Consider the following 49,989-nt stretch of genomic DNA (forward strand, 5'->3'; position numbering starts at 1 on the left):
TAAAAATGTGTCACGTTCGACACAAAAGGCGATTTCAGAGCTTAAAAATCAAGGGATTTTAGTCGGTGTGGCTACGGGTCGAGGACCTGCTTTTGTCGGTCCTTTTATGGAGAATCTTGGTCTGGATTTTGCGGTTACCTACAATGGTCAATACATTTTCACTCGTGATAAGATTATCTACCAAAATCAACTGCCTAAATCTACCGTCTACCGCCTGATCAAATATGCTCAAGAACGCCGTCGGGAGGTTTCTTTGGGGACCTCTCTGGGACTTTTGGGCTCCAATATTATCAATATGGGAACCAGCCGTTTCGGTCAGGTTGTTAGTCGTCTAGTTCCTAAGAAGCTGACTAAGCTAGTTGAGCGCAGCTTCAAGAATATTATTCGTCGAATCAAACCGCAGAATTTGGAGGCCCTCAAAACGATTATGAGGGAACCTGTTTATCAGGTTGTTATGGTTGCGACAGAAGGGGAAACGACAAAAATCCAAGAGCGATTTCCCCATATTAAAATTACCCGCTCCAGTCCTTATTCAGCCGATTTAATTTCTCAAGGACAGTCTAAGATCAAGGGGATTAAACGTTTAGGGCTGCAGCTGGGTTTTGATTTATCAGAGGTTATGACCTTTGGTGATTCGGAGAATGATATTGAGATGCTAGTGGGCTCTGGTATCGGTATTGCTATGGGAAATGCGACGGAGGCTGTGAAGCAGGTCGCTTATTATATCACGGATTCTAATAATCAAGATGGTATTGCCAAGGCCTTATCCCACTATGGTCTTATTCATTTAGATAGTGAAAATGACTTTCTGTCTTCTGATGAGAATTTCAATAAGGTACGTGATTTTCATCGGCTTATGGATGGAGAAGTCAACAATACTCCCCGTGTTTATGAGCTGACTGAAGCAGGTCACCGCGCTGATTTTAAACTAGAAGAAATTGTCGAATTTGTCTATGCTGCCAGTCATAATCAGGAGGAATTTGAACAGGCAATTTCTAAACTTCATCAAGCGATTGATAAAGCGACAAACAAGGTGCAAGCTAAGGATCATCCTGAAAGCCCTCTGATTGGGCAAGTTGATGCTTTAGTAGATCTGCTGTATCTGACTTATGGTTCTTTCGTCCTTATGGGAGTGGATCCGAATGCTATTTTTGATATTGTCCACGGTGCTAATATGGGAAAGACTTTTCCAGATGGTAAAGCACATTTTGATCCTGTGACGCACAAGGTCTTGAAGCCCTCTGATTGGGAAGAACGCTTTGCACCTGAACCTGCTATTAAACAAGAAATTGATCGGCAACTGCAAAAGGCTCTCAATCGCCAGAACAACCGTGAATCTAGGGGAGACTGAGATTTCCATTATTAAGGAGTTAGAAAAGCTTTCCCATTTTTATTTTAATTCTGGTCAAACTGTGAACCAAAATTCAACTCAGTATCCATGCAAAAATTCGGCATTCAAAAACACTCCTAAGTAAGATAGCTTATCAAACCTAAGGAGTGTTATTTGCTTTTTGAGTAATGGACTAAAGTGTTTTTTGTTCATCACGGACAACTAGGATATCAACCTTAGCATGGCGCATGATATACTCTGAAGACGAACCGATCAGTAAGCGTTCAAAGCTATTTAGTCCTGTTGCTCCCAGAAGAATCAAGTCCGCTTTTTCTTGTTCAGGGATATCAACGGCTAACAGGCGTTTAGGATTCCCGAATTCGACGACCTTGCGAACATCTTTGACTCCAGCTTCTTTGGCAGTTTGGGTGTAGCTATCTAACAATGTATCCGCCTCTTTTTCAAGGTTTTCATAAGTGAAAGTATCAACGGCTGCGACATTTTGAATGGCGCGTGTATCAATAACGTGTGCTAGAATTAATTCAGCTCCGTTTCGTTTGGCAACAGCTATACCTTTTTTGAAGGCTAATTCAGCCTGCTTAGAACCATCAACGGCAACGAGGATATGTTTATATGCTTGAATCATAAGTTTGACCTCCAGTGTTCTTACTTCTGCGCCCTTATTATACTCTTTTTTCATACTTTATGAAAGCGATTACTGGGATTTTCCGAAATTTTTTATACACCTTACCTAATCTTCTCCCGAAGCTAAAAAGATTAAGGCATTTACAATCAGTATAAAAACCTAGATGTGAAAACCAAGAGAAGTAGGGGGTAGACAGCATTAGCCTTTTTGTTCTGGTAGGAGTTAAGGTTTTTACCGTATTTATTTCAATTTTTTGACAATTTAAGCTATAATAGAGCAACAGAGGTTACAAGTATGAAACAGTATGATAAGTCGGTCAAGTTAGAACATGTGGCCTACGATATTCGTGGACCCGTCTTAGATGAGGCTAATCGCATGATAGCCAATGGCGAAAAAATTCTTAGGCTCAATACAGGAAATCCAGCAGCTTTTGGTTTTACTGCTCCTGACGAAGTCATTCAGGATCTGATTGCCAATGTTCGTAACAGTGAGGGCTATTCTGATTCCAAGGGGATTTTTTCAGCTCGTAAGGCTATCATGCAGTACTGCCAGACTAAGGGATTCCCACCAGTTACCATTGATGATATTTACATCGGTAACGGGGTGTCGGAACTCATCTCTATGTCTCTACAAGCGCTTCTTGATGAAGGAGATGAAGTGCTAGTACCTATGCCTGATTACCCTCTGTGGACTGCTTGTGTCAGTTTGGCAGGTGGGAAAGCCGTCCATTATATATGTGATGAGCAGGCTAGCTGGTATCCTGACATTAATGATATCAAATCAAAAATTAGCTCTAACACAAAGGCCATCGTCGTTATCAATCCAAATAATCCGACGGGAGCTCTCTATCCCAAGGATATCTTAGAAGAACTTGTTGATATTGCACGGCAAAACGATTTGATTATTTTTGCGGATGAAATATACGACCGTTTAGTTATGGATGGGGCCAGGCACACGGCCATCGCCAGTCTGGCGCCGGATGTGTTCTGTGTATCCATGAATGGCCTTTCCAAATCCCACCGTATCTGTGGTTTTCGTGTTGGTTGGATGGTGCTGTCAGGTCCCAAGGAGCCTGTTAAGGGGTATATTGAAGGCCTAAATATGCTGGCGAATATGAGACTTTGCTCTAATGTCTTGGCTCAGCATGTCGTTCAGACCTCTTTGGGAGGTTACCAATCAGGTGATGAACTGCTGATACCAGGCGGTCGTATTTACGAGCAGCGAGAGTTTATTACTAAAGCTATCAACGATATTCCCGGGCTGTCAGCGGTCAAACCTCAAGCAGGTCTCTATATTTTTCCTAAAATTGACCAAAGTATGTACCGGATTGATGATGATGAAGAATTTGTTCTGCAATTGTTGAAACAAGAGAAGGTTATGCTGGTTCCTGGTAAAGGCTTTAACTGGAATAAACCCGATCATTTCCGAATTGTCTATTTACCAAGAGTCGAAGAATTGTCAGAGGTACAAGAAAAAATTACCCGTGTTTTAGCGCAGTACAAACGTTAGTGACTTTAAAAAATGGAGTTGGATCCAAGATCTGGCTCTATTTTTTTAGATATTAAAAGGGAGATTTTTAGCATTCATGAGGGATTTTATCTATAAAATCCGAACATTATAAGAGAAGCAGATTGAAATTGCTTATAATTTTGGAATAATAAGCAATATTCTGATAATTGTTTGCAATTTACTAGGGCCTCTGATATAATGAGGGAAATGAACGAATAAAGAAGGAAAAATGATACTATGAGCTTATTAGAAAAAACTAGGAAAATCACCTCCATTTTGCAACGCTCAGTTGATAGCTTGCAGGAGGATCTGCCTTACAATATTATGGCTATGCAGTTAGCAGATATTATTGACTGTAACGCCTGTATTGTTGATGGTGGCGGCACCCTTTTAGGGTACGCCATTAAGTATAAGACTAATACAGACCGTGTTGAAGAAATCTTTGATGCTAAACAGTTTCCAGATGATTACCTGCGTGGGATTAGTCGAGTTTATGACACGGAAGCTAATATTCCAGTTAGCAGTGAGTTAACAATTTTTCCAGTTGAATCAAGGGATATTTATCCTAATGGACTGACAACGCTAGCGCCGATTTACGGCGGAGGCATGCGTCTAGGTTCTTTGATTATTTGGCGGAATGACAATGAGTTTACTGAGGATGATTTGGTCCTAGTTGAAATCGCGGCAACTGTTGTTGGGATTCAATTGCTCAATCTGCAAACAGAGAATCTAGAGGAAACCATTCGTAAGCAGACGGCGGTGAATATGGCGATTAATACGCTATCTTATTCGGAGATGAAGGCTGTCGCAGCTATTCTCAATGAACTAGGTGGTGTTGAGGGTCGCTTGACTGCTTCGGTTATTGCCGATCGTATCGGGATTACTCGTTCGGTTATTGTCAATGCTTTGCGAAAGTTGGAAAGTGCTGGTATTATCGAAAGCCGTTCCTTGGGGATGAAGGGAACTTATCTTAAAGTTATCAACGAAGGTATCTTTGACAAAATTAAAGAATTTGAATAAGCTAAAGGGGCTGGGGCAAAGGTGTCCCGCTCCCTTTTTATATAATTATATAACGATATAGCTAAACTGGGATTTAGAAAGTAGGAGTGAAAATGACTAAAGCGCTGATTTCGATTGATTATACCTATGATTTTGTGGCGGATGATGGCAAACTGACAGCAGGTCAGCCTGCTCAGGCCATTGAAACAGCCATTGCTGCTAAAACCCAGACAGCCTATGAAGCTGGTGATTATATTTTCTTTGCCATTGATGGCCATGATGAAGGAGATACTTTTCATCCCGAAACCAAACTTTTTCCACCTCACAATATCAAGGGGACCGGCGGACGCAACCTCTATGGTCAGCTGGCTGATGTTTATGAAGCTATCAAGGATGACAGTCGGGTTTTCTGGCTGGATAAGCGCCACTATTCAGCCTTTGCGGGAACGGATCTGGATATTCGGCTGCGGGAAAGGCGGGTGACAACTTTAGTCTTAACTGGTGTTCTCACCGATATCTGCGTCCTTCATACAGCTATTGATGCTTATAATCTGGGTTATGATATTGAGATTCCTGCTTCCTGCGTGGCAAGCCTGACTCAAGAAAATCATCAATTTGCCCTTGATCATTTCAAGAATGTCTTAGGGGCGACTGTTACAGAATGAAAATCGAATCGCTATTTAAGCGATGACTAGGGGCGCAATTTTCAGTAAGCTTTACCTACTGAGTGCCATAATTTCAAATTTTGGGTAATACTCCCCCTTCTTTAAGTAGACACAAAAATAACCAACTGGATCTCAGACGGAAAAATTTCCTGATGTCCAGTTGGTCGCTTGAGTATGTGTCTGACTTAACTTAATGACAGTGGATTTATACGCAATCTTTAGAGATTCCCATACTTTATGGGTGAAGGCAAAGCCATTATAGTTGTTTGTCCAAGCCTCTCTTTTTAGATGAAACTGTCTTCTTGAATCTTATAAAAGGAGTGGCGGGAAAAGATAAGGAGGGCTGCAAGGAATATCAGCCAGATAGTTATTAAGATAGGGTTAATCGCTGAGGCAGGGAATGAGACTAGGGGACTTTTGAGCAGAATAGTGAATACTATGAGAAAGAGCAATAGGAGTAGTAAGGAAAGTTTGTTGCTTACCTTTACTACAGATTCTCTATCTTCTCGAATATTTATAGTCAGTACTGGACTGGTAAATCCTAAGATATCTTTGACATAGACAGTGTGTTCGCCAGCCGGGACAGAGCATTCCCTTGGCTTAATGATTGTTAGCCGGCCAAGATTTTTATTGTCAAGTATGAGAAAGAGTGGGCTTCGGTCGTTGAAAAGACTGATGTTTCGATGGATAGATAGCCTTGCCATAATGTTACCTCCATTATTTATGATTATTTTTGATAAAATCCTCGGACAACTAGAATCATATCTGCAATGTCTTGGGGGGGCTCTTGAGCACCTGTTAGCATCCAATGAGCATAAATACTCTCAATGCTGGCAACATAAGTTGTCAGCCTATAATCTTTGGGCAGGGGTAGATCTGGGTTGACCACATCATAAAAGAGGGCAGGGTCGCTTTCAACCAGCTCAGTGATGAACTGGCGTGTTTTCTGAGAAAAATTTACCGGTGCTATGTCAATGATGAGTTTAATAAATTCTTGCTGGCTTTGCAGGTAATTGAGACTGTGAATGAGTTTTTCTTCTATACTGGCAGGATCATCATGCAATTCTTTTCGGAGGTGGTCAGTTATCTCATGCATAAGCTTTTCAATCAAGTCATATTTATCTTGATAATGAAGGTAAAAAGTGCTGCGGTTGATGTGGGCTTTCTCAGTGATTTGACGGATAGTAATATCTCCAAATGCTTTCTTTTCTAGCAGCAGCTCGGTAATAGCTGCTTTTATTTTGGCCTTACTTTGTGTGTGACGCTTTTGGGTCATGTGATATCTCCTTTTTAAATAGACAAAGGTCTATATAATGCTGCTTGTTTTTCACTTTAGTCTATTATATACTAAAGGAAAGGTTAAAGCAACAACTGTCTAAATAAGGAGGTGGTTAGATGAGTTATGTTGAAATGAAACATTCTTATAAGCGTTATCAGATGGGAGAAAGAGAAGTCGTCGCCAATAACGATATCAGTTTTGAGATTAATAAAGGAGAGTTGGTTATTGTCTTAGGAGCTTCTGGCGCTGGTAAATCAACGATTCTTAATATTCTTGGCGGCATGGATACGAATGATGGAGGAGAAGTTTGGATTGATGGTAACAATATCGCAACTTACAGTCCAAAAGAGTTAACGACTTATCGCCGAAATGATGTTGGGTTTATCTTTCAATTTTATAACTTGGTTCCCAATCTGACTGCTAAAGAAAATGTAGAACTTGCTTCAGAGATAGTATCTGATGCCAAAGATGCTGCCGCAACCCTAGAGGGAGTTGGACTTGGAAGTCGATTAGATCATTTTCCTGCCCAGCTGTCTGGTGGCGAGCAACAGCGGGTATCTATTGCCCGTGCCTTGGCTAAAAATCCTAAGTTACTTCTATGTGACGAACCTACAGGAGCTCTGGACTATCAAACAGGTAAGCAGATTCTAAAACTCTTGCAGAATATGTCTCGTCAAAGAGGGGCCACTGTTATAATTGTCACGCATAACTCGTCCTTGGCGCCAATTGCTGACAGAGTGATCTATCTGCATGATGCCAAGGTTAGTAAGATTACCTGCAATGATCAGCCTTTAGATATTGATAGTCTTGAGTATTAAAGGGGTGATTTTATGAGAAAAAAGGTTTACTGGGAAACGATCTGGAAGGCCTTGTTGGGATCAAAAGGCCGCTTTCTTTCCATTATGCTTTTGATGTTTTTAGGATCGTTTACCTTTATCGGTTTAAAAGCAACAAGACCCAATATGCAAGGGAGAGCTGATGAGTATCTGCAGGTCCATCAAACAGCAGATTTATTTGTAACAGCCAGCCATGGTTTTAGTCAGGCTGATCAGGAAGAGTTAGAGCATGTTGATGGTGCTAAGGTAGAGTTTGGGAAAGTAACAGATGTGACGATTGAGGATACCGACAATGCTGTGAGGGTGTTTTCCAATAGTCAGACCATCTCGACTTACCAGTTAGAATCAGGCAATTTACCCAAGAAACAGAATGAGATTGCTCTGGCTGCTCCTTTGAAAAAGAAATATCAACTGGGTGATAAATTATCCTTTCAGCTTTCTGAGAAGTCTAATTTGGTAGAAAAAGATTTCAAAATAGTCGGTTTCATCAAGTCATCTGAAATTTGGTCTAACTTAAATTTAGGATCATCGACAGCAGGAGATGGTAATCTGACAAGTTATGGTGTTGTGAATTCCTCAGCCTTTGCGAATAGCACCAATACTTTGGCTAGAATTCGCTATGACCGACTGAAAAAGCTTAATCCTTTTTCTGATGGTTACACTAAAAAAGTGAATAGTTATCAAGACGCGTTAGATACAGTGTTAGAGGATAATGGCCAAAAGCGTCTGGCAGACTTGAAAAAGGCACCGCAGAAAAAAGTTGACCAAAGTAAAATAGCCTTGGCTGACGCAAAAAAGAAGCTGCAAGAAAGTACAGCTGCTCTAGCATCAGCACCTCCTTATCAGCAAGAGTTGGCTCAGCAGTCTATTAGTCAAGCGCGCCAATCAATCGCTCAAAAGGAGCAGCAGATTCAAAAAGCTCAGACTCAAATTGATGCCATGCCAAAGCCAATCTATAATACTTATACACGTTCGACCATGCTGGGCGGAGAAGGTTATACGGTCTATTCTGCCAATGCGGATAGTATGGACAATCTCGGCAATATTTTTCCTATTGTGCTCTATGGTGTTGCTGCCTTGGTTACCTTTACGACGATGACTCGATTTGTTGATGAGGAAAGAAACAAATCGGGCTTACTGACAGCCCTGGGCTATACGAAACAGGATGTTATTCGGATATTTCTTATTTATGGTTTTGTAGCTGGCATGCTGGGCAGCCTCTTAGGCATTATCGGAGGCCATTATTTACTTTCAAAAATTGTGCTGCAGATTTTTTCAGGAAATATGGTCTTGGGCAGTCCCCATCTATCCTTTTACTGGTCTTATACCTTAATCGCTGTTTTGTTAGGATTAGTGAGTTCTGTTTTACCGGCTTATCTTATTGCCAGTAAGGAACTGGGTGAAAAACCGGCTCAGTTGCTGCTGCCTAAACCGCCTGTGAGAGGGTCGAAGATCTTTTTAGAGCGGATAGGGTTTATGTGGCGGCATCTGAGTTTTACTTATAAGGTGACAGTCCGTAATATTTTTCGCTACAAGCAGCGGATGCTGATGACGATTTTGGGGGTAGCTGGTTCAGTTGCACTTCTTTTTGCCGGTCTGGGGATCCAGTCCTCCTTGGGTAAGGTGATACAGGAACAGTTTACGCAGTTGACCCCTTATCATCTGGTGGCTATGAAAAAGGAAGGTGTCAAAGATAATGATGACTTAACGGACTTTTTAAGGTCAAAGGACATTGCGCGTTATCAGAGTATTTACTATACACACTTGACTGAGGAGATTCCTCAGTTGAAAGACAGACAGAGTATTGCTGTTATGGTAACGGATGGCGACAACTTTGACGACTTTGTTCGCTTAAGGGATGCCCGTACTAATCAGAACTTAAAACTGCCTAAGCATGGTGTTGTTATCTCTGAAAAATTAGCCCGCTTTTATAAGGTCGATGACGGTAAGAGTTTTTATCTTAAGGACAGTGATGGTAAGAAGCGCCGTGTCAAGGTTGCTGCCGTCGTCAAGATGAATGTCGGCCACTATTTATTTATGACCCAGTCGGTCTATCAAGATATTTTTGGTCAGAAGCCCGATGATAATGCTTATTTTATCAACCTAAAGGATGATTCTTCTTCTCATATTAAGGATATATCAACGAAATTACTGGCTATGAACGAGGTTGCATCGGTGACTCAAAATACATCTCGGATGAAGATGATTAAAACAATTGTTACCTCTTTGAATGCAGCCATGATTGTTCTGGTTGTCAATACAGTTCTTTTGGCCCTTGTTATTCTTTATAACTTGACTAATGTCAATATTGTTGAACGTATTAGAGAATTATCAACGGTAAAAGTTCTTGGTTTTTATGATAGTGAGGTTACCTTATATATTTACCGCGAAACGATTGTGCTTTCAATGGTAGGAATTGCTTTAGGACTCTTAGCTGGTCATTATTTGCATCAAGTTATCATGGAGATGATTGGTTCTGATAATGTATTATTTGGAACAAATGTTGATATTCAGGTTTATGTAATCCCAATCATTTTTATCAGTCTTATTCTTGTGGGGTTAGGAGTATTTGTTCACTACCGTCTGAAATATATTGATATGCTGGAAGCTTTACAGGCGGCAGAGTGATAAATTGCCAGCAGAAGTGTTGGTGATATCATCCTCTCTACAGGTTAAAAGAGGTTGAGAACGTTCTCAACCTCTTTATGATGTGCAAAATTCATTTACAAGAAGAAAGCTAGTATATGCAAGATCCAGAGATGGGCAGGGTAAAAGATATAAAAGAACCATCTATGGATAGGCTTAGTGCTGCCTTTTTGCCCATTATAGAAAAATAGGAAGGGAAGGAAGAGGAAGCTCATAGCATCGCTGTTGTAACAAAACATCTCAAACCAGACACCCAGACTTGGGTAATGACTGATATTAAGGTCTGGTCCCATTATGATAAAGAGCAAGACGCTCCATAATCCAAAGACGAGCAGCTGCCTTTTAGGATTACCATAAAATCTCCAGAAAATCAGCATGAGAAAGAGAATTGGGATACCGCCTTCCAGTGTCAGACTGAGGTGCTGGCTCAGAGGCAGACCGATAAGCGATAGGAAAAGTCCCATGATGAAAATCACTGTTCCCAAGATAAAATTAAGGCTGCGCTGATTGGTGGAATCTTTGGCTTTTTGCCAAAAATAGATCATGCTGTAACCTAAAGCGAGGGTTAAAAAGATATTATCTACGATCTGGTGCTTAGGTCCTAGGAGCAGCAGAGATAGGAAGTCACCCAGTTGCATGAGAATAGCAGCCGTCCACAGCCTAAGCAAATGTTTTTGCCGATTTCTGGTATGAAAGAAACCTTCCAGTGTTAAATAAGCAAAGACAGGAGCAACAAATCGTGTGATGAGGTGCAGCCAGCTTGGTAAGCCGGGGAAGGCAAAAAATGCAGAGTCAAGTACCATAAAGACGAGAGCGATGTATTTGAGCTGATTGGTATTCCATCCTTTTAATGTTTTCATGGCATCTTCCTCCTTGATATCAGTGTACCAAAATAATGAAGCCCTGTCCTTACAATTTTGAAAGAATGTTTTTATCTTTAAAAGTGTGATATAATTTTGAAGACTATGTAATGCTTATAGGAGAAAAATGGATGAAAATTTCTGAAGAAGAAGTTCGCCATGTAGCGACCTTGTCAAAGTTGTCCTTCTCAGATGAAGAAACGGCTGAATTTGCGACAACTTTGACCAAGATTGTAGACATGGTTGAGTTGCTGAATGAAGTTGATACGACTGATGTGCCTATTACGACAACCATGGCTGACCGCAAGACGGTCATTCGTCCTGATGTGGCTGAGTCAGGAACTGATCGCGATCAGCTCTTTAAAAATGTACCGGAATCAAAAGATTACTATATCAAGGTACCAGCCATCTTAGATGACGGAGGAGATGCCTAATGTCTTTTAATAATAAAACAATTGAAGAATTGCACGACCTCCTAGTCAAAAAGGAAATTTCTGCGACTGAATTGACTGAGGCGACCCTATCTGATATTGAGGCGCGTGAGACGGCTGTTGGTTCTTTTATCACGGTAGCGGAAGAGGCGGCTTTGGAGCAGGCTCAGACTATAGATGAAGAAGGAATTGATGCGGATAATGTCCTGTCAGGAATTCCTTTAGCGGTTAAGGATAATATTTCGACTAAGGGGATTTTAACAACTGCTGCATCGAAAATTCTCTACAATTATGAACCCATCTTTGATGCGACAGCTGTTCACAATGCCTATGGAAAAGGTATGATCGTCGTTGGTAAGACCAACATGGACGAGTTTGCCATGGGCGGCTCAACCGAAACTTCCTACTTCAAGAAGACTAAAAATGCTTGGGATCAAAGCAAGGTCCCCGGTGGTTCATCAGGTGGTTCAGCGACAGCAGTAGCTTCTGGTCAGGTTCGTCTGTCACTGGGATCTGATACGGGTGGTTCCATCCGTCAACCAGCAGCCTTCAATGGTGTTGTTGGTCTTAAGCCAACTTATGGTACGGTGTCCCGTTTTGGCCTAATTGCCTTTGGCAGCTCGCTGGATCAGATTGGCCCCTTTGCGCCAACGGTCAAGGAAAATGCCCAACTGTTAAATGCTATTGCCAGCGAGGACAAGAAGGATTCCACCTCTGCTCCTGTTCGGATTGCTGATTATACCAGTAAGATTGGGCAAGATATCAAGGAGATGAAAATTGCCCTGCCTAAGGAATACTTGGGCGAAGGCATTGATCCACAAATTAAAGAAAATATTCTAGCAGCGGCTAAGCAGTTTGAAAAACTGGGAGCCATTGTTGAAGAAGTTAGTCTGCCCCATTCTAAATACGGTGTGGCAGTCTACTATATCATTGCATCTTCAGAAGCGTCCTCCAATCTGCAACGCTTCGATGGGATTCGCTATGGTTTCCGAGCAGAAGGTGCCGAATCTCTAGAGGATATCTATGTTAAGACCCGCAGTCAAGGTTTTGGTGATGAAGTTAAACGCCGCATCATGCTGGGGACCTTCAGTCTGTCGTCTGGTTACTACGATGCTTACTTCAAGAAGGCTGGTCAGGTACGTAGCTTGATTATCCAAGATTTTGAGAAGGTTTTTGCTAATTATGATCTTATCCTCGGCCCTACAGCACCGCAGGTAGCTTTTGGTTTGGATACGCTCAATCACGACCCTGTTGCCATGTATCTGGCTGACCTTCTGACTATTCCAGTCAATTTAGCTGGGCTACCAGGAATTTCGATTCCATCAGGGTTTGTGGATGGTTTGCCAGTTGGCTTGCAACTGATTGGTCCTAAATATGGTGAGGAAACTATCTATCAAGCGGCCTCTGCTTTTGAAGCAGTAACTGACTACCATAAGCAGCAGCCAGTAATTTTTGGAGGTGAGAACTAATGAACTTTGAAACCATTATTGGACTGGAAGTCCATGTGGAATTAAATACCAATTCAAAAATTTTCTCACCATCATCGGCTCATTTTGGTGAGAATCCCAATGCCAATACTAATATCATCGATTGGTCTTTCCCGGGTGTTTTGCCGGTCATGAATAAGGGCGTTATTGATGCAGGAATCAAGGCTGCATTGGCGCTCAACATGGATATCCACCAGACCATGCACTTTGACCGCAAGAACTATTTCTATCCTGATAATCCAAAAGCCTATCAAATTTCGCAATTTGATGAACCAATCGGCTATAATGGCTGGCTGGAAGCGCAGCTGGATGATGGTTCGACAAAGAAAATTCGTATTGAACGGGCGCACTTGGAAGAAGATGCTGGTAAGAATACTCACGCTGACGATGGTTATTCCTACGTTGACCTCAACCGTCAGGGTGTGCCTCTGATTGAGATTGTTTCTGAGGCTGATATGCGCTCTCCTGAAGAGGCTTATGCTTATTTGACGGCTTTAAAGGAAATTATCCAGTATACCGGTATTTCTGATGTCAAGATGGAAGAAGGCTCCATGCGGGTTGATGCCAATATTTCCCTGCGTCCTTACGGTCAAGAAGAATTTGGTACCAAGACAGAGCTAAAAAATCTCAACTCCTTCAGTAATGTCCGCAAGGGATTGGAATATGAGGTTGAGCGTCAGGCCAAAATCCTGCGTTCTGGTGGTGTGATTCGCCAGGAAACCCGCCGTTATGATGAAGCTGGAAAACAAACAATTCTTATGCGGGTTAAAGAAGGTTCGGCCGATTACCGTTACTTCCCAGAACCGGATCTGCCAATCTTTGAGATTTCTGATGATTGGATTGAGGACATGCGGGGCAGCCTGCCTGAATTTGCTAAAGACCGCCGAGCCCGCTATGTGAATGAATTGGGTCTGACGGATTATGATGCTAGTCAATTGACAGCGACCAAGGCGACCTCAGACTTCTTTGAAAAAGCTGTTGGCCTAGGCGGCGACGCCAAGCAGGTCTCCAATTGGCTCCAAGGTGAAGTGGCCCAATTCCTCAATAGCGAAGCTAAGACCATTGAGCACATTAATCTGACACCAGAAAATCTGGTGGAAATGCTGAGCTTGATCGAAGATAGTACCATTTCATCGAAAATTGCCAAAAAGGTCTTTGTTCATTTGGCGAAAAATGGCGGTGGTGCGCGTGATTATGTGGAAAAAGCCGGACTGGTGCAAATCTCTGATCCAGACGTCTTGATTCCGATTATCCACCAAGTCTTTGCCGATAATGAAGCAGCCGTTGCTGATTTCAAATCCGGTAAACGCAATGCTGATAAAGCTTTTACAGGCTTCCTTATGAAAGCTACTAAAGGTCAGGCCAACCCACAGGTGGCGCAACAACTGCTCAAAGAGGAGTTAGCAAAACTATTAGATTGATATAAACCTAAACCTTAAGAGGCTGGGCAAAAATTTGTCCAGTCTTTCTGTTTTGTAATAAACTTTGGCTGGTTTTCCTTTTGTCACAAGGCAAAAGCGGAAAACCTAAACGAATGTCATTCATCTTATCTTCAACCTCTAAAGGTCCGGGGGATCTTTTTAATTGGGAAATAAAGCTTGCAAAGCAAGTGTCAAAAACGGTCTGAGGAGAGATCATTTCAGGTCTCCACCTTAAAATTAGGGAATGGTGTGAGAGCAAAATTTTCAATTTTTGGATTGATCTCACTCCCTTTTTGATATAACTAATAACTATGCTTTTCTATATAAAATATATATTTTACACTTATATCTTCCTCTGATACAATGGAAGCATATTCAATAAAGGGGTAAGACTAATGACTAAAAAATATTTTGAACATGTAGGTAGCTTTTTACGGCCAGAGTCTTTGGTGAGAGCTAGAGAAAGTTTCGCCAAAGGGGAAATTTCCTCGATAGATCTAAAGATGGTGGAGGATCAAGCTATCAAAGACTTGGTAGATAAGCAGGCAGCGGCTGGTCTAGAAAAGGTAACAGATGGTGAGTTTCGTCGTGCCTATTGGCACCTTGATTTTTTCTGGGGATTCAATGGAGTTGATCATGTGCAGGCGGCTCAAGGGTATCAATTTCATGGTGAGGAAACCAAGGCCGACTCAGCCCTGATTGCTGGTAAGATTTCAGGTGAGCAGCACCCCTTTGTTGAGGATTATCGCTTTCTGGTTGATTATGTGGCTGAAAGTGGTGCTGATGTTGAAGCTAAAATTACCATTCCTGCTCCTTCACAATTTTACTTTGAGCTTATTCGTGACGAGGAGCATGTGACTAAGCTCAACGAGGTTTATCCTAATTTTGATGAACTCCGAGAGGATATTAAAAAAGCTTATCTGACAGTTGTTGATGATCTAGTAGCAGCAGGACTTAAGACCTTACAGGTTGATGATTGTACCTGGGGTGTTCTTGTCGACGATAATTTCTTAACAGTCTGGGGAGCAGCTCAAGGTAAGAGCAAAGAAGATGTCCGTCAAGAGTTAGCGCAGCTCTTCCTGAGCTTAAATAATGATTTATATCGGAACGTACCTGCTGGTCTCTTGGTTAATAGCCATGTTTGTCGTGGAAACTATCACTCGACTTGGGCTTCGTCAGGCGGTTACCAGCCAATTGCCAATGAGCTCTTTGGGGAAGAAGAAGTTACGACTTATTTCCTTGAATATGACAATGAGCGTTCTGGTGGCTTTGAACCCTTGGCAGAATTTAAAGATCCTAATAAGGTAGCTGTTCTTGGATTGATTACGACCAAGGATGGCAAGTTGGAAGATAAGAGTCAAATTATTGCCCGCATCAAGGAAGCCGCAAAGATTCTGCCCTTGGAACAGCTCTGGCTATCAACTCAATGCGGTTTTGCTTCTACCGAAGAGGGCAATATTCTGACAGAAGAAGATCAGTGGAACAAGCTGGCTCTTGTTAAGGAAATTACTGAGGAGGTTTGGGGATAGCTCTATCTGGTGGCCATGTCCTTATCATATGCTAATTACAGGCAGATAAGAAAGTTATTTTGGATCTGTGAAGAGTGCTTTAGTGATATTTTTCTTAAAATTAAAGAGCAAAGAGCGGAAAACGATTTTTGATAAAAATCCATTTTTTTCTCATTTTCTTGACAAACAGGGATCTTATCCTTATAATCGAAAACAGACTGTTGGTCTGTTTTTTGATAGAGAGGATAGAGTCTATTGAAACAAGAAGAAAAATCCCTGCGGACAAAAGAATTAATCCTAAAAACGGCCCTCCCTCTATTTGCCAAACAGGGATACCAGACAACGACCATGGCTGACATTATTAAAAGTGCAGGTTTATCAAAAGGGGCTGTCTACCATCACTTTGCCAGCAAAGAGGCTATTTTACAAGAAATTATGAAAGCTGAAGTTGCCGAAGTGACTCAGTATTTATCTAAGCTATGCGCTGATAAGGATATTTCGGCCAGTCAGCGTCTTAGCCATTTAGTGGATTTTTTGCTTCAAAAGGATTCCTTGCAGGATATGTCTCATATTAACTGGGCTGAAAAAGTTCCCTTTGGTTTGCTATTTACACTCAGAAATACAATTCAAGTGTTGGTACCTTACGTAAGTGATATGATTCAGCAGGGTAACCAGCAGGGAGAGTTTGATTGCACCTATCCTGTTGAAACTGCCAGCGTTTTTCTTATCTTAGCGGATATTTGGTTTGATCCAGTTCTTGCGGGGGCGGACTATTCCTTTTCTTCCAAAATTGACTACCTGTCTCATTGGTTAGAACTAAGCGGTGTTCCTATATTATCTCCCCAAAAACGTCAGCAGATTAAAAAGAGGATGGCTGATATCTATGAAAAGAAGGGGAAATCAGATGAATAAGTTTCTGAAGCTTGTATTTGTTGTCGTTATTGCTGCTATGTCCTGTGCTAGTCTACTGCAGCTTTTGGCTCCGGATTTCATGGGCAGCCAGTCAGCTTACGGTATTTCTCGTGGTTGGCAGAGAGAAATAGCATTTTGGGATATAGCAGTTGTCATTATATTAATGGCTGTGCTGATGAAATATGATTGGTTTTACCTGAGGGCTGTTTTATTGGGACTCATTATTGGTGGTCTTGGCATTGGAAGCAATCACTTAGTGGGCTTTATTCAGGCACCGTCCCAGTATATTAACCTTATTGGAGCCGTTGAGAACTATCTGCTTGTTTTGGCTTGGATCCTTGGTTGGCGGCTAGAAAAGCGAAAGCACCATTGAAAAGAAGAGGCAGTTTGATAAGTCTCTTAGTAATAATCATATAAAGGAGATTAGTATGGATAAAATTGGGTCGCCAGTCTTTTACCAGTGCTGGGAGCAGCTAAAAACAAAAAAGACGGCGCATGAAGCCTTGCACTATCTCTTGGACAGCGCAGGCATGCCTGAGGAGCTGTCGGGGGATTTAGAAGAGAATCGTCGTTTGCTCTCTCGGTTTGCTGATGACTTAGCGCCACATGATAATTTTTGGAAAGATTTAGCACGTTTGGTTCGTCGGGCGATGAAGGAAGGTTCATTTACAGAAGAAACGAGTTTTAATCGCCGCTTGCATCAGCTGCGCTATGTCATTTCATCTCAGCAGGCTCAGTATGTTCGCCGATACTATCGTCAATCTGGAATGACCGATCAAGCGGCTTTGATAGCCTACCTAAAAGTTAATCGCCTGCGCCCCAATATTTTTGACAATGCCCGCCTACACAATAAGCGTCAGTCTAAGCAGGAGGCATTTGCTTTTCCTGATCAGCGGGAATCCTATAATATAAAGATTTTACTTCAGCTTCGCACGGAGTTTATCCTAGATAGTCAGGGGTATTTTCTTAACGAACTAGATGCGGATAAAGTTAATATTAATGGAATTGTTAACGGTGCTAGCTTCAACTATGGCAATACTCCGTGGAGTCATGTTCGTTTGGATGTTGAACCAATAAGAGCGCACGATCCTATTTTTAGAAAAGCGATAGTGAAACCTTTTAAATCGCCCAATCAAGCTGGAAAAATCCGCCTAGCTCGTTTTTGGAAAGAGCGCAAGGTAGCGGACTTTGAGCGCAGTTTTTATAATAGACAAGGGGGATTTGCCAAGGATGGTCAATCTTTAGCCCGCCTTATTAAGCTGCGCAAAAAGTCATTTAAGCGAGAGTATAAGAGAAAATAGTCAGTAAGCTGGCTTTTTTGTTTGCTGAAATCTCTGCCGAGTTTTTCTGTAACACTATTGACATACGATATATATATATATAATAGTTTTGTAAAATTAAAAAAATGAGAGGGGTAGAGAGATGCAACCTATAAAGAATGAAGAGAGAAAGGTTACTGCTATTATTGCTTTAGTTATGGGAGGGATTGCTTTAGTCACATCATGGATACCATTTGTCAATAATGCTTCTGCCATTCTAGCGATTATTGCTTTTATTTTGGGAGTTATAGCCTTGTTTATTAACTTAAAAAGGAAAAAATCACTCTCTTTAATTTCAATTATGATTGCTGTGGTTTCATTTGTTATTGTTTTAGTGACACAGGCAAGTTATGGGGCTGTATTGGACAATGCATTTGAGAAAAGTAGTGAGCTTACTAGTCGAAAGACAGATAATAAGTCAGGATCAAGTATTTCTGATTCGAATAGTAGTAAAAAGACCTATAAGGTAGGTGATAAAATCACTTTTGATGGTAAATTAGAAATTACCATTACATCAGTCGAATGGACTGATGAACGAAATATGTTCGATGATAGTAATCCAGAAAAAGTATTGAAAGTTACTTATGATATAACCAATCTTTCAGATGAAGACTATCCTGTTGGTAGTGAGTTGAATCTTTATGCTGGGGGAGAAAAAATGGAGACTTATCCAAATGACAATACGTTTGAGACTATTTCATCAGGACGTTCATACCAAGGAGCCACCCAGCATTTTGGCGTCACTAGTGATGGTGATTTGGAATTGGAAATTGAACCATCATTTTCAGTTGATGGGAATCCCGTTATTGTTAAATTAGAAAGATAGGTCAAAATTTATGAACAAACTAGCTTTACCTATTCTATTTATCTTTGTTGGCATTATTTTGCTTGCTCTAAATCCTTGGATTGGTACGGCCATGATTGTTTCTGGGATATTTTACCTAGCTCTAGTTATTAGGAGAGACTAATATGGTATTACTTAAACGATTTTCTCCTTTTAAGCAGATGGGAAAGTTCTTAAAGCAGAAGGTTCCGCGCTGGAGAAGTCTATTGATTTTGGGCCTTGTCATAGCTATTTCACTTGGTTTCTATACGTATGGTCGTATCAGGGCCTCACAGCAGTCAGAACCTAGTCAGACTTCTTATACTTCTGTTACTTCTTTGGAAAAGGTTAATCAGGTGGCTTTTCTCAATGTTGGTATTCAAAAAATAGTGACTTCAAAGGAAACGACAAAAGTTCTTTTTACAGATTTGGATATCCCGTTTTCAGAGAAAGAAGCGGTGATTATTCTTAACTACCAAGCCAAATTTGGAATAAAAAAAGGAGTGCGGGTGGATGAAAAGGAAGATTCTCATTACACTGTTAGTATTCCTAAGTTTGAAGTTATCGGTTTTGAACTAGCAGAGGAACACCCTTATCAACTTTATAATACTTCTGGTGGACTGCTTAGCTATTCAACCAAGGATATCGATACTGGAAAGCTTGTGACAGACAGCCTTTCTAATAAGGAGCAGGAGGAGTATTTGAAACGTTACCAGAGTCTTGTCAAAGATTCAGCTAAAGAATATTATCAGCAAATTATTACTTCTATTGATAAGAAGGCAAAGGTTACTTTTGTTTTCCAAAAGTAATTTCTGATTCATAGAGAGATACTATCCTCCTTGAGATTGGCGCATAAGGCTAATTTTAGGAGGATTTTTTGAAGTCAGTTATTCTGTTGGCCTCTCTATCTTGGCTGAAATTATGCTATAATAAAAGATACTATCATATTTTGGAGAAAGCTGTGAGTATTGAAGATTATATACCCACCTTTGCGGTGGAAGCTGTTTATGATTTGACACCTGAAAGCCTGCGTAAGCATGGGATTTCTGCGGTACTGGTGGATTTGGATAATACCTTGATTGCTTGGAATAATCCTGATGGGACACCGGAGCTGCGGGAGTGGTTGGATGATATGACAGAGGCTGGAATACCAGTGGTCGTCGTCTCCAATAATAAATTTGAACGTGTTCAGCGTGCGGTTGAACCTTTCCATGTGGATTTTGTCAGCCGTGCTATGAAGCCCTTTACTCGTGGTATTGACAAGGCGATTGAACGCTATAGCTTTGATCGCGATGAGGTTGTCATGGTTGGTGATCAGCTAATGACAGATATTAGGGCTTGTCATCGAGCGGGTATTCGCTCGATTTTAGTCAAGCCATTGGTAAGATCGGATGCTTGGAATACCAAGTTTAATCGTGCCAGAGAGCGCCGTGTGATGCGAAAGATTGCTAAGCAATACGGTGATATTATTTATAAAAAGGAAATTTAATGGAAGAATTACTCTGTATTGGCTGTGGAGCCAAGATTCAAAGCGAGAATAAGGAAGCTGCTGGCTATACCCCCCGCTCCAGTGTTGAGAAGGCGACAGAAAGCGACAGTGATCTTTATTGTCAGCGCTGTTTTCGCCTGCGCCACTACAATGATATCGTCGATGTCCATATTAGTGATGATGAATTTCTGACCTTACTGCATGAAGTTGGCGATAGTCAGGCATTGGTTGTCAATGTTGTAGACATTTTTGACCTTAACGGCTCTGTTATTCCGGGTCTCAGTCGCTTTGTATCTGGTAACGATGTCCTCTTAGTGGGGAACAAAAAAGATATTCTACCTAAATCTGTTAAAGATAGCAAGGTTACTCAGTGGCTGCGCGAGCGTGCTCACGAAGAAGGTCTGCGGCCAGTCGATGTCCTATTGACCAGTGCCCAGAATCATTATGCTATCAAGGAATTAATTGAGCGGATTGAGGAGCTTCGTGCTGGCCGTGATGTCTATGTTGTCGGTGTGACCAATGTCGGTAAATCCACCTTAATCAATGCCGTGATTAGTGAGATTACTGGGGATAAAAATGTGATTACGACATCACGCTTTCCTGGAACAACACTGGATAAGATTGAGATTCCTCTGGATGATGGTAGCTATATCTTTGACACACCGGGGATTATTCACCGCCATCAAATGGCTCACTATCTCAGTGCCAAGGATCTCAAGTATGTCAGCCCTAAAAAAGAAATCAAACCTAAAACCTACCAGCTTAATCCTGAACAGACCCTATTTTTAGGAGGTTTGGCTCGTTTTGATTTTATTAAGGGAGATAAACAAGGTTTTACCGCTTATTTTGATAATAATCTTGACTTGCGTCGGACTAAGTTGGCTGGAGCAGATGATTTTTATGATAAGCATCAAGGCGATCTTCTGGTACCACCGCATGCTAAAGACTTAGCTGAGTTTCCTGCTCTTGTCCGCCATGAGTTCACGGTTACGGACAAGATCGATATCGTCTACTCAGGTCTCGGCTGGATTCGTGTTAAGGCAAGCAGTAGTCAGCCTGTTAAGGTAGCTGCCTGGGCACCGGACGGGGTCGGTGTGGTTATCCGCAAGGCCCTAATTTAAAAAATGAAATAGAAGGAATACATATGCTTACATCAAAACAACGTGCCTATCTCAATAGTCAGGCACATGCTATGAAACCCATTGTGCAGATTGGCAAGAACGGCCTTAATGATCAGATTAAAACCAGCGTCCGCAATGCCCTAGATGCACGTGAGCTTATCAAGATAAAGCTATTGCAAAACACTGATGAGACCATTCATGAGGTTGCTGAAATTTTAGAAGAAGAAATTGGGGCGGATTCTGTTGCTAAAACGGGTCGTGTTCTTACCCTTTATAAGCAGTCTGCTAAGAAGGAAAATCGCAAATTATCACAGAAGGTAAAGGAGCTCTGAGCTTAAGTTTTTTATAATGTTGCAGGAAATGTGACACTTGTTAATCCCCTTGAAAAGCCCTCTTGTCGCTTTTTACCAGCCGCTTTGTCGGCTTTTTCTTTTGTCCTATTTATGCTATAATGGGAGCTAAAAGAGTTGATACGTAAAGCATGAGGAGAAGTCTATGGCACTTGATTTAGTAACGCCATTTACCAAGGTAGAATTGGAGGCAAATGTTGAGGAAACTGGACGTAAGCAGGTTGGGATTTTAGGCGGCAATTTTAACCCTGTTCATAATGCTCATCTGCTTGTTGCTGACCAGGTTCGTCAGCAGTTATGCTTGGATGAAGTTTTTCTAATGCCAGAATATATACCGCCTCATATTGATAAAAAGGAGACCATTGATGAGCAGCACCGTCTCAATATGCTTATGCTGGCTATCAATGGTATCGAAGGTTTGGATATTGAGCCTATTGAGCTAGAGCGCCAAGGCATTAGTTATACCTACGATACGATGAAACTATTGACAGAAGCTCATCCCGATACGGATTATTACTTTATTATTGGGGCAGATATGGTGGAATACCTGCCCAAGTGGCATCGGATTGACGAGCTGGTTGAGCTGGTGCAGTTTGTTGGGGTTCAACGTCCCAAGTATAAAGTTGGAACGTCCTATCCTGTCATCTGGGTTGATGTGCCCCTGATGGATATTTCCTCAACTAGTGTGCGGGAGCTGATTAAGACTGGTCATAATCCCAATTTTATGGTGCCTCAGCCAGTCTTAGCCTATATCAAGAAAGCAGGGCTCTATCGTTGATGTATGAAGAATTTTTAAATTATGGTTACGACAGAGACCGCCTGCTGGAGCAAATGAAAATGACGCTGAGTGATAAGCGGTTTCAGCACTGTTTGGGGGTTGAAATGGCTGCCAGACATTTGGCAGAGCTCAATCACTATTCGCCTGATAAAGCTGGTTTGGCAGGTCTACTCCATGACTATGCCAAGGAGCTCTCTGATGAGGAGTTTCTGGCTCTGATTGACAAGTATGGTCTAGATCCAGACCTGAAAAACTGGGGCAATAATATTTGGCATGGCAAGGTTGGTATTTATAAGATCCAAGAAGATCTAGGAGTAACAGATTCTGAAATCCTAGCTGCCATTGCAGATCATACGACAGGAAGCAGGGTTATGACAGTCTTAGCTAAGATTGTCTATGTGGCTGATTATATCGAGGACAATCGTCATTTTCCAGGTGTTGAGGAAGCGCGTCGACTGGCTGAGGTATCCTTGGATAAGGCGGTCGCCTATGAGACGGCCCATACCATTGAGCATTTGGCCCACCAAGCTGTGCCCATCTATCCACAGACTATTGAAACCTACAATGCTTATGTCAATTATTTGAAGGAGACCTAGATGGTGACAGCTTTATTGGTTGTAGATGTCCAGACTGGATTAATTAAGGAGCAGCCTTATCAAGTGTCGCTTTTCTTGGAAACTGCAGGGCAAGCCATCAAACAAGCGCGTGCTCGTCAAATTGAGGTGATTTATGTCCGCCATCATGATGATGAGTTGCCAATGGGCAGCAGCGATTGGAAGATATCTGATTCAGTAGCACCTCAAGCAAATGAGTTGATTATTGATAAAGCCTACAATTCGGCTTTTAAAGAGACAGGCTTGCGAGCTTATTTAGCAAGCAAGGGTGTGGAGCGGTTGATTATTGTAGGGATGGCAACTGATTACTGTATCGATACGACGGTCAAGGTGGCTTTTGAGATGGGTTATGAAGTTGCTGTGGTGGAACATGGTACGACGACCTTTGGGACATCAGATATCCCAGCAAATATCTTGATTGACTACTATGAGACGATTTGGCATGACCGCTTTGCTCAGGTTTTGCCTCTGGAGAGACTATTTAATTAAAGGAAATAAAGATTAATGACTAAAGACGAACTTTTAGAATTGGTTGTTAAAGCTGCTGATGAAAAGCGGGCTGAAGATATTGTTGTTCTTGATTTAGCTGGTTTAAGCAGTTTGACAGATTATTTCGCCATCATGAGTGCTATGAACAGCCGTCAGTTGGAAGCTATTTCGGATAATATCCGTGAGAAGGTTAAAGAAGCACGCGGTGATGCTAGTCACATTGAAGGGGATAGCAAGACCGGCTGGGTTCTCCTTGATCTCAATGATGTGGTCGTCCATATCTTTACCGAAGAAGCACGCGACCACTATAATCTGGAAAAACTCTGGCACGAAGCACCACTGGTGGATGTGACGGCCTATCTTGGATAATAATGAGCAGTCGCTGAGACTGCTTTTTTAGAATAGGGATAAGAGATATGACAACTTATGAAACTTTTGCGAGAGTCTATGACAGTATCATGGACGATTCACTTTATGATCAGTGGACGGACTTTTCGCTGCGCCATTTTCCAAAAACAAAAAATGCCAAACTCCTAGAGTTGGCTTGTGGGACGGGGATTCAGTCTATTCGTTTTAAGCAGGCAGGATTCGATGTGACAGGGCTGGACTTAAGTGAAGAGATGCTGAACTTAGCCCGCCAACGTGCCCAGTCTGCCCACCTTGACATTCCCTTTATTCAGGGAAATATGCTGGATTTATCGCCTATCGGAACCTTTGATATGGTGACCTGTTATTCGGATTCCATCTGCTACATGGAAGATGAGGTCGGTGTTGGTGATGTCTTCGCGCAGGTTTACCAGCATCTCAATGATGGTGGGGTCTTTATCTTTGATGTGCATTCTACCTATCAGACAGATGAGGTTTTCCCTGGCTACGCTTACCATGAAAATGCGGAAGACTTTGCTATGGTCTGGGACAGCTACGAAGATGAAGTTCCACATTCAGTCGTGCATGAGCTGACTTTCTTCATCCAAGATGAGGATGGACGCTTTACACGCTTTGACGAGATCCACGAAGAGCGCACCTATGAACTGTTGACCTACGATATCTTGCTGGAGCAGGCAGGTTTCAAAAAGGTGACAGTCTATGCCGACTTTGAAGACAAAGAGCCGACAGAAACAAGTAAAAGATGGTTCTTTGTGTGTGCGAAGTAGGAAGGAACAGTTATGAAGAATTTAGCTTTTGTCATAGGCTTGGCGCTAGCGGGCATTGATCCTGTTGGCATGATATTGCTGATGACCATGCAGGCAGTGGGTTTATCTCCTAAAAAAGTCTATCTTTTTGGTGGCTTAGTCCTGTTTGGAACGGCTTTGCTGGGTTTCATTTTATCACTCATACTGGGTAATGAGATATCGAATCTAGCGCAAGTCCTTGGTCAACTTCCTGATAGAGTATGGGCTTGGATTTATTTGGCGCTTATTGCTGTCTTAATAGCTTGGGGAGTCAAACGCCTGATGGCAGTAGAAGATTTGGACAGTCAAAATAGCCCAAAGAGCAGCAAAGGAATCTACGCAGCAGCGGTCTTCATGATTTATACAGCCATCGTGGATCCAACTTTTTTAGCCGTGCTAGCTTTGTCCGGTCAAGTCAATGATACTTTCTTATCGCTGCTTTACAATTTTCTCTGGGTATTTATCAGCCAAAGTCCGCTCTTCTTGCTGATTTTAGCTGTTATGTGCAACAAACATCATATCTTTATTGATAAATTTAATGCTTTCTATAAAAGATATCGGCAACCTATCAGATATGGTGTCACAGGAATTATCTTTTTATCAGCTATTATTTTGATAGTTGATCTATCTTCTTATTGTTTTTTAGATAACTGGATTTTAGGCTAAAATGGAGGGAAGCCCGTGACCACAACTGGCATCATCGCTGAATTCAATCCTTTTCACAATGGGCACAAGTATCTGCTCGATCAAGTAGAAGGTGTCAAGATCATAGCTATGTCTGGTAATTTTGTCCAGCGGGGGGAGCCTGCCCTTGTGGATAAGTGGACAAGAGCCCAGATGGCTTTGGAAAATGGTGCTGACTTAGTCGTTGAGCTGCCGTTTTTGGTGTCGGTTCAGTCGGCTGATTATTTTGCTCAGGGTGCTGTGGATATATTGGCACGATTGGGCATTGATCAGCTGGTCTTTGGAACCGAGGAAGCTCTGGATTACCAAGCTATTTCAGATACTTATGCAGCTAGGGGGACTGAGATGGAGACTTTTCTTTCCCAGTTACCTGACAGTCTGTCTTATCCCCAGAAGACCCAGAAAATGTGGGAAAGGTTTGCTGGTGTAGATTTTTCTGGAGATACGCCCAATCATATTCTGGGGCTAGCTTATGCTAAGGCTTGTGCAGCCTATGGTATCAAGCTAACGCCTATTTCGCGTATTGGGGCAGGCTATCATTCCGACAGCAAGCGAGAGCAAATTGCCTCAGCCACTGCTATTCGTAAACATCTGGGCGATCGAGAATTTTTAGAGCAAACTATGCCTAGCCTTCAGCTGTTGGAGCGGGCAACTACGGTCAGCTGGACAGATTATTTTTCCTTGCTCAAGTATCAAATCCTGACAAATCTTGATTTGACTGCTATTTTTCAGGTCAATGAGGAGCTGGTTAGCCGAATCAAAGAGTCTATTAAGACGGCGGTTGATTTTGATGATTTGGTTGATAAGGTGGCGACAAAACGCTACACTAAGGCGCGCGTGCGGAGAATTTTGACCTATATTTTGGTCAATGCTAGAGAAGCAGCCTTACCAAAGGCTATCCATGTCCTAGGTTTCACTGAAAAAGGCCAGCAACACCTCAAGTCTGTGAAAAAATCTGCGGAGATTATCACTCGTATCGGTGCTAAACCGTGGGATGCTATGGCCCAGCAAGCCGACAGAGTTTACCAACTGGGCGATCCCAATATTCAGGAACAAAACTGGGGACGGGTGCCGGTGAGGGTTAAGAAAGGAGAAGTGTAATATGGAAATAAGTAATGTTAAAATTTTAAAGAGACTAAGGAGAAAGCAACGAATAAGAGTGAAAATTAATGATGCTCTATCAATCTGTGAGACTATATTTCAGGATATAAGTAATAATTGGAAATTAGTATTTGGAGTTGATGTCGTAGTTTTAGCGATCCTCTTATTTCTTAATCCAATTGCTATAAAGCTTCTTTCTGTTACTGAAGAAACAATTTACATTATTGAAATTGTAGCAGTTATTGTTGGCTCTTTAGTGAAATTGATATCAATATCAAAATTCATCGAAATAATAAACAAAAGGAAAATTTCCAGATGGGAATACTTATGGCGGTGGATTTATATAGTGTCAGCATTTTTCTTGCTAAGATTATTAGCACATTCATTTCGAAATATTATTTTACTAAAATGTGGTCTTACTGATGTTGTTGGTTTGTTATTATATCTATTCATAAATTTATTTCTTTATTTATCTGATGATTGGATTTATAAGAAGAAGATTTACGGGCATATCTTGGCTGATATCATTACCATCATTGTCGGCCTTATTATTTATTTTTTATATTCCCAATTAAACATTGATCTATCTGAAAATAATAAAGTCACTTTTGATGTACTAATTTGGTTTGCGATTTACATTGTTAGAGCTTTTTTTATTAGCAAAATTAAGGAAAAAACTGCAAAAGTTGTTACTAAACTAGGTGTTAGGTTGAAAAATAATACTAAAGTTTATCTTGCATCGGAATTTTACTCGTTTTATATATTTTGTGCTTATTTTCTAACAAGTTTGCAATTGAAATCGAATGGTACAAAATTTAATAAATTTTTTTCAATAATTTTTGTTTATATATTGGTTTTATATTTAAGAACATGGTTTTACGAAAAATATGTTTTGCCTAAAGCAGAATTTAATATTATGTTACGTGGCAGCATTGGTGTTTTTATTTATATTGCTATTACAACATTTGTAAAATTCGAAATCATTTCTTGGATTTTTCCATTAATTTTATCTTTTATGATCAATAATATAATTGAACTTAGCAGTCAAAATAGACTCCTAGTATATATTAGAATAAGTCCAAATTTAAGGAGTATCTTTATTAAACTTACTCTAATGTTATATCTTAGTCTTTTTATTGATTATCTTTTGAACGAACATAAAATGCTGATTATTTCAAAGATAATAAAAAATTCTTTTTATATTCATTTATTTGGCAAGAATAATATATTTAATAATTTTACTTTTTTTCCCATCTTGTCACTTATTCTAGGGTTTGCAATTTATCTTTTAATCACATATGTCATAGATCAATTTTTTAAAAATCCAGCATTTGTCTATCAATATCGTAAAATAGATAAACTGAAATATATGAAAAAACGGCAGCGAAAGTTATGATAGGAAGAACTTGTACAATTTATTGACAAGTTTTTTCTTTTATTTTATACTGTGGTTAAATATTAGGAATTAGTGAGGTTTTATCATGGAAGCAGTCGTTTATTCAACTTTTCGTAATAATCTCAAAGACTATATGAAAAAGGTCAATAATGAATTTGAACCGCTTATAGTTGTTAATAAAAATCCTGATGAAGATATCGTTGTTCTTTCCAAAAGTGAGTGGGATAGTATTCAGGAGACCCTTCGAATTTCACAAAATAAATATCTTTCGGATAAGATTATTGAAGGGCTTGCTCAAGCAAGAGCGGGTCAGGTTAAAGTTCATGAGATTGAGGATTAGTTATGCCTATGAAATTTACAGATTCTGCGTGGAGGGATTACTGTTATTGGCAGAATCAGGATAAAAAGACACTCAAGCGCATTAATAGGATTTTAAAAGATGTTCAACGTTCTCCTTTTGAAGGAATCGGTAAGCCTGAACCCTTAAGGCACGATTATCAGGGAGCATGGTCAAGACGAATTGATGCTGAAAATCGTCTCGTTTATCTAATTGAAGATGATGGTGTCACTTTCATTTCACTACGGGATCATTACTAAATTTAATCTCCAAGTTTTTTGGAGATTTTTCTTTCTTTCTCTTGACCCTTACGCTGCGTTATGGTTTATACTCATAATTGAGGTGAACAGGGCCTAGATTCCTGTGAAAATAGATAAGCCTTTCTAAGTGTGTGATCACTTTTATCAGGCTTACTAAGTTCTGGAAGTGTGCGGCCTTAGTATCCTCAGTAGAGAGGAGGTTTCTATGAAGACCGTTAAGGAGATGAGTCAGCTGTCGGGTGTCAGTGTGCGCACACTGCATTATTATGATGAGATCGATCTGCTCAAGCCCAGTCAGGTGGCTGAGAATGGCTATCGCTATTATGATCATCAGGCGATAGAGCGCCTTCAGGAAATCTTGCTGTTTCGGGAGCTGGAATTTCCTCTCAAAACCATTAAGAAGATTGTGGATAGTCCGAGCTATGACCGCAAGGTAGCTTTGACCAAGCAGATAGCCCTTTTGGAGGCCAAAAAGGCGCACTTGGAGGGCGTTTTGGCGCATGCTCGTCGTCTGCAAGAAGGAGGAGATACGATGACATTTACCGCTTATGATAAGTCTCAGCTGCAAGCCCTTGAGACTGAGGCCAAGGAGCGTTGGGGTGATACCCGGGCTTATCAAATTTTTGAGGCCAAGACGGATAAGGAAGCTTTTGCCCAAGTGACTGATGAGATGTTGACTATCATGGCTGAATTTGGAAGTCTGAAAGATTTGGATGTTGCCGATAACAAGGTCCAAGCCCAAGTCAAGGTTCTGCAGGATTATATTTCAGATCATTTTTACCCTTGTAGTCCTGAAATCTTAGCCGGACTTGGAAAAATGTATGCGGCTGATAATCGTTTCAGTCAAACCATTGACCAAGCTGGCGGAGCAGGGACTGCTGACTTTGTTAGCTGTGCCATTGAACAGTATTGCCTATAGAGGGTGAGAAAAGGTTATATAAAAAGGGAAACTCTTTTGAGTTCCCTTTTTTGGTAAGGATTAATGAATTAAAGTAGCCTTCCCTTTATCGTCAAGTTGGTAGGTATGGCCTTCATAATCCAATGTTCGATTGGTCCAAAGTTCACCAGAGTCAGGGTCGAAGTAGTACTGATTGCCATCTATATCAACCAATTTCCCCTTGACTTGGATGCCAATACTGTTTGTAAATTGCTGGCGCTTATATTCTTCACCGACTCCTTTATCGATATGACCAAGACTGAAGTAGTAGGTTTTGCCATCAATCACCTGCCAGCCGGTTAGGACTTTTCCATTAGCATCTAGATAGCGCCACTCATTTCGATCTGGGTATGCTTGATACCAGCCGCTTGACTTGAGTTCTCCGTTTTCTTTATCAAAGCCATAAACATCCTGATCAACGCCTTGAGCTCCGTTTGCGCGTGTGTATGCCGGCTGATAGATGCTTGCATTTTCGGGTTCTACGGTATAGTAGGTTTTGCCATCTTTTTCATACCAACCCTGTTGCAGTTTACCATCAGCACCAAAGTAGCCAACCTGATTATTATAAGATGGATTATAGCCAAATGATGCGAGGCTATAAGGCACTAAGGTGTCTGTGACAACTTGGTCATCTTTGATGTAGTAGATATCATCTTCCACAGTGACAGGGCGTGGATAATTGCTGGAAACGGATTGACCGCCAGCTCCAAAGTAATAGCGTTTGCCATCGATGGTTTGGAAACCTCCAACCCCATAGCCATCTTTACCAAAGTAATAGGTGCTGTAATAGCGACTATCCTTGAAACCGTAGAGAGCGTGGTCTTCATCTAAAATAATTTTATTTTTTACCATTTCCCCTGTTTCTTTATCGAAATAATAATTTTTATGATCGATAACGGTCAAGCCCTTAGCATAGTTACCATCTTCTAGTTGATAATAAGTTTTGCCATCTTCCTTGGTAATAAAACCGTAGTTTTCCTGGGCTTTGCCATCCTGTCCTAGGGTGTAATCTTTTCCATCAACAGTTACCGTCTCTATCTTCGGATATCCCAGAGGCATTGAAGGATTATTGTTTTTATCAATAGTGACTGTTTTATTTTTAACCAGTTCACCAGTATTGGGGTCAAAGTAATATTTGGCACCATCGATAATTAGCATTTGTCCCTTAATCTGTCCAAATCTAGTCCGATGATCATAATAGTATGTTGTGTCTTCTGGTTTAGCGAAGTAGTAGGTCTTGCCATCAATAGTTTTCCAGCCTTCAGCCAGCTGTCCGTCTTCATTGGCATAGTAATAACCCTGATAGTCCTCGGTATTGACTTGAATAAAGGCATTTTTTACAGGACGACCATTGCTGTCAAGATAGTAGTAGCCAGCAGCACTGCCGTCTAAACCTTGTTCTTGCTGGTGATAGACGGTATTTTTATATTGTCCGCCGTACTTTTTGTCAAAGTGATAGAGCACTCCGTCGATAAGCTGATCGCCTTTAACGGCTTTGCCATCTTCTCCAATATAGAGCCAGCCTGTTTGATGGGCACTTCGCTTGATGTTAGTTGGATAGTCTTTATCATAGACAAAACGGTTGCTGACAGTACTGCCGTTTTCATCGTAATAGATAATGTCAGACTGGCCTTTGGTGAAGGTTCTGCTGACTTGGTCACGGTACTGAGCTGCTCTGGCTGCTTCTCCTTCTAGGATAATACCTGTATCTTTATCTGTGACGATAGCTTTTCCATATTTATCATAACCGATTCCTTTGAGCTGACGACCGTCTTGTTTAAAGTAGTAATTCAGACCGTCAATCGTCTGATAACCATAAACTAATCGCCCATATTCGTCAGTATAGTAGTAAACGGTTTTTCCTGAGTCTTCATCAATGTGAGGGATGAATTGCTCCTTGAGGAGTGCACCATCTTGGCTGTCGAAGTAGTAACGGGAACTCCGAACTTTTATGATTCCTCCGGTGCGATTTACATTACCATCTTCATCAAAATAGTAAGTCTTCCCGTCAATGTCCGCAAAGTTATCTTTTATTTGATAACCCTTCTTGAAATAAACTTGTTTGTTATCGGCAGTCTGCCAGCCAGTGACACCATTGCTATCGGTAATACTGAAATCATCATCGAAATAATAGGTCTTCCCATTAATAGCATTTAAACCAGTGACTTCTAGTCGACTGCCATCTTCAGCAAAGTAATAGGTCTTAGAATCAGGGGTAATCCCAAATTTGTCAGTAATGACTTGTCCGCTGTCACTATCAAGATAATAAGTTTTGCCATTGTTCTCAGCAATGTTGCCTTTAGCTTGATTGCCATTTTTGTCGAAGTACATTTTTTGACCGTTGATGGTTTGCCAGCCAGTTACTTTTTGTTTATTGGCATCGAGGAAGTACCACTGACCGTTTTCTTCGTTGAATGAATTAGCCGCTTGGCTGTTGTTTGGTGCTTGGATGGTTAATTCAGCAGGCTGAGCCGGTGTTGCTGGTTGAGCTGCCTGATTGTTAGCTGGTGCCTCTTGTTTCTCGGCTGCTTGGTCATTTTGGGCGTCGGCTTGTTTATTATTAGCTTGGATATCTTGATTATCAGCTACCTTGTCGTCTTGTTCAGCCGTTTGCTTAGCTTCTTCAGCTTGACCTTGGTCGCCACCTGATCCATCTTGGCCAGGAGCCACCTCAGGTGTGTCTTGAGCTTGTTTTTGTTCGGCTGCTGGAGTTTCTTGCTGCACAACAGGTGCCTGTTCTGCTTTTTGGTCACCAGCCTGATTAGCTGGTGTGTTTTGCTGAGCAGCTGCCTGTTCTTGAGGAGCTGGTGCCACTTGGTCAGCGCTGGCTTGACTGCCCGCTGCAAAAAGTGCTGTAGCAGCTGTTGCGGTTACCGCGATAGTCACCCAGTGTTTTTTGACTTTATGCAGTTTGAAGCGTGTTTGTTTTTCCATAGAAAATACCCTCACTTTAAAATAATTTTTCTTCATTTTAGCATAATTTTACAGCTATTCTTTGCCATCTTAGAAAAGATAATTAATTGTAATTTTTGAGATACAACACTAATAAAACTAAATTTTATTAGAAATGTTGAAAAATCAGTCTATATCAAAGCTGATATCTGTGCACTTTATGATGGGACTGGTTCTTAAAATTACTTACTAACAACTAGTTCTAAGTATCGAAAAGCTTGTCGTTCAAATCTAGAAGCATTCTTGGACAGCTCTAATGTCGAATTTGTCCCATTTTCTTGTTTTTTCTTTTCATATAACTGTGGTGCTTGGTCACTGCTCTCTCGCCCCGGTGTTTTTAGGTCAAATTTTAAGATCATAAAAGTAAAAACAAAGTACCAGACCGCCGTGGCTACCAGACCGATCAGAATCTGTGTCAGATAGGTTGCACTGTGAAATTTCCACAAGGGCAACCAATCCAGTCCCAACCAGTTAATTAAGCCGCCGCCAAAGTCTCCCACGACTCCGAAATAGTAGGAGACCGTGGCTAAAATGGCATCTAAACCAGCGTGAACAAACCATAAGGCAGGAGCAGCAAATAAGAAAGTGAATTCAATCGGCTCTGTGATACCTGTTAAAATAGCTGTTAGGGCAGCTGGCGCGACAATGGCAATCGTCTGTTTCCTTTTTTCCTTATGAGCCGTTTTGATAAATGCTAGTGCCAACCCTAGGGTTCCGAACACCTTAGACATACCTGACAGGGCGAAACCACCAATGGGATAGAGTTCTTTAAGGGTGGCCGAGTCGGTTTGAAAGTTAGAAATATGCGATGCCCAGTAGGCCGACATTCCTCCTTTTACAACAGCGTCATCATAGGCAAATGGGGCATAAACGAAATGGTGCAAACCGGTTGGGATGAGTAATTTTTGCAGGAGCTCGTAAATAAACACCCCCAGATTCCCTGAATGGACAAAGAACCCCTGCATATTTTTTATCCCATCTTGTAAAAAAGGCCAAACGAAGCATGTTACCAGAGCTAGAGGCATCATCACAAAGAAACCGATACTAACGATAAATACCGAACCGCTAAAAATGGAGAGGATTTCAGGCAGGACCTTGTCGTAATAGCGGTTGTGTAAATACACTGCAACTCCTGACACCATTAAGGAGCCCAACATGCCAGTGTCCAAGGTTACGATTCCTGCAACAGAAGCCAGTCCAGATCCATCTGTAACCTTGTTTGTCATGTGAACGCCAAAGGAATCTGGCCATAGTGTTAAGATTTCATTGATAAAGTAATTGAAAACAAGGTAGATAACCAAGGCTTCCATTACCGCGCGGGCAGCATTTTTTTTGGCTAGGCTGATTGGAAGACCGACGACAAATAAAATAGGTAGCTGAAAGAAAGGAGTCCAAGCACCTGCTGCTATAACCATCCAAAATTTGGTCCATGTGGTATTAGGGGCTGCAATGTCTCCCATAATGACCTGATTTGAGAATAGGAGGGCAAGTTCAATGACTAGACCGAAAAAGGAAAAGAGCATGACTGGGGCAATCATAGCCCCGCCAAAACGCTGTAATTTATTTAACATTTTTAACCTCCTCGTATTAAGATACAAAGGGCGTAAAAAGCGACTAGGATTTTAGGAAGGTGACGCTGTGTGCTGGCACACAAGGAAGCTTATCTAAATCCCAAGCTTTTAGCCCGTGTTCAGTTAAGTTTTTGTGTATAGCTATTGTATCCGGCTAGCCATACGCTTGATATAGATCATTAAATAGAAAATTTCATCGTCAGTACAAATTTTTTCAAGTCTGTCTTCCAAAAAACCAATAATACGTTTGGTACAGATATAAACCTCAGGTTCCTTCTCTCTGATAGTATCTATGAATGAACGGAAGTCTCCCTGACTGACCTGCTCATTATTCTTGATTCGTTTGAGGTAATAGCGAAGGTGCATCACAAAACGGTTGTATTCAAAACTTTTGGTATTGATATTGGTGTCAAACTCTTGTTTCAATATGATAGTTATTTGATTAATCAGATAACCATCACTATGTCCATCAATATCTGTGATGTTTTCTTTAGATTCCAATTGGGAATTAATAAGGTGCATGGCAATTGCAGCAATTTCTGTATTTGGTAGTTCAATCCCCAACTCCTGTTTAATCAGATCAACTGCAAAATGCCCTAAAGCAGTTTCTTCTGGGTAAAACTGTTCGATTTCGTAGGTAAAAGGCAGCTGGAGTTCACCGTAATGCTGGCCTCTTTGAATGGCAAAATTGATATGGTCTGCTAAAGTAAAAATCAGATTGCGGTTAAAGGAGTTTCTGATTCTAGCTTTTGCTTGGTGGACAATGTTTTCTGAGACGTCAAATTTTACTTTATCTGTTTTTGTAGTGATTATAAAAGGTCAGTAAAAGTCAAAAAAACTATTGACCTTTGCTGACTAATGGTGTATACTAGAGTCACAGGGATGAAAGGAGCCCTTGCTAAAGATTATCATTACTTGTCGGTCTTGGAGGCATTTTATTTTTTGATAAATAGTCAGTAAAGGTCAGTGTTTTCGATAGCTATTCGAAGCTTAGATGCCTGGCAAAATTTTACGACGTAAGGTCAGTGATAGTCAAAATTGAGATATGGTATTTGACCGTTCCTACGGTTCAGCAGAAAGAAATAAGAATGATCTGTCATCCTTTCCTAATTCTTTGAGTTGTCTAGTGGTTTAGTGTCATATATCTGCACAGGTCTGTATCCCTGCAGAGTTCAACGGGCTGGAGAAGGTCTGCTGAAGCTCATTGCTTAAAAATGAAAGGAAACATTAGTTAAGCAAGCATTTGATTTTTGAGTCACTTGGTGACTGAGTATTTGTAAGAAGAGAGGTAAGATTATGAACAACAATTTTGAATTCAATAACATGGATGATATTTTTAACCAACTGATGGGAAATATGGGTGGTTTTAATTCAGAAACCCGTCGTTACCGCATCAATGGACGCGAGGTTAGTCCTGAGGAGTTTGCTTATTTCCGTCAAACAGGTCACTTACCTAATCAAGAAGTGGTGCAAGAAGGAGCCCCCCAAGCTGGCAAAGGTCAGTTAAAGCAGGATGGCATCTTGGCTAAATTAGGTCGCAACTTAACGGAAGAAGCCCGCAAAGGTCAGCTAGATCCTGTCATTGGTCGGAATCAGGAAATTCAAGATACGGCAGAAATTCTCGCTCGCCGTACCAAAAATAACCCCGTCCTAGTGGGTGACGCCGGTGTTGGTAAGACAGCTGTTGTCGAAGGTTTAGCTCAGGCTATTGTGAATGGCGATGTTCCTGCCTCGATTAAGAATAAGGAGATCATTTCTATTGATATTTCTGGCTTGGAAGCTGGAACTCAATATCGCGGAGCCTTTGAGGAAAACATTCAAAAGCTGATGGATGAAGTTAAGAGTGCTGGTAATGTTATTCTTTTCTTTGATGAAATCCACCAAATTCTAGGAGCAGGCAGTACTGGTGATGGTCAAGGTTCAAAGGGATTGGCTGATATTATTAAACCAGCCCTTTCACGCGGGGAATTGACTGTTATTGGGGCAACGACCCAAGATGAATACCGCAATACGATTCTAAAAAATGCAGCGCTAGCTCGTCGTTTCAATGAAGTCAAAGTTAATGCCCCTTCGGCTGAAGATACTTTAGCCATCTTAAAAGGGATCAAGCCTCTCTACGAACAGCATCACAATGTGGAATTACCTGATTTAGTCTTAAAGGCTGCTGTCGATTATTCTATTCAGTATATGCCCCAGAGAGCTCTACCTGATAAGGCTATTGATTTGGTCGATGTTACAGCCGCCCACTTGGCTGCCCAGCATCCAGTGACTGATGTCAAGACTTTGGAAGCAGATATTGCCAAGGCACGTGATCGCCAACAAGCCGCAGCTGATAAGGAAGATTATGAAGCAGCCTTGGCTGAAAAGGTTAAGATTGATGAGTTGCAAAAACAAATTGACAACCATACTGAAAACCAAAAGGTTGTAGCTACTATTAACGATGTAGCTCAGGCTGTTGAACGTATGACCGGTATTCCTGTTTCCCAAATGGGAGCTTCAGATATTGAACGGCTCAAGGAAATGGGGCAAAGGCTGAAAGGTAAAGTCATTGGTCAAGATGAAGCGGTGCAGGCTGTTAGTAAGGCCATTCGCCGGAACCGTGCTGGTTTTGACGAAGGCAATCGCCCAATCGGTAGCTTCCTCTTTGTCGGACCTACTGGTGTCGGTAAGACTGAGTTGGCTAAGCAATTGGCTTTGGATATGTTTGGCACCAAGGATGCCGTCATTCGTCTGGATATGTCTGAATACAGCGATCGTACAGCAGTCTCTAAGTTGATTGGGACAACAGCAGGCTATGTCGGCTACGATGATAACTCTAATACTTTGACGGAGCGCGTGCGCCGCAATCCCTACTCCATTATCCTTCTCGATGAAATTGAAAAGGCTGATCCACAAGTCATTACTCTGCTCTTGCAAGTTCTGGATGATGGCCGCCTGACTGATGGTCAGGGTAATACCGTCAACTTCAAAAATACGGTTATTATCGCAACCTCTAATGCTGGTTATAGCTTTGGGGCTGCCTCAGAAGAGGATGGTAAAGAGCTCAGTCTGCGCGATAAATTGGCCCCATTCTTCCGTCCAGAATTTCTCAACCGTTTCAACGGTGTCATTGAGTTCTCTCACCTCTCGAAAGAAGATTTGAAAGAAATCGTTGATTTGATGCTGGAGGAAGTCAATCGTACTCTAGCCAAAAAGAATATTACACTAGAAGTGAGCGAAGCGGCCAAGGCTTACCTGATTGAGGAAGGTTATGATGAAGCTATGGGGGCTCGGCCTCTGCGTCGAGTTATCGAGGGTCAGATCCGTGATAAAGTGACAGACTTCTATCTTGATCACCTTGATGTTAAATCACTTAAAGCCGATATGGTAGATGGCAAACTGTTGATCGAAGCAGCTTAGGTCTGGCTGTTTACCCCTACTAGTTGAATGACACCCCAAAAAATCAAACTAAAATGTGAACCGATGATTGGCACCTCAAAAGTTAGATTAAAGCTCTAATGATTGGGGTGCTTTTTCGGCAGGCTCGATTTCTACTAGGGAACTTTTTGCCGAATTATAAGTCAGCTGGAACAGTCTTACTGTGCTATAATGAAGAAAAACTAGGAGGACATCATGACAGTTATTGCATTAACAGGAGTTACAGGTCATCTGGGAGGGTTGGTTGCCCAAGCATTAGACGGCAAATCTTTAAAAATCCGCTATCTGGCTCGTCGGCCTGAGAGAGCTCCGCGGACAGAGGGAGTATCAGTCTATCAGGCAAGCTATGAGTATTCTAGGGAAGCCATTGAGGCTTTGAGGGGGAGCGATGTACTTTTTATGGTATCGGCTTCAGAAAGTCCAACACGTTTAGAGGAGCACAAAGCTTTTATTGATAGTGCTAAAGCAGCGGGTGTTAGGCATATTATCTATACTTCTTTTTACCATGCTGATTTGCAGGCTACCTTTACACTTGCTCAAACGCATGCAGCAACAGAAAACTATATCAAGGAAAAAGGGTTTACTTACACCTTTATTCGTGATAATTTTTATATGGATTTCTTTGTCGACTTGGCAAAGGAATATCGTGAAATCAAGGGACCGGCTGGTCAAGGAAAGGTATCTGCAGTAATACGATCTGACGTTGCTCAGGTTGTTGCTAAAATTTTAGAAGATCCTCGCAGTTGGGAAAATCAAATTTTGGATATGACTGGTCCGGAGGAATTGTCAATCCAAGAAATAGCAGATGTGATCGGTCAAGAGCTTGGTTGGCAGGTTGCTTATGTCCCTGAAACAGTGGAAGGAGCCTATGAATCTCGTAAAGCTTGGCCGGCAGAGGACTGGGAATACGATGCTTGGGTGTCTACTTATACAGCCATTGCTAAAGGAGAGCAAGCAGGTGTTTCCAATGATATCGAGCGAGTTTTGGGGCAGCCAGCCACTAGTTTGCAGGCTTTCTTGAAAACGTATAAATAACTTAGAACTCAACGTACTGATGGTGATGTTTAGCTGTAAGAAAAAGGGATGATTAGCATTGGGAAAAATGGTAGACAGCTCGATGTAAACTGGGAAGAGGGGGGAAGAATATCTATTTTTAAGTTTATACGGCGACTACTACGTGACTGCTTGGAGGGACTTTGTGGAGGCTTATAATAGAGGTATTCCAGAGACTGAGAAAGAATACTTAGGCAGTACGGATAAAAGTCTAACACTCCCTAATTTTCTTAATTTTATAGTTACCGAGCACAAAATCAGTAACTGATTGTAGGCTGATTAAGAGATACTGATGCTCTTTGAGAACTGAAAAAAAAACCGAAAATTTTGACTTTTAGATATAAAATTCCTATTTTACGAAATCCAGCTAACGTGCTATAATGGTGACGTTATGCAGAATGTTATCATTCTTAAAAATCGAAAATGAAGAGGTGAAACCCATGGGACGTAAATGGGCTAATATTGTTGCTAAAAAGACAGCTAAAGATGGAGCCAATTCAAAAATTTATGCTAAATTTGGCGTTGAAATCTATGCAGCTGCTAAGCAGGGAGATCCTGATCCAGAATCAAATTCGGCTTTGAAGTTTGTTTTGGAGCGTGCGAAGCAAGCGCAGGTGCCAAAACACGTTATTGATAAGGCTATCGACAAGGCTAAAGGAAATACCGATGAAACCTTCGTTGAAGGTCGTTACGAGGGATTTGGCCCGAATGGTTCGATGATTATTGTTGATACCCTCACTTCAAATGTTAATCGTACAGCGGCTAATGTCCGTGCTGCTTTTGGTAAAAATGGCGGGAACATGGGGGCCTCTGGTTCAGTAGCTTACATGTTTGACCGCAAGGGGGTTATTGTCTTTAAAGGAGACGATGCGGACAGCGTTTTCGAGCAGTTGCTTGAAGCGGATGTTGATGTGGATGATGTTGAGGCAGAAGATGGCAGCATCACAGTTTATACAGCGCCGACAGATCTTCATAAGGGGATGGAAGCTCTCCGTGCTAATGGTACTGATGAGTTCCAAGTAACTGAGTTGGAAATGATTCCCCAATCAGAGGTTGAGCTTTCAGGTGAAGATCTTGATGTTTTTGAAGGTTTGATTGATGCTCTTGAGGACGATGATGACGTGCAAAAAGTCTACCATAATGTCCTTGATATGTAATAAGATGCGACAGAGGCTTGTTATCTAAGTGCTTCGCACTTGATAGCAAAGGAGTCTGGACAAAAACTCGTCTAGTCTTCCTCTTTTGAAATAAACTCTTGACGCAGTGGTTGGTAGTAAGACTTGTTGACTAGACCAAGAAGTCTTACTACCTGCACAGTTCATTAGGTACTTTAGCACCAATGAACCACTGCTGGCTGGTTTTCCTTTTGCCAGAAGGCCAAAGCGGAAAGCCTAAACAAATGTGATGAACGCTGTTCATCTTATCGCCAAGCTCCAAAGGTTCCCCGGACCTAATGTAATGAACATCGTTCATCTTATTTCCAACCTCCAAAGGTTCCCCGAACCTTTGGAGCTATGCGGGGGTTGGTTAAAAAGGTCTGGGAGACCTTTTTAATCGGGAAATAAAACTTGCAAAGCAAGTGTCAAATAAAGGTCTGGGAGACCTTTTTAATCGGGAAATAAAACTTGCAAAGCAAGTGTCAAAAACGGTTTGGGGAGAGACTGTTTCAGGTCTTAAAATTAGGGAGTGGTGAGAACCAAAATTTTCAATTTTTGGGTTGATCCCACTCCCTACCTCTTCTGCTAATTCGTTTAATTAGTAAGCTTAATTAAACAAACTTCATGTCGAAGGTGCTGATTCGTTTAACGAAAACTATCAACAAATAGGGGTCATCTCAAAATTCTGTTTTTTGAGGTGACTTATTTTTTGCTTAAGGCAGTATTAATCATGTGTTCAGTCTCTAAGGGACACAGTGTTGGTTCGACTTTATATAAAATTCCTATGGCGCAGGGTAGCTTAGTAAACTAGGTTAATTGCTGTAAATTAGCTGATTTTTTTGCTGAAAAAAGATGAAACCGTTATCAAAAAATGTTATAATGAGGCTAAGAAAAAATAAGTGAGGATGATCAACTATGGCTGTTAAAGATTTTATGACTCGCAAGGTCGTCTATATTTCGCCTGATACAACAGTAGCTCATGCTGCAGATGTTATGCGTGAACAAGGGCTTCGCCGTTTACCGGTCATTGAAAATGATAAACTTGTAGGTTTGGTGACAGAGGGCACTATGGCAGAAGCTAGTCCGTCAAAAGCGACTAGTTTATCGATCTATGAGATGAACTACCTGCTCAATAAGACTAAAATTAAAGATATTATGATTAAGGATGTGGTGAGCGTTTCGCCATTTGCCAGTGTAGAAGATGCTATTTATATCATGATGACTCATAAGGTTGGTGTCCTTCCGGTCGAAGAGAATGGAGTTGTTTCAGGGATTATCACTGATAAAGATATCTTTCGAACTTTCCTTGAAGTATCTGGTTATGGAGAAGAAGGGATACGGGTGCGTATTCTAGCTGATGATAGCGTCGGTATTTTGGAAAAAATCGTCAGCACTATTGCCAAGGAAGGTCTTAACATTCGTCGAACAGTGCTTGCAGGTGCTAAGGATGGTAAGGTTGTTAATGAAATACAGCTCGATGGCAAGACCGATGTGGCTGCACTCAAGGCCAAGTTAGAAGCGGCTGGCCTGCTTGTTGACGATATTCAAGAAACGAAAGCTAAGGTGTTATTTTAACTGAAATGGCAGGAAAGCCATCTTAAATTTTCATGACTGGTGGGAGAAATCTTGCCAGTTTTTTGGTAAAATAAGTTTAGTATGAAAAATGTAAAAACGGATAAAGCAGGCCGATTGGTCACTCTGGAAGGACCTGATGGTGCTGGTAAAACCAGCGTTCTTGAACAGTTAGTCCCCCTTTTAGAAGCTAAGGGGTATGAGGTAGTGACCACCCGTGAACCTGGTGGTGTTGCAATAGCTGAAAGCATTCGTGAGGTTATCCTTGATGTTGCTAATACGGCAATGGATAAAAAAACAGAGCTTTTACTTTATATTGCTGCCCGGCGTCAGCATCTTATTGAGAAAGTCCTGCCAGCTTTGAGTGAAGGTAAGCTTGTCTTGGTTGATCGGTTTATAGACAGTTCGGTGGCTTATCAGGGCTATGGTCGCGGCCTGTCAGTCAGCGATGTTACTTGGCTTAATGACTATGCCATTGAGAATACTAAGCCTGATTTGACCCTGCTTTTCGATGTTCCTTCGGAACTTGGTCTAGCTCGTATTGAAGCTGCTGATCTACGTGAGGTCAACCGTTTAGATTTGGAAAAATTAGAGTTGCATCAGCGAGTGCGCCAAGGCTATCTGGATTTAGCTGAGTCTAATCCCGAACGCATTAAAGTTGTTGATGCCAGTCAGCCATTAGCAGATGTTGTTGCTGATGCGGTGCGAGTTATTATCAAGGAGCTTGCAGGATAGTATGAATTTACCAGAGTTGCAGCCTAAGATTTTTCAGGAATTTCATCACATTTTGCGTCAGGGTAAGCTCAGCCATGCTTATCTCTTTTCTGGAAATTTTGGCAGTTTTGAGATGGCACTTTTTCTGGCTCAAAGCCAATTTTGCGAAAATAAACAGGATTATTTACCTTGCGGCAGCTGTCGCGAATGTCGCTTGATTGCCGAGAGGGATTTTTCAGATGTCAAGGTGATAGAACCGCAGGGAAATGTGATTAAGACGGATACCGTCAGGGAGCTGTTACGCGATTTTTCGCGCTCTGGTTTTGAAGGTCAAACGCAGGTTTTTATTATTCGCGATGCGGATAAGATGCATACTAATGCAGCTAATAGCTTGCTTAAGTTTATTGAGGAGCCCCAGTCGTCCTCTTATATGTTTCTCTTAACATCCGATGACAGCAAAGTTTTACCTACTATTAAGAGTAGGTGCCAGATTTTTCGTTTTTCTAAAAATGAGGCTTATCTTCAACAAAAACTAGAAAGTCAGGGACTTTTAAAGGACAAGGCCAGTTTGATTGCAGCTGTAGCTGAGGATGAAGAGATGGCTGAGGCTTTGGCAGATATGGGGAAATTTGATGATATATGGCGCAGTCTGGATAGATTTGTCGGCAGTTTATTAAAGTCTCCTGAGCAATCTTTTTTGCAGGCTACTTATATCGCTAGTGTGGCTGGGGAGAAGTTTGAGCAAGATCTAGCTTTTAAAATTATGCTAGTATTACTAGCTAAGGATAGGAACCCAGAAGCTGCTACTAAGGTTTATCAGGCTAGGCAGATGTGGCTAAGCAATGTTAGTTTTCAAAATGCTTTAGAATATATGGTGCTAAGATGACAGAAGTAATAGGGATCAAATATGAAGAGAATGAGGCTCTTTCTTATGTTTTGCCCGATCAGCAGTATAAGAAAGATGATCTGGTCGTTATTCGATTGCAAAAGGGAGACCGCTTAGCGTGTGTGGTTCGCCCCAATGTTAGCTTGGCCAGTGAAACACTGCCAGCTCAGATGGACAGGGTCTTAGGGCTGGCTCGGCCTCAAGATATTGAGCGGCATGAGGCTAATCGAGCTTTTGCTCGTGAGAATTTTTCTTTTGTTAAGGAGATGATTGCCCAGCGCCAGTTGGATATGAAGCTAGTCAGAATCGCATTTCCGCTGGATCGCAGCCATGTGTTCATCTCTTTTACGGCAGAAAAGCGCGTCGATTTTCGTCAGTTGCTCAAGGATTTAGCTGGCTATTTTCGAGCGCGTATTGAACTTCGTCAGATCAATACACGTGAGGAAGCTAAAATATATGGTGGACTAGGTCCCTGTGGTCGGCCCCTGTGCTGCTCGACATTCTTAGGCGATTTTCCGCCCGTGTCTATTAAGATGGTGAAAAATCAGAACTTATCTCTCAATACCGGTAAGACAACGGGACTTTGCGGCCGTCTCCTCTGTTGTCTCAGCTTTGAGGATTCTTTTTATCAGGAAGTTAGGCAAAAATTTCCAGATTATGGCAGTAGAGTTAAAACGCAAGAAGGAATGGGGATCGTCGCTGGTATGGATGTTTTTGCAGAGACCATTAAGGTACGTTTTGAAGATAAGGCCAGTTTGTTGACCTATAGTTTGGAGGAAATTAGTCTATATGGATAAAAGAGAGCTTTTTAAAGCTTTTGAGGATGTCTCCAATAACCTTATGGAAAATTTTGCCCAAGTTGAATTAATGAAGAAAAAACTTCATGAAATCATGGAGGAAAATTCGCAGTTACGATTGGAGAATGCAAAATTGAGAGAGCGTTTGTCCGATATGGAACCAGAAGTACCAGTAAAGTCATCTGTGCAGGGGCGAGGTAATTTAGAATCTATCTATGAAGATGGTTTTCATGTTTGCAATAATGATTATGGTAAACGCCGTGATAATAATGAAGACTGCCTCTTCTGTATGGAATTGCTGAATAGGGAATAAAACATGCAGGTACAAAAAAGCTTTAAGACGGATACTGGGAAGGGAAGTCTCTATCTAGTCCCCACCCCTATTGGCAATTTACAGGATATGACCTATCGTGCTGTGCAGGTGCTTAAGGATGTGGATTGTATTTGTGCCGAAGACACCAGAAATACTGGTCTTTTGCTCAAGCATTTTGGAATTGAAACAAGGCAGATTTCATTTCATGAACATAACGCCCATGAGAAAATTGCCGATTTGACTGAGTTACTCTTATCTGGCAAGTCTCTGGCTCAAGTTTCTGATGCTGGCCTGCCTAGTATTTCTGATCCAGGCCATGACTTGGTGCAGGCTGCGATTGATAAGGATATTCCTGTCATTGCTTTGCCGGGAGCGTCAGCGGGTATTACTGGTTTGATTGCCAGTGGCCTAGCTCCCCAGCCTCATGTCTTTTACGGTTTTCTGCCTCGCAAGAGGGGGCAGCAGGAAGCTTTCTTTCATGAAAAGGTGGCCTATCCTGAAACCCAGATTTTCTATGAGTCGCCCTATCGGGTAGTGGATACCCTGACTAATATGCAGAAAGTATATGGGGATCGTCAGGTTGTTTTGGTTAGAGAGCTGACCAAGCTGTATGAGGAATATCAGCGAGGAAAAATTTCTGAACTGTTAGCTTATATAGCATTAAATCCGCTTAAGGGAGAGTGCCTCTTGATTGTTGCTGGTAATGAAAATTTACCTGTAGCTATTGAAGCACAAGATTTGGATATTAAGGTTTTAGTCGCCAATTTGGTCGCTGGTGGTATGAAACCTAATAAGGCTATCAAAGAAATCACGAAAGAGTATCAGCTCAATCGTCAGGAAGTCTATAATATCTACCATGATTTGTAAAACAGAAGCCACCATTAAGCGTCTGGGAGAGGATCAAGCGATCCTCTTTTTTGGCTCTTTGTCAACTGTAAGGTGATCTTTTTGAGCTTTAGTCAGCTGATACTGCTGATCAGCTATGGTTTGGAAGGGTTTAGTTGGGTCTGCTATTTTGAAGAGGAAAGCCATCAGGATTACGGTGCATTATCAAAATTATAGCTGAGGTGCCGATAGGGTGGAAATGTATTTACCTAGAAATCTGATTATAATAATGGCTTTATGCCAAAAGGTTCGGTTATTAAGAAACTTTTACCACTATATTGTGATAAAAATTACAAAATTCAGATAATTGTGCTATAATATTTCCAACTTTATTTTGGAGGTATCGTTATGACGGTTTATAATTTTTCGGCAGGGCCTGCTACCTTACCAAAACCAGTTTTGGAACAGGCGCGTGATGAGATGCTTGATTATCAAGGTTCCGGTATGTCGGTACTAGAGATGTCCCACCGTTCTCCAGAATTCGACAAGATTATTAAAGACGCAGAGAAGTTGCTGCGCGAATTGATGGCTATTCCTGATAACTACAAAGTTATGTTTTTGCAAGGGGGAGCCTCCCTGCAATTTTCAATGCTGCCGCTTAACCTAGCACAGGGTAAAAAGGCTTACTATTTAGTAGCTGGCTCATGGGGGAAGAAGGCCTATAATGAAGCTGTTAAACTTGCTAAAACAATTCCTTTTGAACCCCTTTTACTAGCTTCGTCTGAAAATACAACTTATGACCATATTCCTGACTTTGATCCAGCTAGTATTGATGAGACTGCAGCTTATGTTCACATCACAACGAACAATACGATTGAAGGGACGTCTATCTATGATCTGCCGGAAACTAATGGTGTTCCAATTGTAGCAGATATGTCTTCCAATATTTTGGCAGCTCGCTATAATGTAGAGGACTTTGCCTTGATTTATGCTGGCGCTCAAAAAAATATTGGACCAGCAGGTGTTACTGTGGTGATTATTCGAGAGGATTTCTTAAATGATCAGCCTCAATTATCTGCTATGTTGGATTATCGTATTCAGGCGGAAGCAGGGTCTCTGTACAATACGCCACCTGCTTACAGTATTTACATTTCAAAACTTGTCTTTGAATGGGTCAAAAACACTATTGGTGGTGTTGATAAAATGGTGGAGATTAACCGTGAAAAATCCGGTCTCCTCTACGATTTCATAGATCAGTCATCGTTTTATACTAGCCCAGTGAAACGTATTGCTGAGCGCTCAGTGACTAATATTCCATTTGTGACACCAAGTAAAGATTTGGATGCTAAATTTGTGGCTGAAGCCGATAAACTAGGCTTTAAAAATATTAAAGGACATCGTAGCGTTGGTGGCATGCGGGCCAGCCTTTATAATGCTTTTCCGCTCCAAGGTGTTCTTGACTTAATTGATTTTATGAAAAAATTTGAAGCTGAAAATGCATAAAAATATCCCCAAAAGGAGAGAATATGAATATTCGTTTAGCTTTTCCCAATGAAGTATCCCAGATTATGACTATTATTGACGATGCTAGACGTTACTTAGCGGAGTCTGGCAGTGATCAATGGCAGGGCGCTTATCCCCAAGAGGCTGATATTTTTAATGATATTCTTCAAGGTCAGGCTTGGGTCGGTCTTGAAGAAGGAGAAATAGTGGCATATGCTGCGGTTATTGATGGCCGCGAACCAGCTTATGATGCAATTTATGACGGGCATTGGGCGCACAATAATCACCGCTACATCACCTTTCATCGCATTGCGGTATCGGCTAAAGTTCGCGGCCGTGGTTTAGCTCAGACATTTTTGCAGGGATTAATTGAGGGGCATGATGGGCCAGATTTTCGCTGTGATACACATGAGAAAAATTTAGCAATGCGTCATATTTTAGAAAAACTAGGCTACATCTACTGTGGAAAGGTTACCTTTGAGGGTGAGCGTTTGGCCTATCAGAAGATTAAGCGGAAAACTGAAAAAGGCTTTTACCAAGAGGTAGATGAAGCCGATTACCATAGTTTTTAAAAGAAATATTAAAGCAGTAAGGAAGTGAATGTATGGTTTATAGTGTTAAAACTTTTAATAATATCAATCAAGTAGGACTACAAGAGTTGGGCAATCAGTTCCAAATAGATGGTGATTTATCGGAAAATCCAGATGCCTATATTATCCGCAGCCAAAATCTTCATGATGCAGTATTCCCGAGCAATCTTAAGGCAATTGCGCGTGCAGGTGCCGGAACCAATAATATCCCTATTGATGTTGCCACGGAACAGGGAATCGTTGTCTTTAATACCCCTGGTGCTAATGCCAATGCGGTGAAGGAGGCTGTGACGGCATCTATTCTTTTATCGGCACGTGATTACATTGCTGCTAACGCTTGGGTTAATGGGCTTTCAGGTGCTGATGTCCCTAAACAGATTGAAGCTGGTAAAAAACAATTTGCCGGTACTGAGATTCGGGGCAAGACACTGGGTGTTATCGGTCTAGGAGCTATCGGTGCCCGTATTGCTAATGATGCCAGGCGCTTAGGCATGTCGGTTCTGGGTTACGATCCTTATGTATCTATTGAGGCGGCTTGGAATATCTCTCATCATGTCAAGCGGGTTCAGGATTTGAAGGAGATCTTCACTAACTCTGACTACATTACGATTCATGTTCCGTTGACGGATGCAACGCGTGAAACCTTCAGTGCTGAGGCTTTTGCTCTTATGAAAAAGGGAACAACGATTATTAATTTTGCCCGTGGAGAATTAGTCAACAATCAGGCTCTTTTTGAAGCTATTGAAACAGGTGTAGTTAAACGTTATATTACGGACTTTGGAACAGAAGAGTTGCTTAATAAGAAGGGAATAACTGTCTTTCCCCATGTTGGTGGTTCAACAGAGGAAGCAGAGCTCAACTGTGCTGTCATGGCCAGTCAGGAAATCCGTCAGTTTATGGAAACTGGCGAAATCACCAATTCGGTTAATTTTCCCAATATGCACCAGGCTCTCGAGGCTCCTTACCGCATTACTTTGATTAACCGCAATGTTCCTAATATTGTGGCTCGTATCTCGACCGCAGTTTCTGATGCCAACATCAATATTGCCAATATTCTCAACCGTTCCAAGGGGGATTTTGCCTATACTTTGCTGGATCTGGATGAAACCGATAAAGATAAGATTAATGCCCTCGTGGCGGCCTTTGAATCCAGTGACAATATCATCAAGGTACGCTTGATTAAGGCTCATAAGTGAAACCATGTTCTTTCGTCAAAAGCAGTGTCTCTTTGAAGGCATTGTTTTTTTCTATAATTTGGTACAATAAGACTACTGACTATCAGCTAGGAGGATCTCATGGATAAAAGAGATTTAAAAGACTATCAGAAATCACTAGGAGAGCAGTCTTATGCACTTAATTTTACGCCTAAGGCACAGGGTATTTATGGAGCGGGTATTCTGTATACAGGTATAGAATATCTTTTTGTTGGTGTTTCTGGCGGCAGTTTAATGCCTTTGCTGGCAGCCCAAAAATCAATGAAAAGTGGCGAAATGGAGAATTATGTTTTATAAACAAATCTATCAGTCTCCTTTGGGCCCTATTTCTTTGATTGCTGATGACCAAACTCTTTTAGGAGCTTGGTTTCTCGGTCAGAAATACTGTGAAAAAGGTTTTGAAGAGACTGATTTAACCTTCAAGGCTAATTCTGTTCTTGAGCAGGCTAAGGTTTGGCTGGATACTTATTTTGCTGGTCAAAATCCGCCAGTTGCTGACTTTCTGGCTCCTCAGGGTACAGCTTTTCAGAAGCAGGTCTGGCAGGTCTTGACCACAATCCCTGCTGGCTCCACCATGACCTATGGTCGGATTGCCAAAATTCTCAACTGTCGGTCTGCTCGAGCTGTTGGTTCTGCTGTTGGTAAAAATCCTATCAGTATCTTTATACCTTGCCATCGTGTCTTAGGCAGTCAGGGCCAGCTGACAGGCTATGCAGGAGGTTTGGAACGTAAAATCTGGCTCTTAGAGCATGAAGGTGTCCACTTACAAGCGAATTACTAGAAAAGAGGAAATCATGCTTACTTTCTATGAATATCCCAAATGTTCAACCTGTAAACGAGCTAAAAAAGAACTTGATGAGCTAGGTGTGGACTATGAATCTATTGACATCAAGCAAGAACCGCCCAAGGCTGAGGTGCTTAGGGAATGGATTAGTACCAGCGGCGTGGCTATCAAAAAATTTTTCAACACCTCAGGACAATCTTACCGAGCACTTAATTTGAAGGACAAGATTGATAAAATCAGTCTGTCGGAAGCCGCTGATTTACTAGCAGCCGATGGTATGCTGATTAAGCGGCCTCTGCTGGTTAAGGATAATACAGTCTTGCAAATCGGATACCGAACCCCTTACATAGATTTGAATCTATAGTATATCTAAACTGCTTCTGTTTTTGAGGCCGTTTTTTTCTAAAAAAATAACCGTTCACGACAAAATAACAACCATTCACGACATAGATAATCAGAAAGTCAAAAAATAGGTATAATAGATTTGTCAGTGTAATGACAAAATTGACTATCGGAGAAAGTAAATTTGTAAGTTGGTTGCGACATTATAGTTAGTCAGAAATTAGAAAGTGCAGAATCATTGCTAATTCATAATTTATTATGTTGACTAAGGCAAAGTGTTAGTGATCAATTTGAAAATTACGTTACTATGATCGTGAGATTTTGTTTAAGGAGGGATTAAATGTTAGGTAAATCACTTGAACTTGGTGAACTCTATAAAGAACTTAGAATGGCCAGAGGACTGAAGCTGAAAGATATTGCTCGTGATAATTTATCAGTTTCACAGTTGTCGAAGTTTGAAAACGGTCAGACCATGCTGGCAGCTGATAAGCTTATTTTAGCCATTCAGGGTATCCATATGACTTTTTCAGAATTTAGTTATGCCCTCACTCAATATCAAGAAAGTGATTTTTTTAAAACAGGTAAAAAACTGGTGGAACTTCAGGCGAAAAAGGATGTCGAGGGTTTAAAGAAAATATTGAAAGACTACCGATATACAGAGACTTATAATGTTTACCTGTGGTGCTAGTTGAAATATCTGCAGTTGTGTACAAAGAAAATTTGCTGTAAAAACAACTCCATTCCAGTAAGACTTCTAGCTAGTGGTCTTTCACTATCAAATAAACGACAAAGTGACGAAAATCTGGTTTCAATAGTTCTTCGTTCAGCTATCAGCTTCCAATGATTATGGTCTTTGGCACCTGCCATATTCTCCCTCCAAGGTGTCCAAAGGTGATAGCC

General features: G+C 41.4%; 50 protein-coding genes and 3 pseudogenes (1 of these 53 running past the window's edge). 46 read left to right on the plus strand and 7 right to left on the minus strand.

Annotated features, from left to right (window positions below):
- Nucleotides 1-1,351 carry the 3' portion of a Cof-type HAD-IIB family hydrolase gene (locus ACVR1G_RS04075; protein ID WP_447451974.1) on the plus strand. The gene continues 53 nt to the left of window position 1, outside the view, so only the last 1,351 of its 1,404 coding nucleotides appear in the window; the start codon falls outside the window, past its left edge; its stop codon occupies nucleotides 1,349-1,351.
- Nucleotides 1,352-1,523: 172 nt separating this feature from the next.
- On the opposite strand, the gene ACVR1G_RS04080 is transcribed toward ACVR1G_RS04075, so the two are convergent.
- Nucleotides 1,524-1,973 (minus strand): universal stress protein, encoded by a 450-nt coding sequence (locus ACVR1G_RS04080; protein WP_447451975.1) that lies wholly within the window; start codon nucleotides 1,971-1,973, stop codon nucleotides 1,524-1,526.
- A gap of 297 nt (nucleotides 1,974-2,270) precedes the next feature.
- Here ACVR1G_RS04080 and ACVR1G_RS04085 point away from each other — a divergent pair, with 297 nt between their 5' ends.
- From ACVR1G_RS04085 to ACVR1G_RS04095, 3 genes are all read left to right on the plus strand, one after another.
- Nucleotides 2,271-3,485 carry a pyridoxal phosphate-dependent aminotransferase gene (locus ACVR1G_RS04085; RefSeq protein WP_447451918.1) on the plus strand — a complete coding sequence of 405 codons (1,215 nt, stop codon included), beginning with the start codon at nucleotides 2,271-2,273 and terminating at the stop codon, nucleotides 3,483-3,485.
- A gap of 237 nt (nucleotides 3,486-3,722) precedes the next feature.
- Nucleotides 3,723-4,505 (plus strand): GTP-sensing pleiotropic transcriptional regulator CodY, encoded by a 783-nt coding sequence (gene codY, locus ACVR1G_RS04090; RefSeq protein WP_447451919.1) that lies wholly within the window; start codon nucleotides 3,723-3,725, stop codon nucleotides 4,503-4,505.
- Between the two features lie 92 nt (nucleotides 4,506-4,597).
- The gene (locus ACVR1G_RS04095) at nucleotides 4,598-5,149 is read left to right on the plus strand and encodes a cysteine hydrolase family protein (RefSeq protein WP_447451920.1); all 552 of its coding nucleotides are present in this window, start codon (nucleotides 4,598-4,600) and stop codon (nucleotides 5,147-5,149) included.
- 727 nt (nucleotides 5,150-5,876) lie between these two features.
- Here the strand turns inward: ACVR1G_RS04095 and ACVR1G_RS04100 are convergent.
- The gene (locus ACVR1G_RS04100; protein ID WP_447451921.1) at nucleotides 5,877-6,425 is read right to left on the minus strand and encodes a TetR/AcrR family transcriptional regulator; all 549 of its coding nucleotides are present in this window, start codon (nucleotides 6,423-6,425) and stop codon (nucleotides 5,877-5,879) included.
- Between the two features lie 119 nt (nucleotides 6,426-6,544).
- Here ACVR1G_RS04100 and ACVR1G_RS04105 point away from each other — a divergent pair, with 119 nt between their 5' ends.
- Entirely contained in the window at nucleotides 6,545-7,246 is a 702-nt protein-coding gene (locus ACVR1G_RS04105; RefSeq protein ID WP_004228619.1) for an ABC transporter ATP-binding protein, read from the plus strand.
- A 12-nt stretch (nucleotides 7,247-7,258) separates the two neighbouring features.
- Nucleotides 7,259-9,892 (plus strand): ABC transporter permease, encoded by a 2,634-nt coding sequence (locus tag ACVR1G_RS04110; protein WP_447451922.1) that lies wholly within the window; start codon nucleotides 7,259-7,261, stop codon nucleotides 9,890-9,892.
- Nucleotides 9,893-9,987: 95 nt separating this feature from the next.
- Here ACVR1G_RS04110 and ACVR1G_RS04115 read toward each other — a convergent pair whose 3' ends face one another.
- Nucleotides 9,988-10,770, minus strand: a complete 783-nt coding sequence (locus ACVR1G_RS04115; RefSeq protein ID WP_447451923.1) for a TraX family protein — start codon at nucleotides 10,768-10,770, stop codon at nucleotides 9,988-9,990.
- Between the two features lie 131 nt (nucleotides 10,771-10,901).
- On the opposite strand from ACVR1G_RS04115, the gene gatC reads away from it, so the two are divergent.
- The 24 genes from gatC to ACVR1G_RS04235 all read left to right on the plus strand — a co-directional run bounded on the left by gatC (nucleotide 10,902) and on the right by ACVR1G_RS04235 (nucleotide 29,381).
- The gene (gatC, locus tag ACVR1G_RS04120) at nucleotides 10,902-11,204 is read left to right on the plus strand and encodes an Asp-tRNA(Asn)/Glu-tRNA(Gln) amidotransferase subunit GatC (protein WP_447451924.1); all 303 of its coding nucleotides are present in this window, start codon (nucleotides 10,902-10,904) and stop codon (nucleotides 11,202-11,204) included.
- The gene (gatA, locus tag ACVR1G_RS04125) at nucleotides 11,204-12,670 is read left to right on the plus strand and encodes an Asp-tRNA(Asn)/Glu-tRNA(Gln) amidotransferase subunit GatA (protein ID WP_447451925.1); all 1,467 of its coding nucleotides are present in this window, start codon (nucleotides 11,204-11,206) and stop codon (nucleotides 12,668-12,670) included. The genes gatC and gatA overlap by 1 nt, the downstream gene beginning before the upstream one ends.
- The gene (gene gatB / locus ACVR1G_RS04130) at nucleotides 12,670-14,109 is read left to right on the plus strand and encodes an Asp-tRNA(Asn)/Glu-tRNA(Gln) amidotransferase subunit GatB (protein WP_447451926.1); all 1,440 of its coding nucleotides are present in this window, start codon (nucleotides 12,670-12,672) and stop codon (nucleotides 14,107-14,109) included. Before gatA ends, gatB begins: the two co-directional genes overlap by 1 nt.
- A gap of 395 nt (nucleotides 14,110-14,504) precedes the next feature.
- Nucleotides 14,505-15,638 carry a 5-methyltetrahydropteroyltriglutamate--homocysteine S-methyltransferase gene (locus ACVR1G_RS04135; RefSeq protein ID WP_447451927.1) on the plus strand — a complete coding sequence of 378 codons (1,134 nt, stop codon included), beginning with the start codon at nucleotides 14,505-14,507 and terminating at the stop codon, nucleotides 15,636-15,638.
- Nucleotides 15,639-15,872: 234 nt separating this feature from the next.
- Nucleotides 15,873-16,529: a TetR/AcrR family transcriptional regulator gene (locus ACVR1G_RS04140; protein ID WP_447451928.1), complete on the plus strand. Its 657-nt coding sequence runs from the start codon at nucleotides 15,873-15,875 to the stop codon at nucleotides 16,527-16,529.
- On the plus strand, nucleotides 16,522-16,902 hold the full coding sequence (locus ACVR1G_RS04145; protein WP_447451929.1) for a hypothetical protein: 381 nt from the start codon (nucleotides 16,522-16,524) through the stop codon (nucleotides 16,900-16,902). Before ACVR1G_RS04140 ends, ACVR1G_RS04145 begins: the two co-directional genes overlap by 8 nt.
- A gap of 55 nt (nucleotides 16,903-16,957) precedes the next feature.
- A complete protein-coding gene (locus tag ACVR1G_RS04150) occupies nucleotides 16,958-17,830 on the plus strand; it encodes a DUF3114 domain-containing protein (protein ID WP_447451930.1) in 873 nt (290 codons plus the stop codon).
- A 121-nt stretch (nucleotides 17,831-17,951) separates the two neighbouring features.
- Nucleotides 17,952-18,674: an immunity protein gene (locus ACVR1G_RS04155; RefSeq protein ID WP_447451931.1), complete on the plus strand. Its 723-nt coding sequence runs from the start codon at nucleotides 17,952-17,954 to the stop codon at nucleotides 18,672-18,674.
- 10 nt (nucleotides 18,675-18,684) lie between these two features.
- Entirely contained in the window at nucleotides 18,685-18,816 is a 132-nt protein-coding gene (locus tag ACVR1G_RS04160) for a hypothetical protein (protein WP_447451932.1), read from the plus strand.
- Between the two features lie 37 nt (nucleotides 18,817-18,853).
- Nucleotides 18,854-19,480: a DUF4230 domain-containing protein gene (locus ACVR1G_RS04165; RefSeq protein WP_447451976.1), complete on the plus strand. Its 627-nt coding sequence runs from the start codon at nucleotides 18,854-18,856 to the stop codon at nucleotides 19,478-19,480.
- A gap of 152 nt (nucleotides 19,481-19,632) precedes the next feature.
- Nucleotides 19,633-20,160, plus strand: a complete 528-nt coding sequence (locus tag ACVR1G_RS04170; protein ID WP_447451933.1) for a YqeG family HAD IIIA-type phosphatase — start codon at nucleotides 19,633-19,635, stop codon at nucleotides 20,158-20,160.
- Complete coding sequence (gene yqeH / locus ACVR1G_RS04175) at nucleotides 20,160-21,281, plus strand: ribosome biogenesis GTPase YqeH (RefSeq protein WP_447451934.1); 1,122 nt, start codon at nucleotides 20,160-20,162, stop codon at nucleotides 21,279-21,281. Before ACVR1G_RS04170 ends, yqeH begins: the two co-directional genes overlap by 1 nt.
- A gap of 23 nt (nucleotides 21,282-21,304) precedes the next feature.
- Entirely contained in the window at nucleotides 21,305-21,613 is a 309-nt protein-coding gene (gene yhbY / locus ACVR1G_RS04180; RefSeq protein ID WP_447451935.1) for a ribosome assembly RNA-binding protein YhbY, read from the plus strand.
- A gap of 163 nt (nucleotides 21,614-21,776) precedes the next feature.
- A complete protein-coding gene (locus tag ACVR1G_RS04185; protein WP_447451936.1) occupies nucleotides 21,777-22,409 on the plus strand; it encodes a nicotinate-nucleotide adenylyltransferase in 633 nt (210 codons plus the stop codon).
- Nucleotides 22,409-23,005: a bis(5'-nucleosyl)-tetraphosphatase (symmetrical) YqeK gene (yqeK, locus tag ACVR1G_RS04190; RefSeq protein WP_447451937.1), complete on the plus strand. Its 597-nt coding sequence runs from the start codon at nucleotides 22,409-22,411 to the stop codon at nucleotides 23,003-23,005. Before ACVR1G_RS04185 ends, yqeK begins: the two co-directional genes overlap by 1 nt.
- Entirely contained in the window at nucleotides 23,006-23,512 is a 507-nt protein-coding gene (locus ACVR1G_RS04195) for a cysteine hydrolase family protein (protein ID WP_447451938.1), read from the plus strand.
- 15 nt (nucleotides 23,513-23,527) lie between these two features.
- Complete coding sequence (rsfS, locus tag ACVR1G_RS04200) at nucleotides 23,528-23,881, plus strand: ribosome silencing factor (protein ID WP_447451939.1); 354 nt, start codon at nucleotides 23,528-23,530, stop codon at nucleotides 23,879-23,881.
- Between the two features lie 47 nt (nucleotides 23,882-23,928).
- A complete protein-coding gene (locus tag ACVR1G_RS04205) occupies nucleotides 23,929-24,666 on the plus strand; it encodes a class I SAM-dependent DNA methyltransferase (RefSeq protein WP_447451940.1) in 738 nt (245 codons plus the stop codon).
- Between the two features lie 12 nt (nucleotides 24,667-24,678).
- Nucleotides 24,679-25,350: a hypothetical protein gene (locus tag ACVR1G_RS04210; RefSeq protein WP_447451941.1), complete on the plus strand. Its 672-nt coding sequence runs from the start codon at nucleotides 24,679-24,681 to the stop codon at nucleotides 25,348-25,350.
- 15 nt (nucleotides 25,351-25,365) lie between these two features.
- Complete coding sequence (locus tag ACVR1G_RS04215) at nucleotides 25,366-26,469, plus strand: nucleotidyltransferase (protein ID WP_447451942.1); 1,104 nt, start codon at nucleotides 25,366-25,368, stop codon at nucleotides 26,467-26,469.
- 1 nt (nucleotide 26,470) lies between these two features.
- Complete coding sequence (locus ACVR1G_RS04220; protein WP_447451943.1) at nucleotides 26,471-27,865, plus strand: hypothetical protein; 1,395 nt, start codon at nucleotides 26,471-26,473, stop codon at nucleotides 27,863-27,865.
- 85 nt (nucleotides 27,866-27,950) lie between these two features.
- Nucleotides 27,951-28,205 (plus strand): type II toxin-antitoxin system Phd/YefM family antitoxin, encoded by a 255-nt coding sequence (locus tag ACVR1G_RS04225; protein ID WP_447451944.1) that lies wholly within the window; start codon nucleotides 27,951-27,953, stop codon nucleotides 28,203-28,205.
- A gap of 2 nt (nucleotides 28,206-28,207) precedes the next feature.
- Nucleotides 28,208-28,462: a Txe/YoeB family addiction module toxin gene (locus ACVR1G_RS04230; protein WP_165329226.1), complete on the plus strand. Its 255-nt coding sequence runs from the start codon at nucleotides 28,208-28,210 to the stop codon at nucleotides 28,460-28,462.
- A gap of 205 nt (nucleotides 28,463-28,667) precedes the next feature.
- Nucleotides 28,668-29,381, plus strand: a complete 714-nt coding sequence (locus ACVR1G_RS04235) for a MerR family transcriptional regulator (protein ID WP_447451945.1) — start codon at nucleotides 28,668-28,670, stop codon at nucleotides 29,379-29,381.
- 60 nt (nucleotides 29,382-29,441) lie between these two features.
- On the opposite strand, the gene ACVR1G_RS04240 is transcribed toward ACVR1G_RS04235, so the two are convergent.
- The 3 genes from ACVR1G_RS04240 to ACVR1G_RS04250 all read right to left on the minus strand — a co-directional run bounded on the left by ACVR1G_RS04240 (nucleotide 29,442) and on the right by ACVR1G_RS04250 (nucleotide 34,735).
- Nucleotides 29,442-32,333 carry a KxYKxGKxW signal peptide domain-containing protein gene (locus ACVR1G_RS04240; RefSeq protein ID WP_447451946.1) on the minus strand — a complete coding sequence of 964 codons (2,892 nt, stop codon included), beginning with the start codon at nucleotides 32,331-32,333 and terminating at the stop codon, nucleotides 29,442-29,444.
- Between the two features lie 200 nt (nucleotides 32,334-32,533).
- Complete coding sequence (locus ACVR1G_RS04245) at nucleotides 32,534-33,922, minus strand: PTS transporter subunit EIIC (protein ID WP_447451947.1); 1,389 nt, start codon at nucleotides 33,920-33,922, stop codon at nucleotides 32,534-32,536.
- Nucleotides 33,923-34,063: 141 nt separating this feature from the next.
- Nucleotides 34,064-34,735: a PRD domain-containing protein gene (locus ACVR1G_RS04250; RefSeq protein ID WP_447451977.1), complete on the minus strand. Its 672-nt coding sequence runs from the start codon at nucleotides 34,733-34,735 to the stop codon at nucleotides 34,064-34,066.
- A gap of 483 nt (nucleotides 34,736-35,218) precedes the next feature.
- Between ACVR1G_RS04250 and ACVR1G_RS04255 the strand changes: the two genes are divergently transcribed.
- The 16 genes and pseudogenes from ACVR1G_RS04255 to ACVR1G_RS04330 all read left to right on the plus strand — a co-directional run.
- A complete protein-coding gene (locus ACVR1G_RS04255) occupies nucleotides 35,219-37,321 on the plus strand; it encodes an AAA family ATPase (RefSeq protein ID WP_447451948.1) in 2,103 nt (700 codons plus the stop codon).
- A 213-nt stretch (nucleotides 37,322-37,534) separates the two neighbouring features.
- Nucleotides 37,535-38,374, plus strand: a complete 840-nt coding sequence (locus tag ACVR1G_RS04260; protein WP_447451949.1) for an SDR family oxidoreductase — start codon at nucleotides 37,535-37,537, stop codon at nucleotides 38,372-38,374.
- Between the two features lie 458 nt (nucleotides 38,375-38,832).
- Nucleotides 38,833-39,549, plus strand: coding sequence for a YebC/PmpR family DNA-binding transcriptional regulator (locus tag ACVR1G_RS04265; protein WP_447451950.1), 717 nt, complete (start codon nucleotides 38,833-38,835; stop codon nucleotides 39,547-39,549).
- A 915-nt stretch (nucleotides 39,550-40,464) separates the two neighbouring features.
- Nucleotides 40,465-41,124 carry a CBS domain-containing protein gene (locus ACVR1G_RS04270; protein ID WP_447451951.1) on the plus strand — a complete coding sequence of 220 codons (660 nt, stop codon included), beginning with the start codon at nucleotides 40,465-40,467 and terminating at the stop codon, nucleotides 41,122-41,124.
- Between the two features lie 81 nt (nucleotides 41,125-41,205).
- Nucleotides 41,206-41,856 carry a dTMP kinase gene (gene tmk, locus ACVR1G_RS04275; RefSeq protein ID WP_447451952.1) on the plus strand — a complete coding sequence of 217 codons (651 nt, stop codon included), beginning with the start codon at nucleotides 41,206-41,208 and terminating at the stop codon, nucleotides 41,854-41,856.
- 1 nt (nucleotide 41,857) lies between these two features.
- Nucleotides 41,858-42,721 carry a DNA polymerase III subunit delta' gene (locus ACVR1G_RS04280; RefSeq protein ID WP_447451953.1) on the plus strand — a complete coding sequence of 288 codons (864 nt, stop codon included), beginning with the start codon at nucleotides 41,858-41,860 and terminating at the stop codon, nucleotides 42,719-42,721.
- Nucleotides 42,718-43,518, plus strand: coding sequence for a PSP1 domain-containing protein (locus tag ACVR1G_RS04285; protein ID WP_447451954.1), 801 nt, complete (start codon nucleotides 42,718-42,720; stop codon nucleotides 43,516-43,518). Before ACVR1G_RS04280 ends, ACVR1G_RS04285 begins: the two co-directional genes overlap by 4 nt.
- Nucleotides 43,511-43,831 carry a DNA replication initiation control protein YabA gene (gene yabA, locus ACVR1G_RS04290; protein WP_447451955.1) on the plus strand — a complete coding sequence of 107 codons (321 nt, stop codon included), beginning with the start codon at nucleotides 43,511-43,513 and terminating at the stop codon, nucleotides 43,829-43,831. Before ACVR1G_RS04285 ends, yabA begins: the two co-directional genes overlap by 8 nt.
- Nucleotides 43,832-43,834: 3 nt before the next feature.
- The gene (rsmI, locus tag ACVR1G_RS04295) at nucleotides 43,835-44,698 is read left to right on the plus strand and encodes a 16S rRNA (cytidine(1402)-2'-O)-methyltransferase (RefSeq protein ID WP_447451956.1); all 864 of its coding nucleotides are present in this window, start codon (nucleotides 43,835-43,837) and stop codon (nucleotides 44,696-44,698) included.
- A gap of 366 nt (nucleotides 44,699-45,064) precedes the next feature.
- Nucleotides 45,065-46,159 carry a 3-phosphoserine/phosphohydroxythreonine transaminase gene (gene serC, locus ACVR1G_RS04300; protein ID WP_447451957.1) on the plus strand — a complete coding sequence of 365 codons (1,095 nt, stop codon included), beginning with the start codon at nucleotides 45,065-45,067 and terminating at the stop codon, nucleotides 46,157-46,159.
- Nucleotides 46,160-46,182: 23 nt separating this feature from the next.
- Nucleotides 46,183-46,731 carry a GNAT family N-acetyltransferase gene (locus ACVR1G_RS04305; protein WP_447451958.1) on the plus strand — a complete coding sequence of 183 codons (549 nt, stop codon included), beginning with the start codon at nucleotides 46,183-46,185 and terminating at the stop codon, nucleotides 46,729-46,731.
- A 32-nt stretch (nucleotides 46,732-46,763) separates the two neighbouring features.
- Nucleotides 46,764-47,945 (plus strand): phosphoglycerate dehydrogenase, encoded by a 1,182-nt coding sequence (locus ACVR1G_RS04310; protein ID WP_447451959.1) that lies wholly within the window; start codon nucleotides 46,764-46,766, stop codon nucleotides 47,943-47,945.
- A gap of 99 nt (nucleotides 47,946-48,044) precedes the next feature.
- Nucleotides 48,045-48,298: pseudogene (locus ACVR1G_RS04315) on the plus strand (DUF6440 family protein).
- Nucleotides 48,250-48,744, plus strand: coding sequence for a methylated-DNA--[protein]-cysteine S-methyltransferase (locus ACVR1G_RS04320; protein WP_447451960.1), 495 nt, complete (start codon nucleotides 48,250-48,252; stop codon nucleotides 48,742-48,744). Before ACVR1G_RS04315 ends, ACVR1G_RS04320 begins: the two are co-directional and overlap by 49 nt.
- A gap of 13 nt (nucleotides 48,745-48,757) precedes the next feature.
- Nucleotides 48,758-49,111, plus strand: coding sequence for an arsenate reductase family protein (locus ACVR1G_RS04325; RefSeq protein WP_447451961.1), 354 nt, complete (start codon nucleotides 48,758-48,760; stop codon nucleotides 49,109-49,111).
- A gap of 318 nt (nucleotides 49,112-49,429) precedes the next feature.
- Nucleotides 49,430-49,765: pseudogene (locus ACVR1G_RS04330) on the plus strand (helix-turn-helix domain-containing protein); the annotation flags it as partial.
- A gap of 8 nt (nucleotides 49,766-49,773) precedes the next feature.
- Here the strand turns inward: ACVR1G_RS04330 and ACVR1G_RS04335 are convergent.
- Nucleotides 49,774-49,989 (minus strand): annotated as a pseudogene (locus tag ACVR1G_RS04335) (IS982 family transposase); the annotation flags it as partial.

The organism is Streptococcus dentasini (genome assembly GCF_053206945.1).

What these genes read in the sequence shown, in the direction of transcription:
- ACVR1G_RS04085 (WP_447451918.1), top strand. Translation starts at nt 2,271, where the DNA reads ATGAAACAGTATGATAAGTCGGTCAAGTTAGAACATGTGGCCTACGAT.
- codY (WP_447451919.1), top strand. Translation starts at nt 3,723, where the DNA reads ATGAGCTTATTAGAAAAAACTAGGAAAATCACCTCCATTTTGCAACGC.
- ACVR1G_RS04095 (WP_447451920.1), top strand. Translation starts at nt 4,598, where the DNA reads ATGACTAAAGCGCTGATTTCGATTGATTATACCTATGATTTTGTGGCG.
- ACVR1G_RS04100 (WP_447451921.1), bottom strand. Translation starts at nt 6,425, where the DNA reads ATGACCCAAAAGCGTCACACACAAAGTAAGGCCAAAATAAAAGCAGCT.
- ACVR1G_RS04105 (WP_004228619.1), top strand. Translation starts at nt 6,545, where the DNA reads ATGAGTTATGTTGAAATGAAACATTCTTATAAGCGTTATCAGATGGGA.
- ACVR1G_RS04110 (WP_447451922.1), top strand. Translation starts at nt 7,259, where the DNA reads ATGAGAAAAAAGGTTTACTGGGAAACGATCTGGAAGGCCTTGTTGGGA.
- ACVR1G_RS04115 (WP_447451923.1), bottom strand. Translation starts at nt 10,770, where the DNA reads ATGAAAACATTAAAAGGATGGAATACCAATCAGCTCAAATACATCGCT.
- gatC (WP_447451924.1), top strand. Translation starts at nt 10,902, where the DNA reads ATGAAAATTTCTGAAGAAGAAGTTCGCCATGTAGCGACCTTGTCAAAG.
- gatA (WP_447451925.1), top strand. Translation starts at nt 11,204, where the DNA reads ATGTCTTTTAATAATAAAACAATTGAAGAATTGCACGACCTCCTAGTC.
- gatB (WP_447451926.1), top strand. Translation starts at nt 12,670, where the DNA reads ATGAACTTTGAAACCATTATTGGACTGGAAGTCCATGTGGAATTAAAT.
- ACVR1G_RS04135 (WP_447451927.1), top strand. Translation starts at nt 14,505, where the DNA reads ATGACTAAAAAATATTTTGAACATGTAGGTAGCTTTTTACGGCCAGAG.
- ACVR1G_RS04145 (WP_447451929.1), top strand. Translation starts at nt 16,522, where the DNA reads ATGAATAAGTTTCTGAAGCTTGTATTTGTTGTCGTTATTGCTGCTATG.
- ACVR1G_RS04150 (WP_447451930.1), top strand. Translation starts at nt 16,958, where the DNA reads ATGGATAAAATTGGGTCGCCAGTCTTTTACCAGTGCTGGGAGCAGCTA.
- ACVR1G_RS04155 (WP_447451931.1), top strand. Translation starts at nt 17,952, where the DNA reads ATGCAACCTATAAAGAATGAAGAGAGAAAGGTTACTGCTATTATTGCT.
- ACVR1G_RS04160 (WP_447451932.1), top strand. Translation starts at nt 18,685, where the DNA reads ATGAACAAACTAGCTTTACCTATTCTATTTATCTTTGTTGGCATTATT.
- ACVR1G_RS04165 (WP_447451976.1), top strand. Translation starts at nt 18,854, where the DNA reads ATGGGAAAGTTCTTAAAGCAGAAGGTTCCGCGCTGGAGAAGTCTATTG.
- yqeH (WP_447451934.1), top strand. Translation starts at nt 20,160, where the DNA reads ATGGAAGAATTACTCTGTATTGGCTGTGGAGCCAAGATTCAAAGCGAG.
- yhbY (WP_447451935.1), top strand. Translation starts at nt 21,305, where the DNA reads ATGCTTACATCAAAACAACGTGCCTATCTCAATAGTCAGGCACATGCT.
- ACVR1G_RS04185 (WP_447451936.1), top strand. Translation starts at nt 21,777, where the DNA reads ATGGCACTTGATTTAGTAACGCCATTTACCAAGGTAGAATTGGAGGCA.
- yqeK (WP_447451937.1), top strand. Translation starts at nt 22,409, where the DNA reads ATGTATGAAGAATTTTTAAATTATGGTTACGACAGAGACCGCCTGCTG.
- ACVR1G_RS04195 (WP_447451938.1), top strand. Translation starts at nt 23,006, where the DNA reads ATGGTGACAGCTTTATTGGTTGTAGATGTCCAGACTGGATTAATTAAG.
- rsfS (WP_447451939.1), top strand. Translation starts at nt 23,528, where the DNA reads ATGACTAAAGACGAACTTTTAGAATTGGTTGTTAAAGCTGCTGATGAA.
- ACVR1G_RS04205 (WP_447451940.1), top strand. Translation starts at nt 23,929, where the DNA reads ATGACAACTTATGAAACTTTTGCGAGAGTCTATGACAGTATCATGGAC.
- ACVR1G_RS04210 (WP_447451941.1), top strand. Translation starts at nt 24,679, where the DNA reads ATGAAGAATTTAGCTTTTGTCATAGGCTTGGCGCTAGCGGGCATTGAT.
- ACVR1G_RS04220 (WP_447451943.1), top strand. Translation starts at nt 26,471, where the DNA reads ATGGAAATAAGTAATGTTAAAATTTTAAAGAGACTAAGGAGAAAGCAA.
- ACVR1G_RS04225 (WP_447451944.1), top strand. Translation starts at nt 27,951, where the DNA reads ATGGAAGCAGTCGTTTATTCAACTTTTCGTAATAATCTCAAAGACTAT.
- ACVR1G_RS04230 (WP_165329226.1), top strand. Translation starts at nt 28,208, where the DNA reads ATGCCTATGAAATTTACAGATTCTGCGTGGAGGGATTACTGTTATTGG.
- ACVR1G_RS04235 (WP_447451945.1), top strand. Translation starts at nt 28,668, where the DNA reads ATGAAGACCGTTAAGGAGATGAGTCAGCTGTCGGGTGTCAGTGTGCGC.
- ACVR1G_RS04240 (WP_447451946.1), bottom strand. Translation starts at nt 32,333, where the DNA reads ATGGAAAAACAAACACGCTTCAAACTGCATAAAGTCAAAAAACACTGG.
- ACVR1G_RS04245 (WP_447451947.1), bottom strand. Translation starts at nt 33,922, where the DNA reads ATGTTAAATAAATTACAGCGTTTTGGCGGGGCTATGATTGCCCCAGTC.
- ACVR1G_RS04255 (WP_447451948.1), top strand. Translation starts at nt 35,219, where the DNA reads ATGAACAACAATTTTGAATTCAATAACATGGATGATATTTTTAACCAA.
- ACVR1G_RS04260 (WP_447451949.1), top strand. Translation starts at nt 37,535, where the DNA reads ATGACAGTTATTGCATTAACAGGAGTTACAGGTCATCTGGGAGGGTTG.
- ACVR1G_RS04265 (WP_447451950.1), top strand. Translation starts at nt 38,833, where the DNA reads ATGGGACGTAAATGGGCTAATATTGTTGCTAAAAAGACAGCTAAAGAT.
- ACVR1G_RS04270 (WP_447451951.1), top strand. Translation starts at nt 40,465, where the DNA reads ATGGCTGTTAAAGATTTTATGACTCGCAAGGTCGTCTATATTTCGCCT.
- tmk (WP_447451952.1), top strand. Translation starts at nt 41,206, where the DNA reads ATGAAAAATGTAAAAACGGATAAAGCAGGCCGATTGGTCACTCTGGAA.
- ACVR1G_RS04280 (WP_447451953.1), top strand. Translation starts at nt 41,858, where the DNA reads ATGAATTTACCAGAGTTGCAGCCTAAGATTTTTCAGGAATTTCATCAC.
- ACVR1G_RS04285 (WP_447451954.1), top strand. Translation starts at nt 42,718, where the DNA reads ATGACAGAAGTAATAGGGATCAAATATGAAGAGAATGAGGCTCTTTCT.
- yabA (WP_447451955.1), top strand. Translation starts at nt 43,511, where the DNA reads ATGGATAAAAGAGAGCTTTTTAAAGCTTTTGAGGATGTCTCCAATAAC.
- rsmI (WP_447451956.1), top strand. Translation starts at nt 43,835, where the DNA reads ATGCAGGTACAAAAAAGCTTTAAGACGGATACTGGGAAGGGAAGTCTC.
- serC (WP_447451957.1), top strand. Translation starts at nt 45,065, where the DNA reads ATGACGGTTTATAATTTTTCGGCAGGGCCTGCTACCTTACCAAAACCA.
- ACVR1G_RS04305 (WP_447451958.1), top strand. Translation starts at nt 46,183, where the DNA reads ATGAATATTCGTTTAGCTTTTCCCAATGAAGTATCCCAGATTATGACT.
- ACVR1G_RS04310 (WP_447451959.1), top strand. Translation starts at nt 46,764, where the DNA reads ATGGTTTATAGTGTTAAAACTTTTAATAATATCAATCAAGTAGGACTA.
- ACVR1G_RS04320 (WP_447451960.1), top strand. Translation starts at nt 48,250, where the DNA reads ATGTTTTATAAACAAATCTATCAGTCTCCTTTGGGCCCTATTTCTTTG.
- ACVR1G_RS04325 (WP_447451961.1), top strand. Translation starts at nt 48,758, where the DNA reads ATGCTTACTTTCTATGAATATCCCAAATGTTCAACCTGTAAACGAGCT.